At 65.5% G+C, this 56,878-nt stretch carries 53 protein-coding genes and 4 riboswitches (2 of these 57 only partly in view); of the genes, 29 read left to right on the top strand and 24 right to left on the bottom strand.

What is annotated here, in order from left to right:
• A protein-coding gene (locus tag HCA61_RS04695; RefSeq protein ID WP_169687437.1) for an FAD-dependent oxidoreductase crosses the window boundary here: on the bottom strand, nt 1–1,427 show its 5' portion. Its footprint begins 148 nt before the window's first position; 1,427 of the gene's 1,575 nt are visible here — the first part of the coding sequence; it begins with the start codon at nt 1,425–1,427; the stop codon falls past the left edge of the window.
• A gap of 251 nt (nt 1,428–1,678) precedes the next feature.
• Between HCA61_RS04695 and HCA61_RS04690 the strand changes: the two genes are divergently transcribed.
• The 5 genes from HCA61_RS04690 to HCA61_RS04670 all read left to right on the top strand — a co-directional run bounded on the left by HCA61_RS04690 (nt 1,679) and on the right by HCA61_RS04670 (nt 7,111).
• Nucleotides 1,679–3,223 carry an APC family permease gene (locus HCA61_RS04690; protein ID WP_169687023.1) on the top strand — a complete coding sequence of 515 codons (1,545 nt, stop codon included), beginning with the start codon at nt 1,679–1,681 and terminating at the stop codon, nt 3,221–3,223.
• The gene (locus tag HCA61_RS04685) at nt 3,220–3,963 is read left to right on the top strand and encodes a helix-turn-helix domain-containing protein (RefSeq protein WP_169687022.1); all 744 of its coding nucleotides are present in this window, start codon (nt 3,220–3,222) and stop codon (nt 3,961–3,963) included. Before HCA61_RS04690 ends, HCA61_RS04685 begins: the two co-directional genes overlap by 4 nt.
• 34 nt (nt 3,964–3,997) lie before the next feature.
• A riboswitch (cobalamin riboswitch) is annotated at nt 3,998–4,191 on the top strand.
• 51 nt (nt 4,192–4,242) lie between these two features.
• The gene (locus tag HCA61_RS04680) at nt 4,243–5,289 is read left to right on the top strand and encodes an ABC transporter substrate-binding protein (RefSeq protein ID WP_169687435.1); all 1,047 of its coding nucleotides are present in this window, start codon (nt 4,243–4,245) and stop codon (nt 5,287–5,289) included.
• Nucleotides 5,289–6,338, top strand: a complete 1,050-nt coding sequence (locus tag HCA61_RS04675; protein ID WP_169687436.1) for an iron chelate uptake ABC transporter family permease subunit — start codon at nt 5,289–5,291, stop codon at nt 6,336–6,338. Before HCA61_RS04680 ends, HCA61_RS04675 begins: the two co-directional genes overlap by 1 nt.
• Nucleotides 6,335–7,111: an ABC transporter ATP-binding protein gene (locus tag HCA61_RS04670; RefSeq protein ID WP_169687021.1), complete on the top strand. Its 777-nt coding sequence runs from the start codon at nt 6,335–6,337 to the stop codon at nt 7,109–7,111. The genes HCA61_RS04675 and HCA61_RS04670 overlap by 4 nt, the downstream gene beginning before the upstream one ends.
• A 24-nt stretch (nt 7,112–7,135) precedes the next feature.
• On the opposite strand, the gene HCA61_RS04665 is transcribed toward HCA61_RS04670, so the two are convergent.
• Nucleotides 7,136–7,366, bottom strand: a complete 231-nt coding sequence (locus HCA61_RS04665; protein ID WP_346777486.1) for a WhiB family transcriptional regulator — start codon at nt 7,364–7,366, stop codon at nt 7,136–7,138.
• A gap of 28 nt (nt 7,367–7,394) precedes the next feature.
• Nucleotides 7,395–8,819: a short-chain fatty acyl-CoA regulator family protein gene (locus HCA61_RS04660; RefSeq protein ID WP_169687019.1), complete on the bottom strand. Its 1,425-nt coding sequence runs from the start codon at nt 8,817–8,819 to the stop codon at nt 7,395–7,397.
• Nucleotides 8,820–8,963: 144 nt separating this feature from the next.
• Between HCA61_RS04660 and prpD the strand changes: the two genes are divergently transcribed.
• Genes prpD through HCA61_RS04645 form a run of 3 tightly spaced genes read left to right on the top strand, consistent with a single transcriptional unit; the run spans nt 8,964 to nt 12,504 of the window.
• A complete protein-coding gene (prpD, locus tag HCA61_RS04655) occupies nt 8,964–10,466 on the top strand; it encodes a 2-methylcitrate dehydratase PrpD (protein WP_169687018.1) in 1,503 nt (500 codons plus the stop codon).
• A complete protein-coding gene (gene prpB / locus HCA61_RS04650) occupies nt 10,466–11,380 on the top strand; it encodes a methylisocitrate lyase (protein WP_169687017.1) in 915 nt (304 codons plus the stop codon). Before prpD ends, prpB begins: the two co-directional genes overlap by 1 nt.
• Nucleotides 11,380–12,504: a bifunctional 2-methylcitrate synthase/citrate synthase gene (locus HCA61_RS04645; RefSeq protein WP_169687016.1), complete on the top strand. Its 1,125-nt coding sequence runs from the start codon at nt 11,380–11,382 to the stop codon at nt 12,502–12,504. Before prpB ends, HCA61_RS04645 begins: the two co-directional genes overlap by 1 nt.
• 104 nt (nt 12,505–12,608) lie before the next feature.
• Here the strand turns inward: HCA61_RS04645 and HCA61_RS04640 are convergent, their stop codons facing one another.
• A complete protein-coding gene (locus HCA61_RS04640; RefSeq protein WP_169687015.1) occupies nt 12,609–13,568 on the bottom strand; it encodes a CoA ester lyase in 960 nt (319 codons plus the stop codon).
• Nucleotides 13,569–13,628: 60 nt separating this feature from the next.
• Here HCA61_RS04640 and HCA61_RS04635 point away from each other — a divergent pair, with 60 nt between their 5' ends.
• Nucleotides 13,629–14,168 carry a flavin reductase family protein gene (locus HCA61_RS04635; RefSeq protein WP_169687014.1) on the top strand — a complete coding sequence of 180 codons (540 nt, stop codon included), beginning with the start codon at nt 13,629–13,631 and terminating at the stop codon, nt 14,166–14,168.
• 23 nt (nt 14,169–14,191) lie between these two features.
• Here the strand turns inward: HCA61_RS04635 and HCA61_RS04630 are convergent, their stop codons facing one another.
• Nucleotides 14,192–14,902, bottom strand: a complete 711-nt coding sequence (locus tag HCA61_RS04630) for a GntR family transcriptional regulator (RefSeq protein ID WP_169687013.1) — start codon at nt 14,900–14,902, stop codon at nt 14,192–14,194.
• A gap of 107 nt (nt 14,903–15,009) precedes the next feature.
• Here HCA61_RS04630 and HCA61_RS04625 point away from each other — a divergent pair, with 107 nt between their 5' ends.
• Genes HCA61_RS04625 through HCA61_RS04615 form a run of 3 tightly spaced genes read left to right on the top strand, consistent with a single transcriptional unit; the run spans nt 15,010 to nt 18,543 of the window.
• Entirely contained in the window at nt 15,010–16,413 is a 1,404-nt protein-coding gene (locus HCA61_RS04625) for an LLM class flavin-dependent oxidoreductase (protein ID WP_206039666.1), read from the top strand.
• 22 nt (nt 16,414–16,435) lie between these two features.
• Entirely contained in the window at nt 16,436–17,641 is a 1,206-nt protein-coding gene (locus HCA61_RS04620; protein WP_169687433.1) for a CoA transferase, read from the top strand.
• On the top strand, nt 17,638–18,543 hold the full coding sequence (locus tag HCA61_RS04615; RefSeq protein ID WP_169687012.1) for a CoA ester lyase: 906 nt from the start codon (nt 17,638–17,640) through the stop codon (nt 18,541–18,543). The genes HCA61_RS04620 and HCA61_RS04615 overlap by 4 nt, the downstream gene beginning before the upstream one ends.
• 1 nt (nt 18,544) lies before the next feature.
• Here the strand turns inward: HCA61_RS04615 and HCA61_RS04610 are convergent, their stop codons facing one another.
• Both HCA61_RS04610 and HCA61_RS04605 read right to left on the bottom strand, forming a co-directional pair.
• Nucleotides 18,545–19,315 carry an NAD(P)H-binding protein gene (locus HCA61_RS04610; RefSeq protein WP_169687011.1) on the bottom strand — a complete coding sequence of 257 codons (771 nt, stop codon included), beginning with the start codon at nt 19,313–19,315 and terminating at the stop codon, nt 18,545–18,547.
• A 14-nt stretch (nt 19,316–19,329) separates the two neighbouring features.
• A complete protein-coding gene (locus HCA61_RS04605) occupies nt 19,330–19,782 on the bottom strand; it encodes a DUF1772 domain-containing protein (RefSeq protein WP_169687010.1) in 453 nt (150 codons plus the stop codon).
• 88 nt (nt 19,783–19,870) lie between these two features.
• Between HCA61_RS04605 and HCA61_RS04600 the strand changes: the two genes are divergently transcribed.
• Nucleotides 19,871–20,446: a TetR/AcrR family transcriptional regulator gene (locus tag HCA61_RS04600; RefSeq protein WP_169687009.1), complete on the top strand. Its 576-nt coding sequence runs from the start codon at nt 19,871–19,873 to the stop codon at nt 20,444–20,446.
• 156 nt (nt 20,447–20,602) lie between these two features.
• Here HCA61_RS04600 and metE read toward each other — a convergent pair whose 3' ends face one another.
• The 7 genes from metE to HCA61_RS04565 form a co-directional block, all read right to left on the bottom strand.
• Nucleotides 20,603–22,885, bottom strand: coding sequence for a 5-methyltetrahydropteroyltriglutamate--homocysteine S-methyltransferase (gene metE, locus HCA61_RS04595; protein ID WP_169687008.1), 2,283 nt, complete (start codon nt 22,883–22,885; stop codon nt 20,603–20,605).
• A 146-nt stretch (nt 22,886–23,031) separates the two neighbouring features.
• Nucleotides 23,032–23,237, bottom strand: a riboswitch (cobalamin riboswitch).
• Between the two features lie 109 nt (nt 23,238–23,346).
• On the bottom strand, nt 23,347–23,982 hold the full coding sequence (locus HCA61_RS04590) for a hypothetical protein (RefSeq protein WP_169687007.1): 636 nt from the start codon (nt 23,980–23,982) through the stop codon (nt 23,347–23,349).
• A gap of 259 nt (nt 23,983–24,241) precedes the next feature.
• Nucleotides 24,242–24,802, bottom strand: a complete 561-nt coding sequence (locus HCA61_RS04585; RefSeq protein ID WP_169687006.1) for a hypothetical protein — start codon at nt 24,800–24,802, stop codon at nt 24,242–24,244.
• Entirely contained in the window at nt 24,799–25,446 is a 648-nt protein-coding gene (locus tag HCA61_RS26740) for a (2Fe-2S)-binding protein (RefSeq protein WP_169687005.1), read from the bottom strand. The genes HCA61_RS04585 and HCA61_RS26740 overlap by 4 nt, the downstream gene beginning before the upstream one ends.
• Nucleotides 25,439–26,260: an ABC transporter ATP-binding protein gene (locus tag HCA61_RS04575; protein ID WP_308198768.1), complete on the bottom strand. Its 822-nt coding sequence runs from the start codon at nt 26,258–26,260 to the stop codon at nt 25,439–25,441. The genes HCA61_RS26740 and HCA61_RS04575 overlap by 8 nt, the downstream gene beginning before the upstream one ends.
• Entirely contained in the window at nt 26,257–27,357 is a 1,101-nt protein-coding gene (locus HCA61_RS04570) for an iron ABC transporter permease (RefSeq protein ID WP_169687004.1), read from the bottom strand. Before HCA61_RS04570 ends, HCA61_RS04575 begins: the two co-directional genes overlap by 4 nt.
• Complete coding sequence (locus tag HCA61_RS04565; protein ID WP_169687003.1) at nt 27,354–28,553, bottom strand: ABC transporter substrate-binding protein; 1,200 nt, start codon at nt 28,551–28,553, stop codon at nt 27,354–27,356. Before HCA61_RS04565 ends, HCA61_RS04570 begins: the two co-directional genes overlap by 4 nt.
• 35 nt (nt 28,554–28,588) lie before the next feature.
• Nucleotides 28,589–28,721: riboswitch (cobalamin riboswitch) on the bottom strand.
• 70 nt (nt 28,722–28,791) lie between these two features.
• Here HCA61_RS04565 and HCA61_RS04560 point away from each other — a divergent pair.
• Nucleotides 28,792–29,370: a TerD family protein gene (locus HCA61_RS04560; protein ID WP_169687002.1), complete on the top strand. Its 579-nt coding sequence runs from the start codon at nt 28,792–28,794 to the stop codon at nt 29,368–29,370.
• Nucleotides 29,371–29,610: 240 nt separating this feature from the next.
• On the opposite strand, the gene HCA61_RS04555 is transcribed toward HCA61_RS04560, so the two are convergent.
• Nucleotides 29,611–30,261: a hypothetical protein gene (locus tag HCA61_RS04555; protein ID WP_169687431.1), complete on the bottom strand. Its 651-nt coding sequence runs from the start codon at nt 30,259–30,261 to the stop codon at nt 29,611–29,613.
• Nucleotides 30,262–30,507: 246 nt separating this feature from the next.
• On the opposite strand from HCA61_RS04555, the gene HCA61_RS04550 reads away from it, so the two are divergent.
• Both HCA61_RS04550 and HCA61_RS04545 read left to right on the top strand, forming a co-directional pair.
• Nucleotides 30,508–31,797 (top strand): adenylosuccinate synthase, encoded by a 1,290-nt coding sequence (locus HCA61_RS04550; RefSeq protein ID WP_169687001.1) that lies wholly within the window; start codon nt 30,508–30,510, stop codon nt 31,795–31,797.
• 67 nt (nt 31,798–31,864) lie between these two features.
• Nucleotides 31,865–32,347, top strand: a complete 483-nt coding sequence (locus HCA61_RS04545) for a hypothetical protein (RefSeq protein ID WP_169687000.1) — start codon at nt 31,865–31,867, stop codon at nt 32,345–32,347.
• A 27-nt stretch (nt 32,348–32,374) separates the two neighbouring features.
• Here the strand turns inward: HCA61_RS04545 and HCA61_RS04540 are convergent, their stop codons facing one another.
• Nucleotides 32,375–33,262, bottom strand: coding sequence for an alpha/beta fold hydrolase (locus HCA61_RS04540; RefSeq protein ID WP_169686999.1), 888 nt, complete (start codon nt 33,260–33,262; stop codon nt 32,375–32,377).
• Between the two features lie 98 nt (nt 33,263–33,360).
• On the opposite strand from HCA61_RS04540, the gene HCA61_RS04535 reads away from it, so the two are divergent.
• Together HCA61_RS04535 and HCA61_RS04530 are read left to right on the top strand one after the other, a co-directional pair.
• Nucleotides 33,361–33,948, top strand: a complete 588-nt coding sequence (locus tag HCA61_RS04535) for a TetR/AcrR family transcriptional regulator (protein WP_169686998.1) — start codon at nt 33,361–33,363, stop codon at nt 33,946–33,948.
• Nucleotides 33,949–34,072: 124 nt separating this feature from the next.
• Complete coding sequence (locus tag HCA61_RS04530; RefSeq protein ID WP_169686997.1) at nt 34,073–35,530, top strand: PLP-dependent aminotransferase family protein; 1,458 nt, start codon at nt 34,073–34,075, stop codon at nt 35,528–35,530.
• 47 nt (nt 35,531–35,577) lie between these two features.
• Here HCA61_RS04530 and HCA61_RS04525 read toward each other — a convergent pair whose 3' ends face one another.
• The 3 genes from HCA61_RS04525 to HCA61_RS04515 are packed head-to-tail and all read right to left on the bottom strand — an operon-like array spanning nt 35,578 to nt 39,469.
• A complete protein-coding gene (locus tag HCA61_RS04525; RefSeq protein WP_169686996.1) occupies nt 35,578–36,189 on the bottom strand; it encodes a DUF305 domain-containing protein in 612 nt (203 codons plus the stop codon).
• Nucleotides 36,186–37,709 (bottom strand): hypothetical protein, encoded by a 1,524-nt coding sequence (locus HCA61_RS04520; protein ID WP_346777485.1) that lies wholly within the window; start codon nt 37,707–37,709, stop codon nt 36,186–36,188. Before HCA61_RS04520 ends, HCA61_RS04525 begins: the two co-directional genes overlap by 4 nt.
• Nucleotides 37,706–39,469, bottom strand: coding sequence for an alpha/beta fold hydrolase (locus tag HCA61_RS04515; RefSeq protein WP_169686995.1), 1,764 nt, complete (start codon nt 39,467–39,469; stop codon nt 37,706–37,708). Before HCA61_RS04515 ends, HCA61_RS04520 begins: the two co-directional genes overlap by 4 nt.
• Nucleotides 39,470–39,513: 44 nt before the next feature.
• Between HCA61_RS04515 and HCA61_RS04510 the strand changes: the two genes are divergently transcribed.
• Both HCA61_RS04510 and HCA61_RS04505 read left to right on the top strand, forming a co-directional pair.
• Nucleotides 39,514–40,173, top strand: coding sequence for a TetR/AcrR family transcriptional regulator (locus HCA61_RS04510; protein WP_169686994.1), 660 nt, complete (start codon nt 39,514–39,516; stop codon nt 40,171–40,173).
• A 103-nt stretch (nt 40,174–40,276) separates the two neighbouring features.
• Nucleotides 40,277–43,564, top strand: coding sequence for a serine/threonine-protein kinase (locus HCA61_RS04505; protein ID WP_169686993.1), 3,288 nt, complete (start codon nt 40,277–40,279; stop codon nt 43,562–43,564).
• Between the two features lie 34 nt (nt 43,565–43,598).
• On the opposite strand, the gene HCA61_RS04500 is transcribed toward HCA61_RS04505, so the two are convergent.
• Both HCA61_RS04500 and HCA61_RS04495 read right to left on the bottom strand, forming a co-directional pair.
• Nucleotides 43,599–44,696 (bottom strand): CaiB/BaiF CoA-transferase family protein, encoded by a 1,098-nt coding sequence (locus tag HCA61_RS04500; protein ID WP_169686992.1) that lies wholly within the window; start codon nt 44,694–44,696, stop codon nt 43,599–43,601.
• An 88-nt stretch (nt 44,697–44,784) separates the two neighbouring features.
• Nucleotides 44,785–45,165: a nuclear transport factor 2 family protein gene (locus HCA61_RS04495; protein WP_169686991.1), complete on the bottom strand. Its 381-nt coding sequence runs from the start codon at nt 45,163–45,165 to the stop codon at nt 44,785–44,787.
• Nucleotides 45,166–45,255: 90 nt separating this feature from the next.
• Here HCA61_RS04495 and HCA61_RS04490 point away from each other — a divergent pair, with 90 nt between their 5' ends.
• On the top strand, nt 45,256–45,636 hold the full coding sequence (locus tag HCA61_RS04490) for a VOC family protein (protein WP_169686990.1): 381 nt from the start codon (nt 45,256–45,258) through the stop codon (nt 45,634–45,636).
• Nucleotides 45,637–45,642: 6 nt separating this feature from the next.
• On the opposite strand, the gene HCA61_RS04485 is transcribed toward HCA61_RS04490, so the two are convergent.
• Both HCA61_RS04485 and HCA61_RS04480 read right to left on the bottom strand, forming a co-directional pair.
• Nucleotides 45,643–46,071 carry a hypothetical protein gene (locus tag HCA61_RS04485; RefSeq protein ID WP_169686989.1) on the bottom strand — a complete coding sequence of 143 codons (429 nt, stop codon included), beginning with the start codon at nt 46,069–46,071 and terminating at the stop codon, nt 45,643–45,645.
• A 27-nt stretch (nt 46,072–46,098) separates the two neighbouring features.
• Nucleotides 46,099–48,840, bottom strand: a complete 2,742-nt coding sequence (locus HCA61_RS04480; protein WP_169686988.1) for a vitamin B12-dependent ribonucleotide reductase — start codon at nt 48,838–48,840, stop codon at nt 46,099–46,101.
• 45 nt (nt 48,841–48,885) lie between these two features.
• Between HCA61_RS04480 and purT the strand changes: the two genes are divergently transcribed.
• Both purT and HCA61_RS04470 read left to right on the top strand, forming a co-directional pair.
• Nucleotides 48,886–50,109, top strand: coding sequence for a formate-dependent phosphoribosylglycinamide formyltransferase (gene purT, locus HCA61_RS04475; protein WP_169686987.1), 1,224 nt, complete (start codon nt 48,886–48,888; stop codon nt 50,107–50,109).
• On the top strand, nt 50,106–50,588 hold the full coding sequence (locus HCA61_RS04470) for a DUF456 domain-containing protein (protein WP_169686986.1): 483 nt from the start codon (nt 50,106–50,108) through the stop codon (nt 50,586–50,588). Before purT ends, HCA61_RS04470 begins: the two co-directional genes overlap by 4 nt.
• Before the next feature lie 69 nt (nt 50,589–50,657).
• Here the strand turns inward: HCA61_RS04470 and HCA61_RS04465 are convergent, their stop codons facing one another.
• Nucleotides 50,658–52,052 (bottom strand): FAD-dependent oxidoreductase, encoded by a 1,395-nt coding sequence (locus tag HCA61_RS04465; RefSeq protein WP_169686985.1) that lies wholly within the window; start codon nt 52,050–52,052, stop codon nt 50,658–50,660.
• Nucleotides 52,053–52,338: 286 nt separating this feature from the next.
• On the opposite strand from HCA61_RS04465, the gene HCA61_RS04460 reads away from it, so the two are divergent.
• The 6 genes from HCA61_RS04460 to HCA61_RS04435 form a co-directional block, all read left to right on the top strand.
• Nucleotides 52,339–52,782 (top strand): hypothetical protein, encoded by a 444-nt coding sequence (locus HCA61_RS04460; protein ID WP_169686984.1) that lies wholly within the window; start codon nt 52,339–52,341, stop codon nt 52,780–52,782.
• An 84-nt stretch (nt 52,783–52,866) separates the two neighbouring features.
• Nucleotides 52,867–53,277, top strand: a complete 411-nt coding sequence (locus tag HCA61_RS04455; RefSeq protein WP_169686983.1) for a rhodanese-like domain-containing protein — start codon at nt 52,867–52,869, stop codon at nt 53,275–53,277.
• Nucleotides 53,274–54,497 carry an O-succinylhomoserine sulfhydrylase gene (locus HCA61_RS04450; RefSeq protein ID WP_169686982.1) on the top strand — a complete coding sequence of 408 codons (1,224 nt, stop codon included), beginning with the start codon at nt 53,274–53,276 and terminating at the stop codon, nt 54,495–54,497. The genes HCA61_RS04455 and HCA61_RS04450 overlap by 4 nt, the downstream gene beginning before the upstream one ends.
• A 65-nt stretch (nt 54,498–54,562) precedes the next feature.
• Nucleotides 54,563–54,635: riboswitch (cobalamin riboswitch) on the top strand.
• Between the two features lie 97 nt (nt 54,636–54,732).
• Nucleotides 54,733–55,632 carry an ABC transporter substrate-binding protein gene (locus HCA61_RS04445; protein WP_169687429.1) on the top strand — a complete coding sequence of 300 codons (900 nt, stop codon included), beginning with the start codon at nt 54,733–54,735 and terminating at the stop codon, nt 55,630–55,632.
• Nucleotides 55,633–55,691: 59 nt separating this feature from the next.
• Nucleotides 55,692–56,654, top strand: a complete 963-nt coding sequence (locus HCA61_RS04440; RefSeq protein WP_240958990.1) for an iron ABC transporter permease — start codon at nt 55,692–55,694, stop codon at nt 56,652–56,654.
• Nucleotides 56,651–56,878 carry the 5' portion of an ABC transporter ATP-binding protein gene (locus HCA61_RS04435; protein ID WP_169686980.1) on the top strand. 573 nt of this gene lie beyond the right edge of the window, so 228 of the gene's 801 nt are visible here — the first part of the coding sequence; its start codon is at nt 56,651–56,653; the stop codon falls past the right edge of the window. Before HCA61_RS04440 ends, HCA61_RS04435 begins: the two co-directional genes overlap by 4 nt.

The following is a 56,878-nucleotide window of genomic DNA, read 5'->3' as shown; positions in this document are numbered from 1 at the left end:
GTGGCGCTGTCACTGTGCCCGTAGCTCGAGCCCTTCCAGCTCACCCAGGCGCCTTCGGAATACTTCATCCGGCGCCAGCTTCCCGAGAACGAGGAGGCGATGTCGCGGCCGTACTTGTCGCCGTGAATCGCCATGCCCTCGGTGACCGCCTTCGCCAGACGCTGTTCGTGAGTGAGGGATTCGAAGGCGAGGTGCCGTCTGCCGCTGGTGTAGTACCCGACGACGACACCGCGGTCCGAGCCGTAGTGGTCGTACGGGAACATGATCTGGTTGATGTCCTTGTCGGTGTTCGATGCCCCGCCGTAGATGCGGTCCTCGGTTTCCCACCAGCGGCGGGTGTACTCGATTCCGAGTTTGCCGCCGGAGACGGGGACGGCAGCGGTCAGCGCGTTCAGGACATCGGCGGGTAGGTTGTTGTCGAGGCGCCCGATCAGGTTCGGCGGGACCGTGCAGATGCAGTAGTCGGCGGTGATCGACTTGCGCGAGCCGTCCTGCGTGTAGGCCACGGTGACACCGTCGGGGACGTTCTTCATCGACGTAACCTCGGCACCGAACTGGATCTTGTCGGTGCCGATCTTTTCCTGGAAGGCGTAATAGATGCGGTCCATGCCGCCGACCGGTGTCATCATGATCGTGGCCTGGTCGTAGCCGAACTCGAAGCTGATGTTGCGGCCGAGTCCCGAGCGGATGACGTCGGGCATCGCGAACGGCTCGGTCCGGGTGCCGAAATCGAGGCCGGCACCGGGTTCGTCGGAGAACCCGCGGCGCGACGAGCCGATGTAGCGTCCGTCGCTGGACAGGTCACCGAAATCGCTGAGGAACTCTGACAGTGCGTCCTTGTCGTCGGGGGACAACAGGTCGTCCAGAGCGCCCCTCGACGTCGCCTTGTGTAGCAGCTCCGACATATAGCCGAAGGTGTCGGCTTTCGCAGCACGGTACTGGACCGACTGCCCCGATAGCGGGGTGTTGCTCTGATAGTTGACGAGCGTGTTTGCGTTCTGGTTGCCGAACGGCTGGATCTCCACGCCGAGTTCGTGGCAGTAGTCGAGGGTGATGTGATTCTGAGGGATGCGTGTGGCACCGAGGTTGTAGTAGTGCCCATCGGCGAACGTGCAGGTCTGGCGCTCCCCGCCGATCTCGGTTTCCGTGGTGCCGCCGCGCACCGAATAGACACGCCCGCCCGGCCGGGTGCGGGCCTCGAGGACTGTGACGGCGTAGCCTGCCTTGCCGAGTTCGTAGGCCGCGCACAGGCCCGCGGGTCCGCCGCCGAGCACGACCACGGACTGCGAGCCGGGTGCCTTCCCGATGAGGTCGCCCATCGTGGGGGCTTGAAACCGGCTGGGGGCGCCCACCGCCGGCGCGAGACCTAGTGTGGACATCGCCCCGTAGGCCAGTCCGACGCCGCCGGTCATGCTCAGGCCTCGCATGAATGATCTTCTGGTGACGCTCACTTCGTGTCTCCCATCGCCCTGTCGTTGTCGGCACCAATCGTGGAACGGGTGTGATTCCGGATCGATACGGCGACGCAACGGTTACGCGGCGGCGAGTGGGAAACGATCGGACGACGTCTTCTCACTCGGATCGGCGACACATGACTCACGCCCGAAACACTCGGGAAACATAGCGTGGCTAGGTTCTGCGAGGCCGGCGTCGAGTCCACTGAGGAGCGGGAGGTGTCATGGCAGAGACATCTGCATTGGCGGATGCCATCGCGCGGTCGTTCGCGTGTCAGGAACCGCGGCGTGCCGCGGTGTCGCCCCTCCATGCGCTCGGTCGCAGACAGCTGTCGGGCTGGGAGGTTCTCGCTCAATCCGTTGCCACCACAGCGCCGGCAGCCTCCATGGTGCTGCTGCCCGTCACCATGCTGAACCACAGGGCATCAGCGACGAACACACCCGCATCGGCCTCGACGTCGGGTCTGATCGCGATCGTCACAGCTGCGGTATTCGTCACGATGATCGCCTGGTGCACCACGCAGTTCACTCGGAGGATGGTCGCGTCCGGTGGGCTCTACGCATTCGTCGCGAAGGGGCTCGGTGCACGTGCTGCCCTGGTCACCGGCATCGCGATGGCAGTCAAGTATCTGGTCAGCGGTGCGTTGAGTCTGTATTCCGGTGGGCTGGCGGTGATCACCATCGCGGCATTGTGCGGGGTCGAGATCCGTGGCCCGGCGACCCTCACGGTGTACCTGGGGATCGCTGCGGCGATTCTTGTCGCGCTGGTACGTGGAGTTCGTTTCGCGGCACTCGCGATTCTCGTGATCGAGGTCTGCTCACTGGTGTTCATCATCGGGCTGATGATGGTGGCCGGTGGGGAATCGACTCCGGTGCAACCGCTTTCCGGTGGCGGTACCGGGATGTGGCTTCCCGTGGTCCTCGCTGCCCTGTTCGCCTTGGCCGGATTCGAGAGTGCGACGTTCATCGGCCCCGAAGCGCGTCGCCCGATGGTCACCGTCACCCGGACAGTGCTCGCCACCCCGATCATCTGCGGAACCTTGTTCGTCTTCGCAGGATGGGCAGCCTGGAGCGGACACGCCGACGCCGTGGTCGGGGCATACCTGCACGGCACATCGACCGGTGTGAGTCCGGTGGTTGTTGCGCTGCTGCATATCGGTATGTGCTGCTCGTGGCTTGCGTCCGCGATGGCCTCGTCGAATGCCGTATCGAGATTGCTGTATTCGATGGGCGTCGAAGGGGTACTGCCGAGGATCCTCGGGACTGTGCACAGCCGCCTGTGCACCCCGTATGCAGCGCTCGCCACTGCGGTGACGGTCCTCGCTATCGGCGCGTCGGTTCTTGCTGTCTTCGGTTCCAGACCGGACTGGATCAACGTCACGTTGCGCGTCGCACTCCTGATCGCCTACGTCCTGGTAGCTGCCTCGGCGGTAGCGTTTCTCGCCCGGATCCGGGAGTCGACGCCGGCGATCGCTCTGATGGGTGGCCTCGGAACCGCTACCGGTGTCGCGGTAATCGGATTCATCGTCGCCGGTCATGTACTGGACGGACGGTTCGCGGGACTCATCGCCGTCGTCGCTGTTCCGGTGATTGCTATGCTCTGGTACCGGTACCTGAGTCGTGCGCGCCCGGCGAGTCTCGCCGATGTCGGGATATTCGACAGCCCCGGTTCGGAGGACGTGCTTCCCGGTTCGGCAGCCTTCGCCGAGAATGCCCGCGGCGACATGGCGCTCGTCGGTGCCGACCATCCGGGTGCGGAGCAGCGATGAGCGTCGGCTCGGGTGGGCATGAGCCGCGATCCGTTCAACGTGCCCTCGCGATGCTCGAGGCCGTTGCCACACTGGGTACGGGCGCGTCGGCGCGGGACATCGCCAGACTCACCGGAACCCCGCCCGCGACCGCATACCGGCTCCTCAACCTCCTCGTGGCCGACGGGTATCTCGTGCGTGTGGAGGATCTGTCCGGTTTCGCGCTCGGCCGTCGGCTCCGCGAACTCGCCTCCGCCGCGCCCGATCCACTGCAGGACGTCGAAACGGGTCGTGTCGTCGAAGAGCTGCGGACCCGGACCCGGTACGGCATCTACCTCGCCTCCTACAGCGGTGGTCGAGTGCACCTGGTGGACCGCGACCCCGACCACGAACTGTCCGGCGAATCGACGTGGACCACGCACCTGCATGCGTCGGCGATCGGCAAGTTGCTTCTGGCGCAGCGGCCCGAACTGATCGGGACCGGCCGACTGCGCCGAGTCACCGAGCGCACCAAGATCGAGCCGTCGGAGCTGATGGCGGAGCTGCGGGGCGTTCAGGACTCGGATGCTGCCCACGAGGTCGATGAGAGTCGTATCGGGCGGACCGCACTGGCCGTGCCCGTGCGCTCGAGCGACGGACGGCTCACCGGAGCGCTGGCCGCCACTGGACGCACCGGAAGGCTCGACGTGAATGATCCGACCGTCTGGGAGCTGTTGCGGTCGTACGCCTCGCTGCTTCGGGGGTCGCGAGCCGTCCTCTGATCACGAGCGGACCGAGGTGGACGAGGCATCCATGCGCTCGGAGGTCGAGGCCGGTCTTGTACTGTTCGAACCGACGTAGGGAACACCGGTGTGAATCCGGGGCTGTCCCGCAACTGTCACCGAGGAGCTGCCCTCCAACGCATGGTCACGGCCCACACGGGCTGGAAGGCCGGGGGAAAGCATCGATCCGGGAGCCAGGACACCTGTGTCGGCCGAAGAGGTACCACGAGGATGGACATGATCGATTCAATATTTTCCGCCCGCAAGGGGCGGCGCACGATGCTGCGCGCAGGTATCGCCCTTGTCGCAGTAGCGATGACAGTTGCAGGCTGCTCGTCGAGCGATACCGGCTCCGACGCCGCCGATCAGCAGGAGACCCGCGCCGCGTCGGGGTCGACGAACTACCCGCTGACCATCGAGAACTGTGGCCGCGAGGTCACGGTCGACGCCCCGCCGCAGCGTGCCGTATCGCTCAACCAGGGGTCGACGGAGATCCTGTTGTCGCTCGGCCTGGCCGAGCGCATGGTCGGCACCGCGACGTGGACCGATCCGGTGCGCGAGAACCTCGCGGCCGAGAACGAGCGGGTCCCGCGCCTGGCCGACAACAATCCGTCGTTCGAGGTCGTGCTCGATACCGAACCCGACTTCGTGTCGGCATCGTTCGGCGGCACCCTAGGCGAAGGCGGCGTCGCGACCGCGGAGCAGTTCGAGCAGCTCGGGGTGCCGTCCTACCTCTCGCCCACCGACTGCGACGGCAAGGACGACAACAGCGTCAACTCCGACGGCAACCGCACCGAGCCGCTGACGATGGACGCGGTGTACAAGGAGGTTCGCGAACTCGCCGCGATCTTCGACGTCACCGAGCGCGGTGAAGAGTTCGTCGCCGAGCTCCGGCAGCGGTACGAGACGGCCGCGGGTGAGATCGACGCCTCCGGGGTGTCTCTCGCGTACTGGTTCGCCGACACGGCCACCCCGTATGTCGCGGGGTGCTGCGGTTCGTCGGGCATCATCACCAACTCCGTCGGTGCGAAGAACGTCTTCGACGACACCACGAACGAGTGGCCGCAGGTGAGCTGGGAGTCGGTCCTCGATCGGGATCCCACTGCCCTCGTACTCGGAGACCTGAGCCGGCGCAGCATTGCGGGTGACGCGCTGGACAGCAAGATCGAATTCCTCGAAACGAATCCGGTGACCCAGCGTCTGACGGCCGTGCAGAACCAGCGGTACATCGTCGTCAACGGTGCCGACATGAACCCGTCGATCCGCACGATCGACGGAATCGAGAAGGTCGCCGCCGCATTGCGCCAGTGGAATCTCGCGGGCTGATGGTGTCGGCGACGAAGGATCGGTCGCCTACCGAGCGTGGCCCGGTCGCAGCAGTCGTCGTCGCGATCGGACTGGTCGTACTGGCGCTTTCGATCGCTGTGACGGTCACGATCGGCCCGGCCGAACTGTCCGTGCCGGACGTCTACGCCGTCATCTTCGACCGGTTGGGGCTCGCTGAGAGTTCGGTCAGCGCGATCCGTGAGGGGATCGTCTGGGAGCTGAGGCTGCCGCGGACCCTGCTGGCCGCGGTGTGCGGCGCCGGTCTCGCGGTGTGCGGGGTGATCATGCAGTCGCTCTTGCGCAACCCGCTGGCCGATCCGTTCGTTCTGGGGATCTCGTCGGGTGCCTCGACGGGAGCCGTGATGATTGCGGTGCTGGGTATCGGGGGCGGCGCAGTGTCGCTGTCGGGCGGCGCATTCCTGGGTGCGCTCGCGTCGTTCGCGCTCGTGTTGCTGCTCGCCACCGGCGCAGGTGGCGGTACCTCACGTGTGGTTCTCGCAGGAGTTGCGGGAACCCAACTGTTCTCGGCATTGACGTCGTTCATCGTGATCTCCTCCGCTGACGCGGAGCGGACACGTGGTGTGCTGTTCTGGCTCCTGGGATCGCTGTCGGGCGCCACGTGGAGCGATGTGGTGCTCTGCGGCGCGGTGTGCGCGCTCGGTATCTTCGTGTGCCTGATCAAAGCATCCTCCCTGGACGCATTCACGTTCGGTTCGTCGACCGCTGCGACGCTCGGCGTCTCGGTGGGCCGTACCCGTCTGATGTTCCTGATGGTGACCGCTCTGATCACGGCCGTGCTGGTGAGTGCCGCGGGTGCGATCGGGTTCGTCGGTCTCGTCCTTCCACACGCAGCACGATTCCTGGTGGGCCCCCGGCACAGTCATCTCGTGCCCGTCACCGCGGTGGTGGGCGCGGTGTTCATGGTGTGGGTGGACGCGGTGGCCCGCACTGTGTTTGCGCCGCAGGAGGTTCCGGTGGGTGTGGTGACCGCTTTGATCGGCGTCCCGGCTTTCGCGCTGATCCTGTTCCGTACGAGGAGTACGCCGTGACACTCTCTGCGCAGTCGCTGCGGTGGAGCCGCGGCGGAAACCTCGTCATCGACGACGTGACGATCGACCCGGTGCCGGGGGAGACCATCGGGCTGCTCGGGCCGAACGGATCAGGAAAATCGTCGCTGTTGCGCCTGCTTGCCGGCATCGATCGTCCCGACGACGGGACGGTGACTCTCGACGGAACCGATATCGGGAGCCTAGGTCGGCGACGACTGGCGCGCCGCGTAGCGATGGTCGGGCAGCATGCGCACACCGAGGTGGACATTCGGGTGCGAGATGTGGTGCGACTCGGTCGTATTCCCCACTCCGATGCGTTCGGGCGCGACGAAGGCGGACGCGCCGCTATCGACCGGGCGCTCGAAGTGACGGGGATGGTCGAGTTCGCCGGGCGGTTGTGGCGTTCGATGTCCGGTGGTGAACGTCAGCGAGCGCAGATCGCTCGGGCCCTCGCGCAGGAACCTGAAGAGCTGTTGCTGGACGAGCCGACGAACCACCTCGATATTCAACATCAACTGGACATTCTCGAGCGTGTCGCGGCTCTTCCGGTGACCAGTTACGTGGCGTTGCACGATCTCAATCTCGCCGCGATGTTCTGCGATCGGGTGGTGGTGCTCTCGCGGGGAAGGATCGTCGCGCACGGCACACCGGTCGAGGCGCTCACCGCTGACCTGGTCGAGCGGGTGTACGGCGTTCATGCAACGGTCGAGGTCGATGACGGAGTTCCCGTGATCCGTTACCACAGGTTGCGCAGCCCGGCTGCCCGTGCGTGATTCTGGTAGTTCCGGATACCGAAATCACGCACGGGTCAGGGACTTACGTTCCCGTTCCGAGGTCCCACCCCAGATCCCGAACTGTTCGCTGCTGTCGATCGCGTACTGAAGACACTTGTCGACGACAGAGCAACCGGCGCAGATCCGCTTGGCGTGATGCTCACGGCGGAGTCGCTCGGCGGGCGATTCCGAGTCGGGTCCGAAGAAGGCCGAGGGACCGAAGAACCGGCAATCGGCCTGTGCCCACCAGTCCACATCCTGATCCAAGTGTCGCTCGTGCATCTCACCGGCGCTCGGTGGCGGAGTAGGGCACGAGGCCCGCGTTGTTCTCGTCGATCCGGATGGTGCGGCCCAGATGCGGGAATGCCCGCTGGGTGCACGACGGGCGGTCGCACACTTTACAACCCGCGCCGATGGGCACCGTGGTGTCGGGATCGTCGAGACGCAACCCTCGCGAGTAGACAAGTTTGTCGGCGTAGCCGATATCGCAGCCCAGACCGACTGCGAAATCCCTTTTGGCGGCGAGATAGCCGGGGGCGCCCTCATGGGTGGTGCGGGCGATCCACAGGTAGGTACGGCCATCGGGCATCTGCGACACCTGCGTCAGGATGCGTCCCGGCGACGTGAATGCATCGTGCACAACCCACAGCGGACAGCTGCCACCCACGCGGGAGAAATGGAAAGCGGTGGCGGACTGGCGTTTCGATATGTTACCGGCTCGATCGGTGCGGACGAAGAAGAACGGCACCCCGCGCTGCCCTGGCCGCTGCAGAGTCGACAACCGGTGACACACCGTTTCGAAACCCACCTCGAACTTCGCGCCGAGAAGGTCGATGTCGTACCGCATCGCCTCGGCGGAGCGCAGGAATTGGGTGTACGGCAGGATCAGTGCCCCGGCGAAGTAGTTGGCCAGGCCGACACGCGCAAGGGCACGTGAGCGTTCGGGCAAGCCCTCGGCGTCCGCGACGACTGCGTCGACAGTGCCGGCGTGCGCGATGAACGCGAGTTGTGTCGCCAGCTGGAATGCGCGCTGTCCTGGTGTCAGGCGTCGCGCGAGGGTCAGAATCTTCGCAACCGGATCGTAGCTGCGTTTCGGACCGATACGGTCGGGTTCGTCGGTGCGGATGACCACGGTGATGCCGTGCTCGTCGTGCAGCAGACCGCTCAACTGCAGATCGAGCCCGCCGACTGTCAGTCCCCGGCTGGTGAACAGTTCCTCGGCGGCATCGTCGAGTTCGGCGATGTGGTTGCGGCGGTCGTAGAAGAAGTCGCGGACCTCCTCGTAGGGTGTCGTGGCGGACTGGTCGGCGACGGCGCCCGGATCACCAGGGGCGAGTTGTTCGAGCTGTTCGGTGACGCCGCGCAGTCTCCTGTAGAGGCCGACGAGTGCCCGCGCGGCGAAAGGATTCCGCGACAGCAATTCGTCGATCTCCGACAGTGAGACATCCGCGGCCTCGGGACTTTCCGCGAGTACATCCTGTAGATCGGCGAGTAGTCGCGCGTCGGTGTCGGCAGCGAAGAACGCCATGTCCAGATCGAACATCGAATTCAGGCGTAGAAGTACCGGCACCGTGAGTGGACGGTGGTCGTTCTCCAGTTGGTTGACGTAGCTCGTCGACAGTCCGAGCGTGTGCGCAAGCGCGGTCTGCGTCAGGCCGCGCTCCTCTCGCAGGCGGCGTAGCCGCGCACCGGCGTACATCTTCTGCATGGCTGTGAATCTAACATTTCCAACATTCGCAAGATTTACAAATTTGCTCGATGTGTTCCGCAAAAATAGGCATATGCAAGGGATTTCCAACTTGGCGAAGCCTGCGTAGCGTGCAAATCGAAGCGTCGACGTTCGGAGGATCCAGTGAAGACACATCTCGTACGCACCCATCGGTCGGCGGAAGAATTTCCGAAGGAAGAGCACCTCGCCTGGCGGATCGCGGAGGTTGCGACCGACCCGGTCGAGGTCCCGGACGACACCGCAGACATGATCGTGAACCGCATCATCGACAACGCCGCAGTCGCGGCGGCGTCGCTGACCCGCCGCTCCGTGTCCAATGCTCGGGCACAGGCCCGGACCCACCCGTATACACCGGGCTCGACGGTCTTCGGCATCGGCGGCACTTACTCACCGGAGTGGGCAGCGTGGGCGAACGGGGTCGCGGTGCGCGAACTCGACTTCCACGACACCTTCCTCGCCGCCGAGTACTCGCATCCGGGCGACAACATCCCGCCGATCCTCGCCGTGGCCCAGCACGCCGGACGCAGCGGTGCCGAGCTGATCCGGGGCCTCGCCACCGGCTACGAGATCCAGGTCGACCTGGTTCGCTCGATCTGCCTGCACGAACACAAGATCGACCACGTTGCGCATCTCGGACCGTCCGCCGCAGCCGGTATCGGCACGCTCCTCGGACTCGACAGCGAGACCGTGTACCAGGCCGTCGGGCAGGCTCTGCACACGACGACGGCCACGCGACAGTCCCGCAAAGGCGAGATCTCCAGCTGGAAGGCCTACGCTCCCGCTTTCGCTGGCAAGATGGCGGTCGAGGCCGTCGATCGCGCTCTGCGCGGCGAGGGCGCGCCGTCGCCGATCTGGGAGGGTGAGGACGGCGTGATCGCGTGGCTGCTCGGTGGCCCGAAGGCCGAGTACCACGTTCCGCTGCCCGCGCCGGGGGAGGCCAAGCGCGCAATTCTCGAGACCTACACCAAGGAGCACTCGGCCGAGTACCAGAGTCAGGCTCCGATCGACCTGGCCCGTCGCATGCGAGAGCGCATCGGCGACCTCGAGCAGATCGAGTCGATCGTGCTGCACACCAGCCATCACACGCATGTCGTGATCGGTACCGGCTCGAACGACCCGCAGAAGTTCGATCCGCAGGCCTCGCGTGAAACCCTCGACCACTCGGTCATGTACATCTTCGCGGTCGCGTTGCAGGACGGCGTGTGGCATCACGAGCGCTCCTACGCACCCGAGCGTGCGCAGCGTCCCGACACGATCGCGCTCTGGAACAAGATCTCCACCGCAGAGGATCCGGAGTGGACGCGCCGCTACCACTCCACCGACCCGGCGGAGAAGGCATTCGGTGCCCGCGCCGAGGTCACACTGAAGAACGGCGATGTCATCGTCGACGAACTCGCCATCGCCGACGCTCACCCGCTCGGTGCGCGCCCGTTCGCCCGCACCCAATACATCGAGAAGTTCCGGATCCTCGCCGAGGGCGTTGTCGCGACAGCAGAGCAGGAGCGCTTCCTCGGGGCAGCCCAGCGTGTCGCGGAACTGAAGGCCGGCGAGCTGAACCAACTCACGTTCACCGTGTCCGACGACGTGCTGGCGCGTGCACCGAAGCTGCCGAAGGGCCTGTTCTGATGACGGGTCTGATCGCTGCCTCCACAACGCCCGCGGACAAGCGTATTGCTTTCCGGAAAGGCCTCGAATCGGGCAGCATCACGCGTCTGCCCGGCGCTATCAACCCGCTCACGGCCAAACTCGTCCAGGAGATCGGGTTCGAGGGCGTCTACATCTCCGGTGGCGCCTTCTCGGCCGCACTGGCGCTTCCCGATATCGGGCTGACCACCCTCACCGAGGTCGCCGCACACAGCGCCCAGATCGCCCGCGTGACCGATCTGCCGGTACTCGTCGATGCCGACACCGGCTTCGGTGAGCCGATGAGCGCGGCCCGTACCATCACCGTTCTCGAAGACGCGGGGGTCGCCGGACTGCACCTCGAGGATCAGGTCAATCCCAAGCGATGCGGGCACCTCGACGGCAAGGCCATCATCGGCACCGACGAGATGGTGCGCCGCCTGCGTGCTGCGGTGGCGGCTCGTCGCGACCCGAACTTCGTGATCTGCGCCCGCACCGACGCCGCAGGCATCGAAGGAATCGATTCTGCGATCGACCGTGCGAAGGCGTACGCCGATGCCGGTGCAGATCTCATCTTCACCGAGGCACTGCACACCGCGGTGGACTTCGAGAAGTTCCGCGCCGCAGTGGATGTGCCGTTGCTGGCGAACATGACCGAGTTCGGCAAGTCGCAGCTGATCCCCGCGCAAGTTCTGGAGAAGGTCGGCTACAACGCGGTGATCTACCCGGTGACCACACTGCGGTTGGCCATGGGTGCCATCGAGAAGGGACTGCGGGTCATCCATGAGGAGGGAACGCAGGAGACCCTGCTCGACGAGATGCAGACACGCTCGCGGTTGTACGAGGTACTCGAGTACGAGCGCTACAACGAATTTGATTCCGGGATATTCAATTTCACCCTCGACAGGAGTCAGTGATGACAGACACCGCTGTTCCGACGATCTACAAGGGTTTGGCCGGCGTCGTCGTCGACACCACCGCGATCTCCAAGGTGGTGCCCGAGACGAACTCCCTGACGTACCGCGGCTACACCGTGCAGGATCTGGCCGCTCACTGCAGTTTCGAGCAGGTGGCGTACCTACTGTGGAACGGTGAGTTGCCGACCGATGCGGAACTGACGTTGTTCATGCAGCGCGAACGTTCCGAACGTCGGGCCGATCGTTCGCTGCTCGCGCTCGTCGCGAAGCTGCCGGAGAGTTGCCACCCGATGGATGTGGTGCGGACCGCGATCAGCTATCTCGGTGCCGAGGATCCGGCGGAGGCCGACAGCACTCCCGCCGCGAATCGCGCCAAGTCGCTGCGCATGATGGCGGTTCTGCCGACGATCGTGGCAGCGGACCATCGCCGTCGCCGCGGTCTCGACCCGGTCCGGCCGCACCATTCTCTGAGCTTCGCCGAGAACTTCCTGAACATGTGCTTCGGAGCGGTGCCGGACCCCGAGATCGTCAAGGCGTTCGAGGTGTCGCTGATCCTGTACGCGGAGCACAGTTTCAACGCATCCACATTCGCAGCGCGCGTGGTGACCTCGACGATGTCGGATATCTACAGTGCCGTGACCGCGGCGATCGGTGCACTCAAGGGTCCGCTGCACGGCGGCGCCAATGAGGCCGTCATGCACGACATGCTCGAGATCGACGAACCGGCACGTGCCGAAGAATGGATGCGCGGCAAGCTCGCTCGCAAGGACAAGGTGATGGGCTTCGGCCACCGCGTCTACAAGAGCGGTGATTCGCGCGTTCCGACGATGCGGCAGGCATTCCGCGACGTTGCTGCCCACACCGACGGCGACAAGTGGGTGCGCATGTACGACATCCTCGAGAAGACGATGGCCGACGCCACCGGAATCAAGCCGAACCTCGACTTCCCCACGGGCCCTGCATATTATCTCATGGGATTCGACATCGAGGTGTTCACGCCGATCTTCGTGATGAGCCGTATCACCGGCTGGACGGCACACATTATCGAGCAGAGCGAATCCAATGCGCTGATCCGTCCGCTCAGCGAATACACGGGTGTTCCACAACGATCCGTCGTGGCCTGACACCCACCACAGCGGCGCCGCGGGCTGTTTCCGTCACCGTCTCCTGTCCCGGGGCGCGCTTGTGAAGTGGCCCCCACCGATGATCCGGTGGGGGCCACTTCGGGTCATTCCGGAGGTTGCCACACCGACGTGCGTGTCATGCCCGCCACGCGTCCCTTGCCGGAGATGACCAATGCCATCTTGCGGGAGGCCTCGTCGATCATCTCGTCGCCGAGCATCGCTGCGCCGCGGGATCCGCCTGCTTCCGAAGTGCACCATTCGTACGCGTCCAGGATGTTCTCGGCGTGATCGTAGTCGGCCTGATCGGGGCTGAAGGTCTCGTTGATCACGTCGGCCTGGGTGGGGTGGAGCACCCATTTGCCGTCGAATCCGAGTGCAGCCGCGCGTCCGGCGACGCGTCCGAGTCCGTCGAGGTCCTTGATAGCGAGGTAGGGGCCGTCGATGGCCTGCTTTCCGTGGGCGCGCGCGGCCATGAGGATCGACATGAGGATGTGGTGGTAGGCGTCGCCCACGTCGTATCCGGGCGGCTGCTCGCCTACTACGAGCGACTTCATGTGAATCGACGCCATGAAGTCGGCGGGGCCGAAGATGAGCGTTTCGATTCGCGGGCTTGCCTGGGCGATGGCGTCCAAAGCGATGAGTCCCGAAGCGGTTTCGATCTGTACTTCGATTCCGATCCTGCCGACCTCGAGCCCGACCGACTTCTCGATCTGGGTCAGGAGCATGTCGAGGGCGCGCACTTGCGCGGCGTCCTGCACTTTGGGGAGCATGATGCAGTCCAGATTCGCGCCTGCGCCTTCGACCACGTCTACGACGTCGCGGTAGGTCCAGGGCGTTGTCCAGTCGTTGACGCGCACCGTCCGGATCTTGTCGCCGAATCCGCCGGCTTCGAGCGATTCGACGATGATCTTGCGGCCTGCGGCCTTGGCGTTCGGTGCGCACGCGTCCTCGAGGTCGAGGAACAGTGCATCCACGGGCAGCCCGCGGGCCTTGTCGATCATCTTGGGATTCGATCCGGGTACTGCGAGGGTGCTGCGCCTCGGGCGGATGGTGCGGGTGCTCATGGGACACCTTTCATATATTCAGACTGTACTGATGTATCTGAATATGAGTAATATACGGTCGTGTCCACGACTTCAACCCCGAGCCGTTTCACCGCCGCGTTCCGCGCTCACCCGGCGGGCGTCGCACTCGTCACCGCTGACGCAGGGGGCGGACCGGTGGCGCTTACAGCCACGTCGGTGGCATCGGTGAGCGCCGACCCTCCGATGCTGATGTTTTCGGTCTCCGACGCTTCGTCGAGTTCGCCGACGATCGCTGTGGCCGACACGGTGGTGGTGCACCTCCTCGGGGCGGAACAGTTGCATCTCGCCAAACTCGGCGCCACCAGCGGAATCGATCGCTTCGCCGATGTGTCGCTCTGGGAAAGGATGCCCACCGGAGAGGTGTATTTCCGCGACGTGCACACCCGGATCCGTGCTCGGGCCGTGGAGCGTGTGAAGGCGGGGGCCGCGTGGGTGATCGTTGTCGAGGCGCTGGAAGTCGACGTGCAGGAAGTTCGCATGTCCGGAGTCGGCGACCGTATGGGCGGGCACTCCAGTGCACCGCTCGTCTACCACGACCGCGGGTGGCACAGCCTCGGCGACCACTCGCGGCTCGAGTAGGAAGAGCGCTCGAGGAGGAAGAACTATCGGGGCGGGGTGCCGTTGCGGGTGGCCTGGGCGATGTAGGTGCTCAGCATCTGCGCCGCTCCGGCGAAGTGTTGCTCGGTGATGCGCCGGGCTTCGGCGCCGTCGCCTCTGGCGAGCGCTCCGATGAGGGCGTCGTGTTCGTCGAGGCTGCAGGGCACGCGTTCGGGAAAGAGTTCGAAGTATCGCTGGGGAATCATGCGCCCGGCGTCGCTGAGCATTCCCTGTAGGCGTGTTGACCCGCACGACTTGTTGATCTCGCGGTGGAACAGCCAATTGAGGGTGGCGATGTCGTCGCCGGAGGCTGCGGCGACGCGGATCTCTCGATGCAGTTCGCGTACGCGGAGGAGCTGTTGGTGGGTGATCCGACCTGCGGCCCACTGTGATGCGACCCCGGATAACGCGGCCATCAGCGCGAAATTCTCGATGATGGTCTCCGGGGAGACCCCGATGACGGTGATGCCACTGCGCTGCGCGACGCGGACCAGGCCTTCTTGCGCGAGCGCCAGGCACGCCTCCCGTACGGGCGTGCGGCTGGTTCCGAACTCCTCTGCGACGGCGTCGAGGTCGATGCGGTCGTTGGGGGAGAAGTCCCCGGACAGAATCCGGTGACGTAGCGCGGCGCGCACGCGTTCACGGCCCGTCTGCTTCGACGAGGTCTCGTCCGACGTCTCGCCGACGATCCACGGACCCCGGTCGGTCTCCGTCATCGCGACCCCTTTTCCTTACACGCATTTCGGTGTTGACAATCTATCACCGAGCATTAAATATATCAGTTGAGATCAGATGTGTTTATTTCCAGCAAGGGAGCATTTCCATGGCAGAGCGCAGAACCGACCAGATGACGCTCGTGGCGTTCATGCAGGCGTCGAACGTGTCCGTGTACTCGGGGTCATGGCGATACCCGAATTCGGCGCAGGACTACTTGAGCCTGGCCTACTACCAGCGAATCGCGCGGGTCCTCGAGGAAGGCAGCTTCGATCTGATGTTCTTCGATGACCGGCTTGCGATGCCCGGCATCTACGGCAACTCCGTCGCCGACGCCGTTCGCTACGGCGCGCGGCCCATCAAACTCGACCTCACTGCGATTCTCGGCGCTGCCGCAGCCGCGACCACGCATCTGGGCCTCGGAGCGACCTACTCCACGACCTACTACCAGCCGTTCCATGTTGCAAGGACATTCGCGACACTCGACCATCTCAGTGGTGGACGCGCGGCCTGGAACATCGTCACGTCGGTGAACGACGCCGAGGCGCGCAACTTCGGTGTGGACAAGCACTTCGACCACGACAAGCGTTACGACCGCGCCGAAGAATTCGTGGAAGTCGTTGCCAAACTGTGGGATTCGTGGGAAGACAATGCGATCGTCGCCGACCGGCAGTCGGGTATATTCGCCGACGCGGAGAAGGTCCACGAAGTCGATCACCACGGTGAATTCTTCGATGTCCAAGGCCCGCTGACCGTGCCGCGCACGCCGCAGGGCAGGCCCGTGCTGATCCAGGCCGGCCAATCCGGGCGCGGGCGCCAGTTCGCCGCCAAATGGGCAGATCTCATCTTCACCGGCGACCCCAGCCAGGCTGTCGCTGCAGAGCACTACGCCGATCAGAAGGCGCTTGTCACCGAGTACGGCAGGGCGGCGGACGCGGTGCGGGTTCTTCCCATGGTCTACGTCATCCCGGGCGAGACCGAGGAGATCGCGCAACAGAAGGAGAGTATCTTCCTGCACGACCTCGTCCACCCCCAGGCGTCACTGACCCTGTTGTCCGAGGTCACCAACCACGACTTCTCGGGTCACAGCCTCGACGACGTCGTCACCGACGAGCTGATCGAGAGCGTCTCCGGCATCCGGGGCCTTGTGCAGGGCGTCAAGCGTCACATCGGAGACCAGGAACTGACCCTGCGCGTCCTCGCCAACCACCGCGCCACCCTGCTGCAGGGACCTCGCTTCGTTGGCACCGGCCCCCAGATCGCAAAGCAGATGGAGGAATGGTTCCAGTCGCGGTCGTGCGACGGATTCGTCATCGCTGCAACTCATTTCCCTGGCGCATTCGAAGACTTCGTGCGGCTTGTCGTGCCTGAACTCCGTGCGCGCGGACTCGTCCGTGAGGAGTACACCGGGTCCACGCTGCGTGAGAACCTGGGGCTCGAGCGCCCCGAGAACCTCATGACTGCAAGCGCGCAGACCGAACTTGTGGACGACCGGGTGGTCGAGCATGCCTGATCCCGAACCGTCGCGCAGCACCATGCTGCACGGTATCCGGGTTCTCGATCTCGCAACCCTGGCGGCCGGACCACTTGCGGCCACGTATCTCGGCGAGTTCGGCGCCGAGGTGATCAAGGTCGAGCAACCGCAGGGCGGCGACCCCATCCGGGGATGGGGTGTGCAGAAGGGCGGGATCGGACTCGTCTGGAAGAGCCTCGGACGCAACAAGCGTTCCGTCACGATCGATCTCCGCACCGAGGACGGTCAAGAACTCGTACGACGTCTCGTTGCGGAGTGCGACGTCGTCGTCGCGAACACCCGGCCGCACACCCTTACCCGATGGGGGCTCGACTACGAGTCTCTCAGGGCGGTCAACCCGAAGATCGTCATGTTGCACGTCACCGGGTTCGGCCTGACCGGACCCAAGTCGTCGCGACCGGGATTCGGGACGCTCGGTGAAGCCATGAGCGGATTCGCCCACACCGTCGGCGAATCCGACGGCCCACCGACACTCCCGTCGTTCATGCTCGCCGACGGGGTGGCCTCGTTGAATGCCGCGTATTCGATCATGATGGCGCTGTACCACCGGGATGTCCACGGTGCGGACGGTCAGCTGATCGACGTGAATCTGGTCGACCCGTTGGCGCGTCTGCTCGAACAGTCGCTGCTCACCTACGACCAGACCGGCGAGATCGCGCAGCGCGCGGGGAACCGGTGGGGGATCTCCGCACCCCGCAACACGTACCGGACGCAGGACGACCAGTGGCTCGCGATGTCGGCAAGCTCTCCGACGATCGCGTTGCGGGTGTTCCGGGCGATCGGGCGCGACGACCTTGTCGACGATCCCGATTTCTCCGATCCGCAACGGCGTCTCGCGCATCTGGACGAGGTCGACAAGATCGTGGCCGAATGGGTGGCGCAGCACACCCTCGACGACGCGATGGCCGTGTTCGAAGCGGGAGAGATTGCTGCGGCGCCCGTCTACGATATCTCCCAGCTCGTCGAGGACGAGCAGATGCAGGCGCGCGGGGTGTTCGTCCGGATCGACGATCCGGATCTCGAGAGCATGCTCGTTCAGGCTCCGGTACCGCGATTCTCGGGGAGTGCCGGAATCGTCGACAGCCTGGGGCCTGCGTTGGGGGCCCATACCGCGGAAGTCCTCACCGAGGTGCTCGGCCTCACCGACCCGCAGATCGCCGATCTGTGCGACCGACACATCATCACGTCCGGAAGGAACGCCTCATGACCTCGCTGCCACGTCCGATCCGGCGGTCGGAACTCGCGACACCCGCGTCGAACGAACGGATGTTTGCGAAGGCCGCCTCCTCCGATGCCGACCTCGTGTTCCTCGACCTCGAGGACGCCTGTGCCCCGGCTGAGCGGGAAGAAGCCCGCGGCAAGGCCGTTCGCGCACTCAACGAGTGCGACTGGGGGCGCACGGCCCGGGCGATCCGTATGAACGGCATCGATACCCGCTGGGCGTACGGGGACGTCGTCGAGGTGCTCACCGGCGCCCGTGAGAACCTCGACGTGATCATCGTGCCCAAGGTGACTGCCGCGCGGGATGTCTGGTGGGTGGACACCTTGCTCACGCAGGTCGAGGACACGCTCGGGATGAGGAAACGTATTCGGCTCGAGGTGCTCATCGAGGATGTCGCGGGGGTGGCGAACGCAGAAGAGATCGCCACGTCAAGCGGTCGGCTCGATGCACTCATCTTCGGTGCCGGTGATCTGTCGGTGTCGCAAGGCGCACGGGTCGACACGAACTTCAAGCCCCGCGACGAGTATCCGGGGGACTTCTGGCATTACGCGCGGATGAAGGTGCTCACGGCTGCTCGGATCGCGGGCCTGCGCGCAATCGACGCGCCCTACCCGGATTTCAAGGACGAAGCAGGATACGAGCAGGATGGACGGCATGCCGCATCGCTGGGATTCGACGGGAAATGGGCCATCCATCCGTCGCAGATAGCGATCGCCAACACCGTATTTTCGCCGACCGAGGAGGAGATCACGCGGGCGAAGCGCAATCTCGAAGCCTATCGGGAGGCCGAAGCGCGCGGGCTGGGCGCCACCAGCGTCGATGGCCGGTTGGTGGATGCCGCACATGTGAAACTTGCCGAGGCAATCTTGGCGCAGGCAGGGATGTGACTCACGGTCGGAGGGCCAGGTACTCGCGGAAGGTCCGGACTCCGACCGCCCGCTCCGGGGTCAGGTTGTTTCCGGCACGAAACGCCGCAAATGCGCGCCCGGGGAGCCGGATCGGCCAGATCCTCTTTCGTGCACCGATCGACGCGGCGTAGGTCCGGGCGAGATCGCGGGCGTCGATGATGTCGGGTCCGCCGACCTCCGGTACCCGACCGGCCGGTGGGGCCGCAGCCAGTCGGGCAAGTTCGTCGGCGACTTCGGTCGCAGCGATCGGCTGGATCCGGATATCCGGGGTGAGAAGAACCGGTAGGCGTCTCTGGCGGGTGAACAGGCCGGCGATCAGTTCGTGGAACTGTGTGGAGCGCAGGATGCTGTAGCCGAGCCCGGATCGTTCCAGCAGTTGTTCGACCTCCACCTTGCCCATGTAGTACCCGAAGGGGATCCGGTCCACGCCCACGATCGAGATGAGCACGACGTGCTCGATTCCGACGACCCGTGCAGCCGAGAAGAGGTGCCGAGCGGCGCGGACATCCGCACGTCGGGAGTAGCCGGTCGCGCAGTGCACCACGGTGTCGGCCCCCGCCAGCGCACGCTCGATGCCTTCGTCACGGCCCAGATCGGCGACTGCCCACTCGAGTCCGGTTCTCGTGTCGCCGGATCGGTCGTGACGGCTGACCACACGCACCCGGCGTCCGGCATCGCGCAAACGGTCGACGACATGATGGCCGACGGTGCCGGTGCCACCCGTGACGACTATCGGTGACGAATTATTCATTGCCGTCCTTCGGGTCAGATCAGCAGTAGTCCCACTGCCGACAGTGCGAAGCCGAGCGCGATGACGCCAACTCGCACATAGTGGTAGCGGTCCCAGGTGTCAGCCTGCTCCTTCCAGTCCGGCGGCGTTCCCTCTTCGGCCCACCGGGCCGAGCGATTGTTGATCGGTACGAGAATCAGGACCGATATCACCAAACTGACCAGCAGCAACCCCGATGCTCCCAACGCAATCCATGCAGTGGTGTCGCCCCACCCCAGTATCGTCCACAGAATTGCGAAGGCAAGCGTGCCGATGTACCAGAACGGCATCACGCGTCCGAGCACCTGGGCGCCGTCGCTGCGAGCGGCCACACCGGCATCGCCAGGAATTCGATACATGATCGGATTGACGAACACCGCGATGGCGAATTCCACTCCCACCAACATGCCGAAGACCACGACCGTGGTGACGGCAACTGCATTCAGCATGGAGACCTCCATAGATATAGCAGCGCTAGAAATTAGATCGACGATAACATTTCGACGACCCAAGATCTAGCGCTGCTAGAATCATGGAATGTCAGTACAGGAGCGCAAGGCGCGTGAGCGGGCTTCCCGCCACAGGTCGATCATCGCGGCAGCGCGTGAGATGGCAGAGGCAGAAGGGTGGGACGCCGTCACCACTCGGCGATTGGCCGAACGGATCGAGTACAGCCAACCTGTGCTCTACAGCCATTTTCGGGGCAAGGACGAGATCATCGCGGCTGTCGCACTGGACGGATTCTCCGAGATGACCGTGGAGTTGTCCCGAGCGGTCTCCGGAACCCGGTCGTCACGCGCCGCTGTGGCCGCCCTCACGAGGGCCTACATCGCGTTCGGAGAGCGACACCCTGCCGTGTACGACTCGATGTTCAACCTCGACAACGGACTTCCATTCGCGGACCCGGCGACCCCGGCCCCGATGCGTGAGTCGTTCCAAGTCCTACACGACACTTTGGCACTGGTCGCGGGAGACGTCGAACCGGGGCTGCTGGCCGAGGTCTACTGGGCTGCAGTGCACGGTCTGGTCGAGCTCACCCGAACAGGCAGGGTTCCTCCGCAGGACACCGCGCGTCGCATCGAGGTGCTCGTGGATCGCTTTGCCGACGAATGAGGAGCCGGCGTGGTCCGGGAGGATTTACCGGACCACGCCGGCTCAGCGTCGTCTACCGGAGGCGCCGGGACGAGTGGGAGGTGCCTCAGGCCTCCCGGCGTGAGTGGCGCGAAGGTTGATGCGTGGTCACGGTGATCGAGAGCTTTCTGGGAATCGCTATCGGTCGAGTTCGGACCGAACCGTTGCCGCCGCGGCGACGAGATTCGTCAACGATGCCGTGACCTCGTCGGCGCCGCGTGTCTTGAGGCCGCAGTCCGGGTTGACCCACAGGCGCTCGGCCGGAACAGCGCGCAGCGCCTCACGAAGAGACTCGGCGATCTCGTCCTCACTCGGAACACGCGGTGAGTGGATGTCGTAGACGCCGGGGCCAACGCTGAGATCGAATCCGACTGCGTTGAGGTCGTCGAGAACCTCCATATGTGAACGCGCTGCCTCGATGGAGGTGACGTCGGCGTCTAGTTCGGCGATGGCCTCGATGACCTCGCCGAATTCGGAGTAGCACAGATGGGTGTGGATCTGGGTCGAAACCGCGACCCCCGACGTCGCGAGCCGGAACGCCCCTACAGCCCACTTCAGGTACTCGGCTTGCTTGGAGACGCGGAGCGGCAGCAGCTCTCGCAGTGCGGGCTCGTCGACCTGGATGATGCGGACTCCCGCGGCCTGCAGGTCCACCGTCTCGTTGCGGATTGCCAGTGCGATCTGATCGGCGGTGTCCGCGAGGGGCTGGTCGTCGCGGACGAACGACCACGCAAGGATTGTCACGGGACCGGTGAGCATGCCCTTGACCGGCTTCTCGGTGAGCGACTGCGCGTAGGTGATCCACTCGACGGTCATGGCGTCGGGGCGCGCGACGTCGCCGTAGAGGATCGGCGGACGCACGCAACGGCTGCCGTAGGACTGGACCCAGCCGTTCTCGGTTGCGAAGAACCCGTCCAGTTGCTCGGCGAAATACTGCACCATGTCGTTTCGCTCCGGCTCACCGTGCACGAGCACGTCGATTCCGAGCTTCTCCTGCAGGGTGACCACCTCGGCGATCTCGTCGCGCATCTGCTGGACGTACTCGGCCTGCTCGATCTCGCCCTTACGCAGTGCAGCGCGGGCAATGCGGATCCGGGTGGTCTGAGGGTAAGACCCGATCGTCGTGGTCGGCAGCAAGGGCAGGTCGAGGTGCTGTTGCTGGATCTCGCGGCGCTCATCTGCCGACGTGCGGGTGCGGTCCTCCGTGATCGAGTCGAGCATGCCGCGCACCTGGTTGTTGCGCAGACGAGGATCGGACGCGCGCAGTTCGACCGCGGCACGGGCCGCGTCGAGTTCGGACGTCACGGCGTCGCGGCCACTGCGCAGCGCTGTCGACAACGTGGCAACCTCGGCGACCTTTTCCGCACCGAACGCCAGCCACGTGCGCAGCGACTCGTCGAGGCCCGATTCCGCCTCGACCGTGTACGGAACGTGCAGCAACGAGCACGAGGACGACACCGCCACCGAACCCGTCGAACCGAGCAGTGTCGCGAGGGTCGCCAGGGCCTTCTCCAGGTCGGTGCGCCACACGTTGCGGCCGTCCACCACACCCGCAACGATCAGCTTGTCCGACAGGGCGGGAAGGGCGGCGACGCCGGCCGCGTCACCTGCGACCAGGTCGACCGCGAGACCTTCGACACCGGTGCGGGCGAGCGCGCCGAGTGCCGGACCGAGGTTGCCGAAGTAGGAAGCGACGAGGATCGCAGGGCGGTCCTGCGCTTGCGAGAGCGTGCCGTACACGTGCTCGACCGCGGCCACGGTCGCGTCGTCGAGATCGCGGACGAGTGCGGGTTCGTCGAGCTGCACCCACTTGATTCCGGCGGCGGCGAGCTCCGCCAACAGATCCTGGTAGAGCGGGACGAGCTCACCGGCGCGGTCGAGCAGCGGACCCTGCCCGTCGACGGCCTTCGACAGCAGCAGGAACGTCAGGGGTCCGACGACGACCGGGCGAGCCGGAATGCCGAGCGCACGGGCCTCGGCGACTTCGCCGAGAACCTTCGAGGTGTCGAGGGCGAAGACGGTGTCCGGGCCGATTTCGGGAACGAGATAGTGGTAGTTGGTGTCGAACCACTTCGTCATCTCCAGCGGTGCGACGTCGTCGTTGCCTCGCGCCGCGGCGAAATAGCGGTCGAGGTCGTCGGCGATTCCTGACACACGAGGCGGCAGTGCGCCGAGCATGGCTGCGGTGTCGAGGACGTGGTCGTAGTACGAGAACGTATTGACTGGGATCGAGTCGAGCCCGGCATCGCGCTGTGCGGTCCAGGTGTCGACGCGCAGATCGGCAGCGACCTTATCCAGGGCGTCGCGATCGATCTTTCCGGCCCAATAGGATTCGACGGCTTTCTTGAGCTCGCGGTTCGGTCCGATCCGTGCGGATCCGAGAACGGTGGCGTGGAAAGCCGGTGCAGAGGATATAGACACTGGTGGTACTCCGGTGGTCGGTCGTGGATGGCCCACCGCCCGTAGAGTGCGCGAATCCTACCGAGCCCCGGTGTCTCCGACGGTGTCGGAGCGACAGCACAGCGGGTCCGCGCGCCCAGTCCTCGAGGCGGCACACCGCCGGGCACGGCATGCCCGGCGCAGATGGCAGGTCTTCGGACTTGCAAGCGCCCGAGCCTGTGGGCCCGTACCTAGTGGCCGTCGCTTCCCGGGATGATGCCCAGTGCTGATGACGGCGGTCGTTCCTGCATACCGCTGCGGGACAGTCCCGGATTCTCACCGGGTTCCCTCTCCGCATCCCGATCGAGGATGCGTCGACGCCGCCACGGTCTTCGGGGCTCCTCACGACCGGCACGGCGAACCAACTACATCCCGGAGTATAGCCACGTCTTCATTCGAGTGGGCAAAGCAGGAACTCCCTCAACCCCGAGATCGAGGAGCAGTCAGTGATGCTCCGGTGCCAGGTTCAGCGTGTCGAACCATCCGGACCTGGAGGCCCCCGACGCCAGCAGGTAGTCGGCACGAAACATCGGACCGTCGACCTCGGCGTCGACGCCGTTGCGAATGTGCCCACCCCGGTCCACGAACCGAACCGGCTCTCCGACCGAGAGTGGTGAAGCGGACGCCGGTACCACAGTGAGGTTCTGTGGATGGATCGGCTTCTCCACCGGGAGATAGTCGTCGGCCCGGTACCCGATCAATCGAACTCGCACCCTCGACCGCAGAAGCGCGACAACCGTACCCACACGGCTTCCATAGGGTCCGACTTGCACGGCGTCGCCTACGTTCACGGCGCGGATCCTGATCAGTTCTTTCGCTGCACTGACGAATTCACGGCGAGCATGACGTCGACTCTCCCGTATCTCGAATTGTTCGACGGTACGGTTCGCAGCGCCTTCGATGCACGAATTTCCGCTGCCGTCGCACTCCTCCGCATGTAGATACCAGGTCCAGTGTTCTTCTGGGTTGACGCCGACGGTCCGAAGAGCGCCGATTTCGACGGAGGACAGCTCCTCCACGGTCGTCCCGCGCGCCAGTTCCTTCGATGCCCGAAACGCTAGATCTTCCACGATGTCCATGTCTGCGTGATTGAATCGGCGTTTGCCGGACTCGAGCTTTCGGTGCACACGCTGCGAATCGCAGTAGAGCCGCGTGCTCCGCTTCGAGTCGCTCGAACTCTCTCTCGGCGTGCGGTGCGGCGGCTTCCGACACGTCGTGCTCAGCTATCGCTGAAGCGGAACGGCTACAACGCAATCAGACAGATACCTCCCTTCCCAAGGGCTGTATCTGTCTGCGCGGATTGTAGTTTCGTCGGTGCGTTCCTGTCGGCTGTGCTGATCAGGAGTGGCGAAAGCCCTTACCGGTTCGGTCACGGGGATCGGTTTCGAGGCCGAGGAATTCCGACCGAATGCGATCCCACGCCTCGAGGTGTGCCCACACCGGTTCGTCCGTCAGCTGCTGCGTGTTCGTGAGGAACGGGGTGGGCAACATGATGGTGAGCATCTGTTCGTCGCGGCCGTTGAACAGGCGTACACCCCACGACGTCGGTGCGTCGTCCTTGCCGATCCTGCGGTACAGCTCGGCGCGGCTGCAGCGGCGGATACGGCCGAGTTCCGGGCCGCTCGCGGTGTGCTCGCCGATGCACAGATGGAAATGCCAGCGACCGAAGTCGACGGTCGCATACCCGTCGTACATCGAGATCTTCTTCGGGGCGTTGGGCGCCGCCACCTCGAGCGCCGAGCCTTCGATGAGCAGACCGAACCACATGTCGTTCCAGTACTCGTCGAACAGCAACCGCGTCAGCCGCAGCAGTGAGTCTTCATCGGTGGGAAGCGACCAGCGCTGTTCGCGACCGCCGTCCTCGGTGTCGACGATCTCGGGATCGAATACGACTGTCACAGAATCTCCTTCGTCGATGCTTTCGGTGGGCTGGGGAAGGCGCAATCGCCGCACACTCCGCCCCCGGGGACGCGGTAATACAGGCAGCAACTGCGCCGCCGGCCGGTCGAGCGGACCAGCGCGCCGACCAGACGAGGATCGTCCAGGAGGTTGTCGACGTGTGTCTGCGCTGCCTCGCCGATCACTCGTCCGGCCCCGACGAGCGCCGATGCGGAATTCCCCCACATCAACCCGGGGGCGACGATGTCGCTCCACGCCTCGATGAGTGGTTCGAGCTGGTCATCGAGGACTTCGTCGGTGGCCGAACCGAATTCGGGGTCGACGATGTGCAGCCGCAGACCCCCGTCGTTGCGCCACAGCAACGTGTCCGGGTCGAGTCGGACACATCGGCCGGAGTCGACGACCGAGCCCAACGCAACGGACCACATCCGGGCGGCGTATCCGAAGAACAGAGTCGACGCGGCCACTCGCGTCTCCCTGGTTCTCATCCGGTGCGCCGTGTCCGACACCAGAGGGTCGCGAACCGTACAGTCGCGCAGGGCGGAGGTCGGTTGCCACCGGGTGTCCGATACCGGACCGGTGCTCACCGCGAAATAGGGACTCGACGCGGCAATGCGTTCGAGTACTGCAGCAGCATCAGGCACGGCTGTCCTCCGGCTCGAGGTCGAACACCAGTGTGCGCGGTTCGAAGCGCATCCGCCCACGATCGAATGCTGCCCCGATACGCCCTGATTCGGCCAGCGCAGTGGGGGAGTCGCAGGTCAATGTCCGGTCGGCGTCGAGCAACCACATCCGGTCCGACACTCGCAGGGCGAGCTCGAGTTCGTGGGTGGACATGATCACGGCGAGGTTCTGTTCACGAGCGAGCCGACGTAGCACGTCGACGAGCTCGACTCTCGAGGGAACGTCGAGAAACGATGTCGGTTCGTCGAGTACGAGCAGCGAGGGGTCCTGAGCGAGCGCGCGGGCAGTGAGCGTGCGTTGCCGCTGCCCATCGGACAGCTCGCTGAATTGCCGGGACGCCAATTCTGCCGCGCCGACCGCGTCGAGTGCCCAGTCGACCGCGGCCTTGTCCTCCGGGGAGAGTCGTGCGCTGGCGGGGAGGTGCGGCGTCCGCCCGAGGGAGACGAGTTCGCGTACCGTCAGCAGACCCGGATCGATACGCTCGGTCAGGACCACGGAGATACGGGTCGCGAGGTCTGCGGGACGGATCGACGACAGGTCGTCGCCGTCGATCAGCACCTGCCCGCGCAGCGCCGGTTGCAGCCCGCACAGGGTGCGGAGCAATGTCGACTTCCCTGCTCCGTTGGGGCCGACCAGCGCGGTGAGTTCACCGCGGCGCGCGACGGCATCGAGACCGGTCGCGATCTCGGTGACGCCGCTTCTCCGCAACGTGCGACGGCGTGTGTAGCCGATCGTCACCTCGCGCAGTTCCACACCGTTCATCACGCTGTTCACAAGGCCGCTCCCAGCGCTCCACGCCGGCTGCGCACGAGGACGATGATGACGACCGGCGCGCCGACGAGCGCGGTCACCGCATTGAGTGGGAACACCGTGTCGGTGCCGGGCATCTGGCTGGCCACACCGCACACCAGGGCCGCCACCGCACCGAACAGCGCGACTCCGGGCAGCAGTACCCGATGATCGGAAGTGCCGAATGCCATGCGCGACAGGTGCGGAACGATGAGCCCGAGGAATCCGATGGGTCCACAGAAGGCGGTGGTGACGCCCGCGAGCAGTGCGGCCGATGCCACCGTGGTCAGCCGGATGACACGGATGTCGATGCCCATCGACCGCGCGTACCCCTCGCCCAGTAGGAGCGCGTTGAGGGCCCGCACCGTCAGTAGAGCAATCACGATGCCGGCGACGACCACGGGAACCAGCAACTTCAGATCCGACCACGTGGTCGCGGTGAAACTGCCCAGACCCCACACGAGGAACTGCTGAGCGCGCTGCGGGTCGGCGTAGACGAGGAGCACGGAGACGACCGCTGTGGTCGCTGACCCTAGCATCACGCCGATGAGCAGCAGCGTCACCGCCGAACGCACCCACCTCGACAGCACCACGATCAGCATCAGCACAGCCGCCGCGCCGAGCGCGGCAGCGATGACGACTCCGGTGCGGCCGAGCCCGGCGAGATTCGCTGTGAATCCACTGGCTCCGCCGCCACCGGCCACGACGACGATCGCGACACCGAGACTCGCACCCGAACTCGCGCCGAGGATGTACGGGTCGGCGAGGGCGTTGCGGAACAGGGTCTGCATCTGCAGACCGGCGATGCCGAGTGCCGCGCCTACCGCGATCGCGGTGAGCGTGCGGGGTAGCCGGAGGTCGCGGATCACCATGTCCCAGCGGGGATTCTGCGCGTCCTGTCCAAGCAGAACGCGGAGAGTCTCGTCGAGTGGCACCGTGACCGATCCCACCGTCACCGATACGACGGTGGTGACCACGAGCGCCGCGACCAGTGCGGCGAACGCCACCGCCACGCGCCGGGCACGGACCGGGGGAGCGGAGGTCGCAGTGACTGCCGGTGCCGCGTCGAGCATGGTGGTCATGCCGGCAGTCGCTGATAGAACGTGAACTCGTGATCGGGCAGCAGCTCGGGATGCAGGACCGCGACCAGGTCGGACAGGAGCAGGTCGGGTCGCAGCACCCCCCGTTCGTAGAAGTCGTTACCGCCGCCCGGTCCGAGCGCCTTGTTCGCGTTCCACACCTGACCGGTGCCGACCGCCGCGAGGTCGCCGTAGCGTTCGTCGTCGGCGAGGGCGTCGCCGATCGAGGTCCAGCTGTTGACGACAAGCCAGGTAGGTGCGTCGGAGGACTCCGCGACCACGGCCTCGAAGTCGAGGGGCAGTGACCCGGTACTGGTGTCCTCCTGCCACGGCCACATGGCTCCCGCATCGCTGAACAGACGGCCCATGTAGCTGCCACCCGACGACATGTACCAGGTGCCCTGCGACATCCCGCCGAGCAGCACCGGTGCGGGTTCCGTTCCCGCAGCCTTGTCGGCGACCTCCAGGTAGTCGCGGCGGATTCCGTCGTAGACCTCGGCTGCGCGGACCTCCGTGCCGGTCAGGGCGGCCATCACCTTGATCCACTCGGCGCGACCCAGCGGCGACGCTTCGAGCCACTCGGCGTTCGCGACCACACCGATCCCGGCTTCACGCAGCTGCGTGTATGCGGGGTCGTCGGTGCCACCGGTCATCACGACGCCGGGTGCGGCGACGACGACGGCCTCGGTGTCGATGGTGCCGCCGGCCGCGTATTCGGTGACGTCACCGGACGCGATCCGATCGACGACCGAGGTGTCACTTACATTGGCTCCGTTGGACACACCGGTGAGTACATCGAGCACGCCGAGTTCGGTGACGAGCGGCAAGTGCGTCGTCGAGCCCGAGTACAGGCTGGTGATCGGTACCGTGATCTGCTGGGCATCGCTCAGATCGTCCGGCAGTTCCGGTGCCGGCGCGCCGCATCTGACCAACACGTACGATTCCGGTTCGGCGCCCGAGTACGGCTCGTCGACAGTGAGCACCTGGTAACTGTTCTCGTAGGTGATCGAGAAATTCTCCGCGTCGACGACCTCGGACTTGTCGGGGAAGTAGTCGACGCTCGGATCGAAATCGGTGACACAACCGTCGGGGGAGGCGGCGTCGGTGTCGGTGGTAGTAGCGGTCGAGCAGCCGGCGAGGGTCAGACCCGCGACTGCCACAGCGCTGAGAAATCTGAGTGGAACGGCGCGAGCGCGCATGGCGAAGACGCCCTTTCTCGGGGAGGTCCGCCCCGTCCAGGTGAGTGCGGCGACGTGAGTATCTGGCTCCCGGGAGAGTTGCTCCCCGGTCACAGTGGCGGGACCGCGCCGGAATCGCACCGGCTTCCTCAGGTGTCGTCGCATACGACGCCGGGAACCTAACACGGGCCAAGACGGCAATACGGACCGGGTTCTCGGTGGCTATCGTGGAGGGACCACAACGATCGAAAGGACCGGTATGGGTGTCAGCTTGGCCAAGGGTGGAAACGTCTCGCTTTCGAAGGAGGCCCCGAACCTCACGGCGGTGACGATCGGCCTGGGCTGGGACGTACGCGCAACCACAGGCACCGACTTCGACCTCGACGCCAGCGCTCTGGTCGCGGGAGCAGGCGGCAAGGTGCTCTCCGACCAGCACTTCGTCTTCTACAACAACCTTCGTTCGCCCGATGGGGCTGTGGAGCACACCGGCGACAATCTCACGGGTGAGGGCGACGGCGACGACGAATCGATCAACGTCGATCTCGTTGCATTGTCGGCCGACGTGCAATCGGTGGTGTTCCCGGTGTCGATCCACGACGCCGACGCGCGTGGCCAGTCCTTCGGTCAGGTCCGCAACGCGTTCATCCGCGTCGTCGATCGCTCCAACGACCGCGAACTCGCCCGCTACGACCTGACCGAGGATGCCTCCACCGAGACTGCGATGGTGTTCGGTGAGCTGTACCGGCACGGCGGCGAGTGGAAGTTCCGTGCGATCGGTCAGGGCTATGCGTCCGGGCTCGCGGGGATCGCGCGGGACTACGGCGTGAACATCGGCTGACCCGCATCGATCAACGAGCGAGGGGTACTCGGACGGCCCGAGTGCCCCTCGCTTCATTCGTTCAGCTCTCGGCCCAGAGTTCCTCGGGCAGTGGGGATCCCAGTGTGTATAGGCGTACGTCGCGGGAAGCTGGGATTCGGTTCGTGCAGAATCACTTTCAGTGTGATCTCGTCCACCACCTCGGTGGATGCGACCTGGGGAGCCTGGCGGATGGCAGTGGATCCGAGACCTCGACTCGCCTCAGCGCACAAGCTTCCACTTCGTCTCGTGGCGGTAGAAGGTCGACCGCTTGAGCGCGCGAGGATTGGGGACACCGTCGCGGGCGAGGAAAGCCTCGGGAGAACCGAGTTGGACGGCCCTGCCCGTGAGCCACTTGTAGCCACCGAACCATCGGGCCCGGTCGACTGCTGCGCGTAGTCCCGGCATCTGGGGAGTCGGCTCGATGCGGATGCCGGGCACCGTGCCGGAGAACAAGCGGGTGTCGTCGACGTACGCCTCACCCACGAGCCCGTTCTCGTCGCCGCGGACGAGCGCGCGCCCCACGAGAGCCACTCCCGCGTCGTCGCGGATGAGCGGGATCGGCTTCGCCTCACCCTGTAGTGCGATGGACGCGGCCTTCGAACCGGTGCGCAATCCGTAGGCTTCCGTCGCGGGTGTCCGCGACTCGGGGACGAACGCGACCTCGATCCCGAGGCGGTCGGTGCGCATCAGCCGTGTCAGTGTTGCCGCGAATGCAGCGTCGTCGCCCACGATGATCAGTCGGGGGTCGTCCACCGACTCGATGTGTGCGAACACATCCTCGAAGTCGTCCTTCTCCGGAATCGCAGGAGCCGACAGCGCGGTTACTGAGGTGAGTGCCAAGGGGAGTGGCACATCGCCGCATCTGAGCACTACCGGGGTCAACTCATCTCCTCGCTGGTCACGATCGGGCGGCCGTCGGTCAGGCGTCCACTGTAATCCGAACCGGTGCCGGTCGTGGGGACCCCGGATCGTGGCGGGCCGGGCCGAGTAAACGGATACCGAAACCGGAGCGCGGTCGATGGTGGACTACACTGTGGTCCCGGCTGCTGCCCGGATTCGGGCAGGACCCTGCAGGCGAGACCGCCCGCACGAAGAACCCTGCCTGAGGAGCGCGAAATGCCGGCAATCGTCCTGATCGGAGCCCAGTGGGGCGATGAGGGCAAAGGCAAAGCAACCGATCTGTTCGGCGGACGTCTGCAGTGGGTCGTGCGTTACCAGGGCGGCAACAACGCGGGCCACACCGTCGTGCTGCCGAACGGTGACAAGTTCGCGCTGCACCTGATCCCGTCGGGCATCCTCACTCCGGGTGTCACGAACGTCATCGGTAACGGTGTCGTTGTCGATCCCGGTGTGCTGCTCGAAGAGCTCGCGGGCCTCGAAGAGCGCGACGTCGATACCTCGCGTCTGCTGCTCTCGGCCGATGCGCACCTGATCATGCCGTACCACGTGGCCATCGACAAGGTCACCGAGCGCTTCCTCGGCGCGAAGAAGATCGGCACCACCGGCCGCGGTATCGGCCCGTGCTACCAGGACAAGATCGCACGTGTCGGTGTCCGTGTCGCTGATGTCCTGGACGAGAAGATCTTCACTCAGAAGGTGGAGGCGGCCCTCGAGTTCAAGAACCAGGTGCTCGTCAAGATCTACAACCGTAAGGCCCTCGATCCGCAGCAGGTCGTCGACGAGGTTCTCGGCCAGGCCGAGGGATTCAAGCACCGCATCGCCGACACACGTCTGCAGCTCAATGAGGCACTCGAGCGCGGCGACACCGTGCTGCTCGAGGGGTCGCAGGGCACGCTGCTCGACGTCGACCACGGCACCTACCCGTACGTGACCTCGTCGAACCCGACCGCCGGCGGCGCCGCTGTGGGCTCGGGTATCGGGCCCACGAGGATCACCACAGTTCTCGGCATCCTCAAGGCCTACACCACGCGTGTCGGCTCGGGTCCGTTCCCGACCGAGCTGTTCGACAACCACGGCGAATACCTGGCCAAGCAGGGCGGTGAGGTGGGTGTGACCACCGGTCGCGCGCGCCGCACCGGCTGGTTCGACGCGGTCATCGCCCGCTACGCCACGCGCGTCAATGGCATCACCGACTACTTCCTCACCAAGCTCGACGTGCTGTCGGGTCTCGACACCGTGCCGATCTGCGTCGGCTACGAGGTCGATGGTGTGCGCGTCGACGACATGCCGATGACGCAGACAGGCATCCATCACGCCAAGCCCATCTACGAGGAAATGCCCGGCTGGTGGGAGGACATCTCACACGCCCGTACCTTCGAAGAGCTTCCCAAGAACGCACAGAACTACGTGCTGCGTCTCGAGGAGCTCTCCGGCGCGTTCATCTCGTGCATCGGTGTCGGGCCGGGCCGTGACGAAACGATCGTCCGGCGCGACATCCTCGCCTGATCGGGGCATTTGCCCGGAAACGCCGCATGCTGGACGCGACCAGGACGGACGCGCGACAGTGGAGTGCATGGTTCGTACAGCAGAGGTGAATGCAGCCGGGCCGCGTAGAGCACGCCCGAGAGCGCTCATGGTCGCCGTCACCGCCGCGGGACTGATTGCGGCGGGGCAGGGCACCGCGCACGCTCAACCGGAATCGACGCAGCTGGCGCCTGCCTACACGATCGGTCACGGATCCTCCGGGTCGATCGCGGTATGTATCGGCCGGCTCGATGTCGAGGTGTACCCGTCCGAGGAGGGCCCCGAGCCGTACGTGGTCCGGCTCGAGAGTAACTTCGTCGGTGTCACACCCGTCTGTTTGGTCGACGGCACGTTCACCTGGCACAACCTCGATACCGGAGCCTCCGGATCGGATGACTGGGCGCTGTCCGGCTGGGATGGGCCGGAAGCGGGTACCGTGCGCTATTTCGACCCCGGGCCAGGGCGCGTCGAGGTCACTATCGCGCCGGCGACACCACACCTGCCGGGTGGGGGCGAGTTCACGGCGTCCTGAGCGCGAATCTTCGAAGGAGACAAGGAGTTACGGGCGGTTCTCGGTCCGGTCGTGTTTCTCGACGAAGCTCAGGAACCGCGGGATCACCTGGTCGGGGTTCGCCCACAGTAGGTCGTGTCCCACCCCTGGCTGAATCTCGACGTCGGCCGACGGGATGTGCTTGCGGACGCGTGCTGCCTGGATCTCGGGATCGTTGGTGATCGTCTCGGCGCCGAACAAGACCAGTAGCGGCGCCGCGACACGGGCCAGTTCGTCGTCGGTGATCGTGCGTTCCCAAGGCACGCCCATCCGATATTTCACTCCGGCCACGATCATCGCGAATTCCTCGTCGGTGGGTGCGTACCCGGGCATCATCCACTTGTTGAACTTCCGGAGCCGCTCGGCTGTCGGCCTGACACCCATGAGGAGGAACTTCAACAGCACTCTCGCGCGCGGCCTCGCGAACGTGGCGCCGCCCGGCTCGAACAGGGTCACGCTCGCCAGCCGCTCGGAGTGGTGTGCTGCGATGTTCATGGAAATCCAGGCGCCCATCGAGTTTCCGGCGAGATGGATGCGCTCCTCGCCGAGTCCGTCGAGTAGTTCGACCATCCATCGGGCCAAGTCGGCGCCGTCCGCGAGAGGCGTTGTCTGTGTGCTGCGTCCCGCCCAGCCGATGACGTCCGGTGTGTAGACAACACGGTCGCGGGCGAGGTCCTCGATGAATGGGGCCCAGATCTGCCCGTTGCCGGAGATGCCCGGAAGCAGAAGAAGCGGTATGCCGTCCCCGCTTCCGGATCGGCGCACATACGTTGTGCCGAAGGGTGTTTCGATGTTGATCTCGGTCGACGATATGGGCCATTGCGCCGCGAGAGTGTCGTACGCGCGCATGAATTCGTCCCTGGCCTCGTCGTTCTTGAACTGCCCGATCTTCGGCATGCGTCCCCTCCATTCTTCATGGTATGTGCGTATCACGTTTATGATACGCACATACCAGCAAGATGGGGAAACGTCCGGAACGAAAGGCTGAGCAACCCGTGCCACGATTGGTCGACCATGAGGTGAGGCGACGGGAGATCACCGACGCCGTGCGCCGTGTCATCGTCGCGGGCGGATTGGAAGGAGTGACCTTCCAATCGGTCGCGGCGGAAGCGGGGATATCCGTGCGGCTCGTCCAGTACTACTTCGGTACCAAGAAGGAGTTTCTCCTGGCCACCCACCGGTCGGTGATGGAAGACGCTGGAGCCAGGTTCGGTGAGCGATTGGCGGCGCAGGGTGATGCTGCCCCGCGTGAGGCGATCCGCACGATTCTCACCGAACTACTTCCGCTCGACGATCGGCGCCGAGAGGAGGCGATCGTGCTCGGAGCGTTCAATTCGGCGGCGATCGTCGGCCGGGGGCTCGCTGCCGAGGAGACCCATGCGGCACCGCGTGCGCTCGTTGCGATCGTCGCCCACCACCTGGGGCGGGAGGGGGATCTGCCGGGCACGATCGATCTCGATGCCGAACTCGTTCTCGCCGCCGTCGGTGGCCTCGCGCAGGGCATGTTGGCCGGTGTCTACGCCGAGGGTCGCGCGGTTGAGCTCGTCGACCACCTGCTCGATCGAACGGTGCGTCGTTCCTGATCTCGAGCCTTGCGGATCACGTCGTGTTCACCGCGCGTCGGCGTCGACGGGCCGGTCCGGGGCATGTTCCGAGGAGTCCCACTGGCCTGTCGTGTAGCAGTCCACTATGCGCGATACTGGACCGGTGATCACACGCGCGATAGGAGCCAGTTCGCTGGTCCGCGACCTCGGAAACTGGCAGGACACCGGTGACGTGCGCTCCGCGTACAGGGCCCTCGCCGACGGCATCCGCCTCCTCGTTCACGACGGCCGTGTCCCGCAAGGCGTTGCACTGCCGAGCGAGCGGGAACTCGCGTCGGCCTTGTCGCTGAGCCGCACCACCGTCACCTCGGCGTATTCGGCGCTGCGTGACGAGGGTTACCTACGCAGCAGGCAAGGTGCGCGCAGTACGGTCGCGATGCCTGCGGGCGGGGCGCGTGCCCGCAATGCGGTCAAGACGGGGCCTCCCGGCGTCGATGCGATCGACATGAGCAACGCGTCGCTCCCGGCCCCCGCTGCCGAGATCGAAGCCGCGTACGAACTGGCATTGCGATCGATGTCGGTATACCTGTCGTCGCACGGCATGGAACCGATCGGTGTGACGGAGCTGCGTGAAGTGATCGCACGCCGGTATCGCGAACGCGGACTGCCTACCTCGCCGGAACAGATCATGGTCACCAGCGGCGCCCAGCACGCTATGCGGCTGCTGCTCGGTGTGCTCACCGATCCGGGCGACCGGGTGATCGTCGACCATCCGACCTATCCGAATGCGCTCGAAGCGATCCGACGGCACGGTGCACGTCCGATCCCGGTGCCGGTCCGACCGGAAGCCGGACCCTCCGGCGGGTGGGATCTCGGTGCGCTTGCCAGTGCCTCGCGCCAGACCGCCGCGCGCACAGCGTTTCTCGTCCCCGATTTCCACAACCCCACTGGTCTGTGTCTCGACGAGGACGGTCGCGCCGAACTCGCGCGCATCATGTACGACGCACGGATGACTCTCGTCGTGGACGAGACGATGGTGGATCTGTGGCTGGATGCTCCGGCACCCCCGCCTGTCGCGTCGTTCCCGGCCGGTTCCTCGGTGGTGACGATCGGATCGACCGGCAAGTCCCTGTGGGGCGGGCTGCGCGTGGGGTGGATTCGTGCCGACCGTGAGCTGATCGGCCGGCTCACCGGCGCACGGTCGGGTGTCGATCTCGGTACACCCGTCATGGAGCAGTTCGCCGCCGCACATCTGCTGTCGGACGTCGAAGAGCTTCTCGAACAACGACGTACACAACTCCGGGAGCAACGACAGGCGCTGTGTGAGGCACTCGACGACCGCTTGCCCGACTGGCAGTACACCGAAGGTCAGGGCGGGATGTCGCTCTGGGTGCGGATGCCCGAACCGGTATCGACATCCCTCGCTGCCATCGCGCCGAGCCACGGTGTACTACTCGCGGCCGGACCGCGTTTCGGGGTTCAGGGAGCCTTCGAACGATTCCTACGGTTGCCGTACACGCAGCAGCCGGACTCACTGCGCCACGCCGTGGCGATGGTCGCCGACGCATATGCCCAGGTAGCGCAGGGCGGTGACATCGAGGTGTCTCGGCTCGTCGTCTGAACGCTCGGCGTCTTGGGGGACAGGAAGATTCGAGATGTCGTTCGGGTTCAGGGGTACGGGAGGACCGAGGCGCCTCGTGCGTCGAGCAAGAGGGACATCGAGGCCAGTTCCTGCTGTTGTTCGTCGACCATCGACAGCGCCCTCGCTCGCACAGCCGGGACGGCGGTGGTGTCCAGTGCCGCCGCTGCCATCTTGATACCACCCTGGTGGTGCCGGATCATCAACTGCAGGAACAACACCTCGCGTTCGGGGCCTGCCGTCTCATGGAGTCGCGTGAGGTCCTCGTTCGACGCCATACCCGCCATCACGGTGTGATCGCCGTGGCCGCCCTGCGACGCTGCCGCCTGAAAGGGTGCTCCCACGAGTTCGAGCCAGCCGGTGAGCGTACCGATCTCCCGCCACTGTGAGGCACGGATCTGACCGGCCACGGCACCGACATCGGATGACACAGCGGTACCGAGAAGATCGACCATGGTGATGGCCTGCTGGTGATGGACCGACATGTGCTGCGCGAACTCCACGTCACGATCCGAGAGTTGCACCATCGCCGCGTCCGGGTGCTCGCCGTGGCTACTTCGGCCGATGAGGAATCCGGTGGTGAGACACACAGCGACGAGGAGCGCCGTGACGGCCGGGAGCAACCATGATCGGGTTCTCATCGCGAGGGATAGACGGACGGGTCGAGTTGCAACGCCATGAATCCGTTGTCCATGCACGTCACATACAGCATGTCGCCGTGGAACTCGGGTGGTGACAGACACCAGTCGGCAGACAGGTCGGCTCCGACCAGCCGGCTCTGATCGTTGATGACCCCATCCGCGCCGGTCTGGCCCTGCATCAATGCCCGCGCCAGCGCGAACGTGCCGATCACCGGCGGTGCGGCGATCGAGCCGAGTGTCGCATGCAGCGAGTTCGGCAATTGCCGATGCTTCCCGGTCTGCGCGGGCGGATTGAAGTAAGCGATCTCCCGGAACCGATCCGGATCGCTCACATCGAACACTCGAATGCCGGATTGAATCCAACTGCACGCCATGGTCGAAGGATCGTCTACTCGGTCGACCGAGCAATAGTGGGCGTCGTAACCGAACGGTCCGTTGCTCGCATTGCTCGACGCCCACCGGTCCTGATTCTCCGGAAGATTGATGGACAGTTTCGCGCTCGTGCGCCACCGAGGGGTCGCGGGGTCGGTGATATCGAAGAGTTTGACACCGCCGGAACCGCCCTCGTCGACGGTGAACAAGTGCGGTGTGCCGTCGTAGGTGACGTGAATGCTGTGCTGATTGAGCAACCCGTCGGTCCAGAACTTCGCGCCGATATGCGGCAGGGGGTGGCCGATCACGGTGCGTGGCGCGCGGTTCTGCACCGCGGACACGTCGATGATCGTCAGCCCGGCAAGATTGGACAGGAACATGGTGTTGCCGTCGGGAGTGAAACCCATACCGTGTGCAGCAACTCCGGTCAGTCCGCCCCACACCACCATCGGATGCGCGGGGTCGGTGATGTCGACGGCGCTGATCCACCCGGGAGCGATGCCGGAAGCCCAGTAGGTGTTGCCGTCGGGGGAGAAGTCGCCTTCGTGAGTGGTGATCGGGATCGGCATGTTCGGCAACGATCCGGTGGCAGGGTTGAGCAGGCGAGGATGGGCGCAGTCCTGCGAAATGTCGTAGACCGAGATGTATCCGGCGCTTTCGATCAATCCGACGCCGGTGCCGACGAGTAAGCCGCGTTCCTCGTGCACCTTCAACGACTCCCAGGTGCCGCCGATCATCGCGGGTTCGGTCAACAGGGCGGTGGGTATGGGGTTTGCGGGGTCGCTGACATCGAGGACCTGCACCCCGGCGTCGGGCCCGAGAAGATTGGTCGGCCACGTCGAGGCGATGTATGCGCAGTTCTCGTAGGTCGGGCTGACCGGTCCGGCCCCACGACCCTGGTACTGCCCGACCAAGTCGATGTTGCAGTTGTAGCCCTCGGTGCTGCGGCCGGATCTGCGATCATCGAGCGGGACTTCACCTTGGATACCGGTCTCGACCAGGTCGCCGGGGCGGCAGTCGGCAGGCTCGACCGCTGTGGGCCACACACCGGTGAATTCGTCGAACCCGGCCGGTGGCGTCGCGTGTGCGACGGTGGAGAACGCGACCATCAGCGACATGGCCGCGAGCGCGACCCCGAGACGCTTCACCGGGCAGTCCGGTTGTTCGAAGCCAATTCGCGCAACGTCGCCGACACCTCGCCGGGACATTCGAGCGGCCCACAGTGGCCCGTATCGAACGTTCTGAGTTCGATCAGATCAGGCAATCGGTCGGCGATCCATCGGGACCGAGACGGCGGTGCAATCCGATCGTTACGCCCGGCTATGACGACGGTGGGAGCGGTCAGCGCCGCCGGGTCGACCGTGGACAGCAGACCGACGAGCATTGCTCCGTATCCGCCTCGGCCGCGCGCGGGTGTCGCGCCGATGATCCGGTCCACCTCCACTCCGACCGACCTGTCGGCGGAGGTGCCGACCGCGACGCGGGAAACCAGCTGCCTGCGTAGGGGGAGTCGTTTCGGCAGCGGTAGCCGCGCAAGCGGAACCGCCGTCTGTGCAAGCCGTCGTCGCGTGGAGACGAGGAATTCGGGTCCACGCAGGAACTGGACGTTGTCGAGAATCTCGCCGGGAGTGGTGTTGACGAGCGCGACCGACGACACGCGTTCTGCGATGTCGTCGGGATATCGCTGCGCCCAGGCCATCACGGCGATCCCTCCCATGGAATGACCTGCGACCACCGCAGTCGTTCCGCGCGGGATCGTTGCGTCGAGGACGGCATGCAGGTCGTCGGCGAGGTGGTCCATCGTGTAGGCCCCGGCGCGCGGTGCGTCGCTGCGGCCGTGACCACGATGGTCGAACGCCACCACCCGGAATTCCTTGCTGAGTTCGCGAATCTGATTGTGCCAGAATTCGGTCGAGCACAGGATGCCGTGAGAAAGCACGATGGTGGGCGCACCGTCGGGGCCGTGGACCTCCGCATGGAGACGTGTTCCGTCGGCGCTGTGGACGTCGAGCACCGTGTGTGAGCGCAGCTTCGCATTCGGTCGGGTCTGCTCGATTGCACGACGCGCTTGCGGGACCAGCCGGACGAGCCGGGGGAGGCGCGGCACCGTCGCGCGGGACAGGGCCGCGAGAGCGTCGAACATCCGTTGCCGCCGCGGGGTCCACTCGAGTCCGAGGAGCTCGCGCAGCTCCGGTGTCAGAAGACCCGCCGTGACCGACGTCAGGATTGCGCCTGCGACCGGACGCACTGTGAGGTTCCACAGGAAGGCGAGCCCTGGAACCTGGATCGGTGGGGCCTGGGGCGAACCCGCGACCGCAAGGACCCGATCGGTGATGTCGGAACGTGAGAGCCGGGTTCTCGTCATCTCGTCGAACCACACGAGGAAATCGGCCCACTCGGCAGGCATGTCTTTGTCGCGGATGCCGTAGAGCTTCCCTACCTGGCGCATCTCGAGGTAGAACTTTTCGACCTCGCCCGGATTCCAGCCGCGTCCGAGCAGTTTCTGCTGGACGTAGACCCCGTGGACCAGGCTCGCATGTACCCAGTGGAACGGTTCCGGGTTCAACGAGCTCCAACGCGACCCGTCGGGATTCTTTCCCTTGATATCGACATGACGTTCGCGCAGCTTCCGGGCCGTTGCCAACGCCGATTCACGTCCGTAGACGACGCCCATGATCATGTCGAGGGTGCGTTGAGCGCGCCCGTAGGGGTCGGTTTCGAACACCGAGAATTCGCGAACGCCCGCCGCGACCACCGGGTGTGCGACGTCGATGAGCAGCCGGTGTGATGCACCGAGAACGAATGTCAGATCGCCGAAGACCGACCACGCGACGGATTCGGGGCCCAGCGGGGCGAGCTGCACATCGGGTGTCGAACTGGGGGCCTCGGCTTCCACCACGTCAGTCATGAGACTACTATTAGCACAATCGTCTCAGCTGGGATACTGGATCTGTGACTCGTCCCGGTGCTCCGCTACCCAGGCTGTTCGAACGTGCGATCGAGAAGGCGGTGTCGCACGATTCCACAGGTAGCGACGAGGGGTTCTCGGGCAAGGACGTCGAGCAGGTGTACGACGCGGCACTGCACGTCCTGGCCGAGCGCGGTACTCGCGCGGCAACGGTCGACGACGTTGCCACGCGGTCCGGAGTCAGCCGCGCGACGCTGTTCCGGCGGTTCGGTGGCAAGGACGCACTCTTCGAAGCCGCTGTCGCCTACACGCTGCGCGGCTTCCTCTCCATGATCACCAGTGCCTTCGTCACCGTCATCGACCCCGCTGATCGCATCGCCGAAGCATTCGTCGCATGCTTGCGTCTGCGTCGTCGCCTCTTTGCCGGCAGTCACCGTTCCGGGGAGTTGCTCGCGCTCCTGTCGGCCGGAACACCGTCCCCGCTCGACATCGGTCACCGATTCATCGCCGCACGCATCGCCGCAGCGCAGGCCGAAGGGACGCTCCCACTGGGTGATCCGGACGGCCGGGCCGAAGCAGTCATTCGTATCACGCTGGGGTATCTGGTACTGCCCAGCACTCATTTCGACCTCGATGACGACGCGGTGGCCCGCGAGGTCGCACGCAGTGTCATCGCGCCCCTTGTCACCGGCGCAGGGAACTGACCGGATCTATCTCGGCCGACCCGCCGTGGGCTGTCGGTGGTCGGCGATATCGTGGATACAGGACTCGAAGCCGGGTCTGTGTTCGACGAAGTGAGGGTCGATCGTGGCCGCGCAGGATCCGCTGCAGACGCAGCGCGACGCCGGGCCCGACGTTGCTGCAGAATTGGCTGCGGCCGGATTCGTCGAGGCGGAAGAGATCGGCCGCGGCGGGTTCGGAATCGTCTATCGCTGCCGGGAGGTCGCGCTCGACCGGATCGTGGCGGTCAAGGTCCTCACTTCGGATCTCGACGTCGACAACCTCGAACGATTTCTGCGCGAGCAGCGCGCGATGGGGCAACTGTCGGGCCACCCGAACATCGTCAACGTGCTGCAGATAGGCACCACAGATTCGGGACGGCCGTACCTGGTGATGCAGTATCACCCCCGTGATTCACTCGACGCGCTGATCCGCCGGTCCGGCCCGCTGCACTGGCACGACGCACTCCAGTTCGGCATCAAACTGGCAGGTGCCCTGGAGACCGCCCACCGGCTCGGCATCGCGCACCGTGACGTCAAACCCGCGAACATCCTGCTCACCCAGTTCGGCGAACCGCAGCTCACGGATTTCGGGATCGCCCGGATACGCGGGGGATTCGAGACTGCGACCGGTGAAGTCACCGGGTCCCCGGCATTCACCGCACCGGAAGTCCTGTCGGGGCGCACACCGACGGCAGCGTCCGACGTCTACAGTCTTGCGGCGACGGTCTTCTGCGCACTGACCGGGCATGCCGCCTTCGAACGCCGCAGTGGTGAGCGAGTGGTCGCCCAGTTCGTGCGTCTGACAACCCAGCCGATCCCCGACCTACGGGCGGATGGAGTCCCCGACGAATTGTGCGCCGCGATCGAGCAGGCGATGTCGGTGGACCCGGATTCCCGGCCGTCGACCGCCGCCGAATTCGGCGAGATCCTGCGTGCCGTGCAGGCAGAGCACGGGCTTCGCGTCGATGATCTCGCAGTGGCCGGACCGGCGAACGAACCCGGTGTGGTGCAGGTAAAATCAAGTGGCACAACGTCATCCGATACGATTTCCGCGAGTGGACGCGCACGTTCGCGTCGTACGAGCGGCAGGTCCACCACCCCACCCGCTCCCGCAACTCGGTTCCGTCCGCCGGTTCCTTCCCGGCGACTCGTGGCGCGGTGGAAGTTGCTGCACCTGCTCGACGACTCGCATCGTCGCCGCCTGATCGTGGTGCACGCACCACCGGGTTTCGGTAAGACGATGTTCGCGATCGAGTGGCGCTATCAACTCGACGACCAGGGTGTCTCGGTGGCGTGGCTCAACGTCGACCACGACGACAACAACGTCGTGTGGTTCCTCGCGCACCTCATCGAGGCGGTCCGGCAGGTGCGACCCACCCTCGCGCAGGAACTGGGTCAGGCGCTCGACGAACACGGCGACGATGCCGAACGCTATGTGCTCACGTCCCTGATCGACGAGATCCACACCGCTGCAGAACGCCTCGTGGTGATAATCGACGACTGGCATCGCGTCACCGACCCGGCGACGATCGCAGCGTTGGCATTCCTGCTCGACAACGGGTGCCATCACCTCCAGGTCATGGTGGTCGGACGTACCCGTGCGGGGCTGCCGATGAGCCGCATGCGGGTGCTCGACGAGCTCGTCGAGATCGACCACCGCATGCTCACCTTCGACATCGACGAGACAAAGAAGTTCCTTGCACGACACATCGGTACGGCTCTCGACGACGACATCATCGCCGATCTCGTCGCCGCCACCGAAGGCTGGCCCGCCGCTCTGCAACTGGCGTCGGTGTCGCTGCACGGACACGACGATCCCGCGCATCTCGTGGCGCACCTGTCCGGCCGGCACCGCGGGATCGGACAGTTCCTCACCGAGAACGTCCTGAGCTTGATCGACGAGGAACTCGTCGACTTCCTGCTCACCGCGGCGGTGACGGAGCAGACGTGCGGGAGTCTGGCCTCGGCGTTGAGCGGGCACGGACACGGTCAGGCGATGCTCGAAGACATCGAGGACCGCGATCTGTTCCTGCACCGCGTCGACGAGGAAGGCCGGTGGTTCCGCTTCCAGCCGCTGTTCGCCGAGTTCCTGCGACAACGACTCGAACGCGACTTTCCGGAACGGATGCCAGGGCTCCACCGGAGTGCAGCGCAGTGGTTCGAACAGCATGCGATGACGCTGGAAGCCGTCGATCATGCTCTCGCGGCAGCCGACGACGACTACGCCGTCGACATCGTCGAACGTCACGCGCGGGACCTGCTCGCCGACGGCCGTGCCACCACGCTGCTGGGGTTGGCCGCGAAGCTTCCGCGCGGCGCCGTGGCAGCGCGGCCGCGCCTGCAACTCGCCCTGGCGTGGGCAAGCATCGTCGTCCACGACACTGCGCGTGGCCAGCGTGCACTCGCCATGGTCGAACGCGGTCTCGATGCGGACAAGATCACCGGCGCCGAGGCCATCGACGTCGCCGTCGAGGTGGAAGTGGTGCGGCGCATCGTCGACGTGCGCCGCGACCGGACCGGCCCAGCGGACGGGCTCGCCGAGAGGCTCCTGGCGCGCGCGGACACCCTCGCGCCGATCGTCGTGTCGTCGGGTCTGAACGCCGCGACGTTCGATGCCGTCTACCGCGGTGAATTCGAGGAGGCACGGCGACTGCAGGATCTCGCCGCTCCGTACCACGATCTCAACGCCGGGCCGTACAACCTGATGCACGGCAACGCGCTCCTCGGACTCGCCGCACTCGAACAACTCGATCTCGATGCGGCGGGCGAACTCCTGCGAGAGGCGTGGAGATTGTCCCGGCTCGGCAGCGGTGCGTACTCGTCGTCGGCCTTGCTCGCCGGGTCGGTGCTGGGGGAGTACTTGTACGAGCAGGGAGATCTCGACGAGGCCGAACGACTACTCGACGACGGCTACGAGCTGGGGGCCGAGGGCGGCGTCGTGGATTTCAAGATTGCACGATATGTGATCGGTGCTCGGGTGAAGGCGCTGCGCGGCAGGCATGACATCGCGGCGACCCGATTGGAGGACGGTGCGCGCGCTGCCGCGACGATGAAACTGGACCGTCTTGCTGCGGCCGTCGAGAACGAACGTGTCCGGTTGGGGTACCCGATCGCACATCCACGACCGGTCGCCGAATACGGCCGACCCCGTCCCGAGACGGGAATTGCGTTGCACACCGCCCAGATCGAGGAAGATACCGCGATCCGGTTGCTGCTCACGGATCCCTCGCCCGAACACGTTGTGCTAGCCCACCGGTGGGCGAGCGAGTGGTTCGTGTTACTTCAGCAACGCGGATTCCTGCACCGCGCGCAGCGCGCTCTCGAACTCGTCGAAGAGTGCGAGAAGCACGGTGCCGCCCCGGATCGCGACTGATCCGGGGCGGCAGCGCATCATTGCGCTCGTCCGATCAGACCCAGAGGGTCGTGATGTCGGTGGCCTCGCCGGCAGGTGCCGCCGGTGTGCCCCCCGGGGTGCGGGAGAACCGCGGAGCCGGTGCGTGCTGGGTGATGCCCTCGAGCTCGATGAGTGACCCCCGCGCAGCGATGTGCTCGTTCGCGGGTGCCTCAGCGAAGGTGAGTACGGGGGAGACGCACGCGTCGGTGCCGAGGAAGATCGCCGACCACTCGTCGCGGGTCTTCGACAGGAACTTCTCCGTGAACAGCTTCTTCATCTCCGGCCATGACGCCCGATCGTTCTGGGCGGGCAGCTCGGCCGCGTCGAGGTCGAGACCCTTCAGTAGCAGCGCGTAGAACTGCGGTTCGATCGATCCGACGGCCATGTACTTGCCGTCCTTCGTCTCGTACACCTCGTAGTACGGGGCGCCGGTGTCGAGCATGTTCACACCGCGTTCGTCCGACCATGCACCGCGGCCGCGGAACGCCCACATCATGTGCGACAGTGCCAGCGCGCCGTCGACCATCGCCGCGTCGACGACCTGCCCCTTCCCCGACACGCCTCGCTCGACGAGCGCGGAGAGGATGCCGAAGATCAGGAACATCGAGCCGCCGCCGAAGTCGCCGACCATGTTCAGCGGAGGCACCGGACGTTCACCCTCACGGCCGATCGCGTGCAGCACACCGGTGAGGGAGATGTAGTTGATGTCGTGGCCGGCTGCGTTCGCCAGCGGACCTTCCTGGCCCCAGCCCGTCATCCGGCCGTAGATGATCCGCGGGTTGCGTTCGAGCACCACATCGGGGCCCAGGCCCATGCGTTCGGTCACTCCGGGACGGAAGCCCTCGATGAGCACGTCGGCGCGCTCGAGCAGCGAGAGCACCTTCTCGATGTCATCGGGGTTCTTGAGATCGGCCTCGATGATGCGACGGTTCCGCTGGATTGGATCGCGCGCGCCTTCCGGCGGGATGCCGCCGGGGCGCTGCACTGTGACGACGTCGGCGCCGAGATCGGCGAGCAGCGTCGCAGCGTGTGGTCCGGGGCCGAGTCCCTTGAACTCGACGACGCGGATACTCGCGAGGGGACCCTTCTTCTCAACTGCTTCAGCTGACACTCGTCGAACCTCACTCTGATACGTAGGGACTCTCGCAACGGAGAGTACCTTAGCGAGCGTTCAACATATGGGGTGTGTCACTGCTGTGTCACTGCTCGTACAGGTCGGCCTCGCCGAGTCCGGTCGCCTCGAACGCGTCCTGGAGACTGCCGTGGCGCACGACCGTGACGACCTGGTCCTCGACCACACGGAAGGCGATGGCTTCCTCGACCGGCGTGTCGGGGTCGGACGCCCAGGTCGACGTCTCCTCGACGACGACGATGCCGTGGTGCACGAACATACGTCCCATCTCGAGGGTCACGCCCGACGAGGTCGCCCATTCGCGTAGTTCGTCGAGGCCTTGGTCGGGATCATCGTCATCGGTGGGCAACACGATGTCGTCGCTGGACAACTCCACAAGGGTCTCGATGTCGTTGCTGTTGACGGCATCGTGCCAGGCCAGAACGGTCGCGATCTCCGAGGTGCTCATACGCCCAAGACTAGGTGAACGCGGTCGGTGTCGACACGAATGTGACCCGATCTGTTGCCGACGGAGGCGCGCACGGAGCAGAGTGGTGCCATGACGATCAGCGGCCAACTCGTGAGCTTCGTGCCGAGCACCGACCTCGATGTCTCGGAGATGTTCTATGTCGACACCCTCGGCTTCAGGAAGATCGATCGGGACAACTTCACGCTGGTGATCGACGGGGGCGAAGGAGCCCCCGTGCGGGTCACCCTCGTGCAGTCGCGCGGCGAGACGGGCTACACCGCCCTGGGCTGGCGGGTCCTCGACCTCGACGAGACCGTCGAACGACTCCGGGCCAAGGGCGTCGACTTCATTCGGTACACCGGGATGGATCAGGACGACCACGATGCGTGGACGGCGCCCGACGGGCTGCGGGTCGCGTGGTTCCGCGACCCGCACAGCAACGTGCTCTCACTCATCGAAAATCACGCCTGACGTCTGTCACGTCAGGAAGCTGCCCTTCACGAACCCGGTGAGCAGCACCGCGAACCCACCGATCTCTCCGACGATGAGCGCGGCCATCGCGAGACCCAGCCCCCGAGTGGGGTGCGCGAACTGATTGGTGGTGTCGCGCAACGCACCGTGAAGGATGTAACTGGCGATCGCGCCGACGAAGAACACCACGAGTACGGCGGCAGCCGCCAGATTCACCCAGGTCGGCCACGCACTGAGCTCGACGAAGACAGCCACGAGCAGCGTCGCGAACGAATACATCAACGCCGAACGGTGCGCGATGTCCACATACGGGTGCGCGAGGTGCGTCTCCGACGTTGCCATCTGTCGGTATTTCCACACGCCCAACCCCAGCGCGAGCAGGAATATCGATCCGGCCGCGAGCAACGTCAGTTCTGTGTCGACCCCCAAGTTCATTCGGCCAGTATGCGATACGAGTGCAGATCAGCTGCAGCCGCTCGTGTTTCCACACGACGGGCAGGCGTGACACGATCCCGACCGCTGCATCTGTACGCCGCACTGCATGCAGTACGGTGCATCCGAACCGGAGCCGGACCGCGTCGGAGTCGACGCAACCTGCCCGTCGCGGGTGTCGACGGTGGCGGACGCCTTCTCCGAGACCGGTAGCTCGGGCGCGAGTTCGTCGTGCGCGGCACGCTCACCGCCGGTGCGCACACCGAGTTCCATCCGCTCGTCGGTTTCGAGATAGTCGACCGCAAGCCTGCGGAAGATGTAGTCGAGAATCGACGACGCGATCCGCAGATCCGGATCGTCGGTGATGCCCGCCGGCTCGAATCGTGTACTGGTGAACGCCCGCACGAATGTGCGCAGCGGGACCCCGTATTGCAGGCCGTAACTGACCGCCATGGAGAACGCATCCATGATGCCGGCGAGGGTGGAACCCTGCTTCGACACACGGAGGAACATCTCGCCGGGACGCCCGTCGTCGTATTCGCCGATCGTGACGAAACCCTTGCAGTCGGCAACCCGGAACTCGAACGTGCGCGAATTGCGGGTGCGCGGCAGACGCTCGCGCCGAGCAGTCGCAACCGGAGCAATTGCCGGAGACGACGGTGTCGACGTCGACAGTGGCTGCCCCAGTTTACAGTTGTCGCGGTAGACGGCGAGCGCCTTGAGCCCCAGCCGCCATGCATCGACGTACAGGCCGGCGATGTCGTCCACGGTGGCGGACTCCGGAAGATTCACGGTTTTCGAGATCGCACCCGACAGGAACGGCTGCACTGCAGCCATCATCGTCACATGTCCGCGCGGCGCAATGGCATTGCTGCCCATCGATGTTGCGAACACCGGATGGTGCTCGGTGCGTACATGCGGAGCGCCCGCGAGGGTGTGCTCCCGATCCAGATGAGCGACGATATCGGCGACCTCGGCCGGACCGTATCCGAGTCGCGCCAGTGCTCGCGGCACACTGCGATTGACGATCGACAGACTGCCACCGCCCACGAGTTTCTTCGTCTTGACCAAGGCCAGGTCGGGCTCGATTCCGGTGGTGTCGCAGTCCATCGCCAGGCCGATCGTGCCGGTGGGAGCGAGCACGGTGACCTGACTGTTCCGCACACCGTGCTCGGTGCCGTCGGCGACCGCGCGATCCCACGCTTCACGGGCCGCCGCCAGCACGTCCGGCGGGGCGAGTGCGGCATCGATGTCGTCGACCGCACCGCGGTGCCGTGCGAGCACGCCGAGCATCGAGTCGCGGTTCTCGTCGTACCCATCGAACGGGCCCGTTCGCTCCGCGAGGCGAGCCGACACTGCGTAGGCATGCCCCGTCATCAACGCGGTGACAGCGGCGGCATATGCACGGCCGGCGTCGCTGTCGTACGGAAGACCCGACGCCATCAGCAGCGCACCGAGATTCGCGTATCCGAGCCCGAGTTGCCGGAACCGGCGGGACGTCTCACCGATCTTCTCTGTGGGGTAGTCGGCGCGACCGACGAGAATCTCCTGCGCGGTGAGCATCACCGCGACGGCATGTCGGAAACCATCGACGTCGAACGTGCCGTCCTCCCGTAGGAAGGTCAGCAGATTCAGGCTCGACAGGTTGCATGCGGAGTCGTCGAGGTGCATGTATTCCGAGCACGGGTTGGACCCGTTGATCCGGCCGGTCGACGTCGCGGTGTGCCAGCGATTGATCGTGGTGTCGTACTGCAGGCCGGGGTCTGCGCACTCCCATGCCGCGGCAGCTATGCGCTGCAGAAGATCTTGTGCCCGGACCGTGCGTACGACCTCGCCGGTGGTCACAGCGCGCAGCGGCCAGCGGGCATCGTCGACGACGGCCTGCATGAATTCGTCGGTGACCCGCACCGAATTGTTCGCATTCTGATACTGCACCGAATGGATGTCGGAGCCATCGAGACCCATGTCGAATCCGGCGTCGGCGAGTGCGCGTGCCTTGCGCTCCTCGATCGCCTTGCACTCGACGAACTCTTCGATGTCGGGATGGGCGACGTCGAGAATCACCATCTTTGCGGCACGGCGGGTCTTCCCGCCCGATTTGATGGTCCCCGCAGACGCGTCGGCGCCGCGCATGAAGCTGACCGGCCCCGACGCAGTGCCACCTCCTTCGAGAGGCTCGACGGACGAGCGGATGCGCGACAGGTTCACGCCGGCTCCTGAACCGCCCTTGAAGATCACCGCTTCCTGCCGGTACCACTCGAGGATCGAATCGATGCTGTCGTCGACCGACAGAATGAAGCAGGCGCTGGCCTGCTGCGGAGTGTGAGGCACCCCGATGTTGAACCACACCGGGCTGTTGAACGAGGCCTTCTGATGCAGGAGCAGGTGCGTGAGCTCGGCGGCGAATGCGGACGGATCGTCGAGGTGACCGTCGGTGGTGCCCCACCCGGTGATCGTGTCGACGATGCGCGCCACCACATCGCGCAGCGAATGCTCGCGACTCTCGGCACCGAGCCCACCGCGGAAGTATTTCTGCGTGACGATGTCGGTGGCGTTCTGCGACCAGGACTCCGGGAACTCGACGCCCGATTGCTCGAATACGACTTCACCTGTGCCGTGATGGACGATGCGAGCGTCGCGGCGCTGCCAGGTCACTTCGTCGGCGGGATCGACCCCTGGTGTCGTGAACCAGTAGACATCGGCACGAGCGTGATCGGGCCCCACGGTTGTGGTGCGCTGCCCTGCGCTGCTCGACTGTGCTGCACTGCTCATCGCTTCTCTTCCTGGACGGCGACGGATGCCACATATAGTCCCACCATGGTCCCACCGCGTCCCCGTATCTCTCCACGTCTCGGCACACCGTTGTCGCCGGGCGCCACCCGCGTCCTGCTGCTCGGATCGGGCGAGCTCGGCAAGGAGGTGACCATCGCGTTGCAACGACTCGGTGTCGAGGTCATCGCGGTGGATCGCTATGCGGATGCCCCCGGCCATCAGGTCGCGCACCGCGCCCACGTCATCGACATGGGCGACCCGAACGCAGTCCTCGCCGTCATCGAGGCCGAACAACCCCACCTGGTGGTCCCGGAAATCGAAGCCATCGCCACGGAAGCGCTCGCCACCGTCGAAGAACGCGGCCTCGCCGAAGTGATCCCCAACGCGCGTGCCACACAGCTGACGATGAACCGGGAGGGCATCCGCAGGCTCGCCGCAGAGGAACTGGGCCTGCCGACGTCGCCCTACCGATTCGCGAACTCGCTCGACGAGGTCCGGGCCGCTACCGAGGCGATCGGCTTCCCGTGCGTGATCAAGCCCGTCATGTCGTCGTCCGGCAAAGGCCAGTCGACGGTCCGTTCGGCCGACGACCTGAACGCCGCGTGGGAGTACGCCCTGGCCGGGGGACGCATCAACCACGGCACCGTCATAGTCGAAGGATTCGTCGACTTCGACTACGAGATCACACAGCTCACCGTGCGCGCCGTCGGCGAATCGGGGGAGCTCGAGACCTACTTCTGCGAACCGATCGGCCACCTGCAGCGCGACGGCGACTACGTCGAATCGTGGCAGCCGCAGCCGATGAGCGACGCGGCGCTCGCCCGTGCCCGGGAGGTCGCGGCGGCCGTGACCGGCGCGCTCGGTGGCCGGGGAGTGTTCGGTGTCGAACTGTTCGTCAAGGGCGACGACGTCTATTTCTCCGAGGTGAGCCCCCGCCCGCACGACACCGGGCTCGTGACGATGGGGAGCCAGCGTTACTCCGAGTTCGAGCTGCACGCCCGCGCGATTCTCGGGCTTCCGGTGGACGTGGAGCAATTACGTCCGGGTGCCTCCGCGGTGATCTACGGGGGACTCGACGCAACCGGTATCGCATTCGACGGGCTCGTCGAAGCCCTGCGTACACAGGAGACCGATGTGCGCCTGTTCGGTAAGCCGGAATCGTTCCTGCGTCGCAGGATGGGAGTGGCCGTCTCGACCGGCCCGGACATCGACAGCGCGCGCGAACGCGCGACACGTGCCGCATCGCTCGTTCGCCCGGTCGCGCCGTGAGTGCGGGCGGTGAGCTTCTCGTCGGGCTCGCGATCCTCGTGGGACTCGTCGGCATAGTCGTGCCGATCCTGCCGGGTGTCCTGCTGATCTTTGCGGCGGTCGCGGTGTGGGCGTTCATGACCGGCGGCACCGTCGCCTGGTCCGTATTTGCGGTGGCAACGGTCGCGCTGCTGGTCACCGGGGTAGTCAAATACACCTGGCCGGGTAAGCGACTTCAGCAGTCGGGGGTGCCCACTCGGTCGCTGATCATCGGCGGGGTGGTCGGCATCGTCGGTTTCTTCGTGATCCCGGTGATCGGCCTGTTCCTCGGGTTCCTGCTCGGCATGTACGTGTCGGAGGCGCAGCGGCATCGGACGCACAAGGACGCGTGGCGCTCGACGGTGGAAGCGACGAAGGCGGTGGGCCTGTCGATGCTCGTCGAACTGCTCGGTGGGCTCATAGCTGCAGGCGCGTGGCTGGGTGCTGTGTTGTTCGCCTGAGAACGAGACCGGCCGGATGCCGCATCGGTAGATGTGGCATCCGGCCGGAGACGCGGTAGTGTGCAGCGTCTACTTGTGGGGTTCCGAGGCGCGGAACATGTCGTCGCGCTCGACGACCTTGACCCGCTCGCGGCCTTCCGCCTCACCGAGGCTGCGCTCGTGCGCATCGAGGCGGTACCAGCCCTGCCACGTGGTGTAGGGCAGGTTCTTCTCTTCGAGGAACTTCACGACGTCGTCCTCGCCCGGAAGTTCCGGAGCGGTGAGACGGCCCGCCGCGCGATCCTCGAGGAGGTTCGCGACGGTTTCGTTGGCGTCGCCCTTGGTGTGGCCGATCAGACCCACCGGGCCGCGCTTGATCCAGCCGGTGACGTACGTGCGCGGCATGAACCTGTCGGGGCCCTCGACGGTGTCGTCGGCGAGCACGCGTCCGGCCTCGTTGGGGACAGTGCCTGCCTGATCGTCGAACGGCAGGTTCGCGATGTTCTGAGACAGGTAACCCACCGCGCGGTACACGGCCTGCACGTCCCAGTCGCGGGTCTTACCGGTGCCGCGCACGTTGCCGGTGCCGTCGAGTTCGGTGCGCTCGGTGCGAAGGCCGACGACCTTGCCGTCCTTGCCGAGAACCTCGGCGGGCGACTCGAAGAAGTGCAGGTACAGCTTGTGCGGGCGATCGCCTGCATCGCGGATGGCCCAGTCCTGCAGGGTGTTGGCGACCATGTCGACCTGCTTGGAATTGCGGCGTGCCGCCTCGGAGCCTGCGTCGTAGTCGATGTCCTCGGGGTCGACGATGACCTCGATGGTCGGCGAGTGGTCGAGTTCGCGCAGCTCGAGCGGCGTGAACTTGGCCTGGGCCGGTCCGCGACGCCCGAAGACGTGTACCTCGACGGCCTTGTTGTTCTTCAGGCCTTCGTAAACGTTCGGCGGAATCTCGGTGGGCAGCAGTTCGTCGCCGGTCTTGGCGAGCACGCGCGCGATGTCGAGCGCGACGTTGCCGACGCCGAGGACCGCGACCTTCTCGGCCTCGAGAGGCCAGACGCGCGGAACATCGGGGTGGCCGTCGTACCAGGACACGAAGTCTGCGGCGCCGTAGCTGCCGTCGAGATCGATGCCGGGGATCTTCAGTTCGCGGTCGGCGTTGGCGCCGGTCGAGAAGATCACCGCGTCATAGAAGCGGTACAGGTCGTCGAGCGTGATGTCGACGCCGTAGTCGAGATTGCCGAGCAGACGCACGTTCGGCTTGTCGAGCACCTTGTGCAGCGCGGTGATGATGCCCTTGATGCGCGGATGGTCGGGCGCAACGCCGTAGCGGATGAGGCCGAACGGGGCCGGCATGCGTTCGAACAGGTCGATGCTCACCCCGGGATCCTGCGCAGTGTCGGACTTCATGAGTGCATCGGCGGCGTAGATACCGGCGGGGCCGGCACCGACGATCGCGACGCGAAGGGGACGGCTCTGATCAGTCACAGGGGATCAACTACCTCTTCGATGTGCGGACGGACATATCCAGCTTAAATTAAGGCTGCCCTCAGTGGGCGGGCGCAGGTTGCGCGGGATGACGGCGGAGGAGAACTCCGGGAATCGTCGGGAGAATCGCTTCAGCGACAACACATGTGGGCACTCACGCGGCACAGGTCGACGGCGAGGCGTCGAACGAGCGGAGTGGTGGCCATGGTCAATTCCTACCTCACTAGGGTTTATTGGCGCAAATGCGGCCGACCGGCGCGGATCCGCCGACGATAGGATGATCCGCATGGCACAACGGCGTGACCCCGAACCCGAACCCGACGGTCTCGACCCGGACGGACCCACGCGCAGCACGCCCTGGCCGTTCATCGGGGCCGTGCTCGTGATCGCCTTCCTCGCGCTGGTGCTCGTCGTCACGCAGATCCTCTCGCCCGAGGGCGAGAACCTCGACGACAACGAACGGATCACACGCACGGCCAGCGACTACGTCAAGGCCCTCAACGCGGATGACGAGGACGTCCTCGTCATTCTCCGCTGTGGCGAACTGGGCCGCGGTGAGGGGCCGCTCGCCGGGGTCGACGGCGACATCGACCTGCAGCGCAGCGACAACGTGGTCATCGACGGCGACAAGGCCACCGTCGACGTCACCACCGAGATCGACGGAGAGTCGACAACCGAGACGTGGCACCTGACTCTCGTCGACGACGTCTGGCGCGTCTGCACTGCATGATCGACCCGGTTCGATCCTGAGGGTCGTGGACCGTCGCACTATCCCGCGTAATCGCTCGTCGCTGACCTGTGAAAAGGTATTCCCGTGAGCTACGCAGGTGATATCACGCCGCAGCACGCCTGGGAGCTGCTGCAGGAAAATCAGGATGCCGTGCTCGTCGATGTGCGCACCGACGCCGAATGGAAATACGTGGGTGTGCCCGACACCGCATCGATCGGCCGCCGCACGCTGTTCGTGGAATGGGTGTCGTACCCGGACGGCGCCCCCAACGAGCGCTTCGTCGACGAGCTGAAGGACGCTGGGATAAGCGGTGGGCCGGTGATCTTCCTGTGTCGTTCGGGTCAGCGTTCGATCGGCGCCGCCGAAGCTGCGACTGCCGCGGGCCTGGCCCCTGCGTACAACGTTCTCGAAGGATTCGAAGGGCCGCTCGATGCCGGTAAGCATCGCGGCGGACAGGGCTGGCGGGCCGCGGGCCTGCCGTGGAGGCAGTCGTGAGTGCAATTCCCCAGGGTGGTGCGTTCAGCAAAGCGCTGCCCGATTCCGTGCGTCCCGCCACACTCGGTGTGCGCGGTGGTGTGCTGCGATCCGGTTTCGAGGAAACGTCCGAGGCGCTCTACCTCAACTCCGGGTTCGTCTACGAATCGGCGGAAGCCGCCGAGCAGGCATTCACCGGCGAGGTCGACCACTTCGTGTACTCCCGGTACGGCAACCCGACGGTGACGATGTTCGAGGAGCGGCTGCGTCTGCTCGACGGTGCCGAAGCCTGCTACTCCACGGCATCGGGCATGTCGGCGGTGTTCACGGCGCTGGCCGCGCTGCTCGGCAAGGGCGATCGATTGGTCGCAGCACGCAGCCTCTTCGGCTCATGCTTCGTGGTGTGCAACGAGATCCTGCCCAGGTGGGGTGTGGAGACGGTGTTCGTCGACGGTGAAGACCTCGACCAGTGGGAGAAGGCGCTGTCGGTGCCCACCACCGCGGTGTTCTTCGAGACCCCGTCGAACCCGATGCAGACTCTCGTCGACGTCCGCAAGGTGTCCGAGATGGCCCACGCGGCAGGCGCAAAGGTTGTGCTGGACAACGTCTTCGCTACCCCGTTGCTGCAGCGCAGTCTCGATCTCGGTGCCGATATCGTCGTGTACTCGGGTACCAAACACATCGACGGGCAGGGCCGGGTGCTCGGCGGAGCGATCCTCGGACCCCAGGACTACATCGACGGCCCGGTCAAGAACCTCATCCGCCACACCGGCCCGTCGCTGAGCCCGTTCAACGCGTGGACCTTGCTCAAGGGTCTCGAGACGATGCCCGTGCGGTTGCGTGCCGCGGTCGATTCCACGTTGCGCATCGGGCAGTTCCTGGAGTCGCATTCCGAGATCAGCTGGATCAAGTACCCGTTCCTCGAGTCGCATCCGCAGTACGACCTGGCGAGATCCCAGATGAGCGGGGGCGGGACCATCCTCACCTTCGAACTCGCCGCCGCTGAGGGCGAAGGCAAGAAACGGGCGTTCGAGCTGCTGAACAAGCTGCGCGTCGTCGACATCTCCAACAACCTCGGCGACTCCAAGTCGCTCATCACGCACCCTGCCACCACGACCCACCGGGCGATGGGCCCCGAAGGACGTGCCGCGATCGGTCTGACCGACGGCGTCGTGCGCTTGTCGGTGGGGCTCGAAGATCCCGAGGATCTGCTCGAAGACCTGGAGCAGGCGCTCGCCTGACCCCGAAACGCTGTGGGATACGCTGCGGGGGCTCTGCCAATCGGGCAGGGCACCCGCAGCGTTTCGGTGAAGCCGGTGAGAATCCGGCGCTGTCCCGCAACTGTGAGACCGGTATTCGACCGGTGAGCCAGGTCAGCCGGCGCCGCGGGCACGTACTGGTCCTCGGACGAAGGACGGTGTCGTGCCGCAACTGCTCGTTGCAGCCGTGCTGTTTTCGTCCTCCGAACCACGGAGGATGGTTGTGACCCTCACTTCCCGCAGGTTTCTCACCGCCGGTATCGCTGCCCTCGCACTGGTGATCGCCGGTTGCGGCAGCGGTGACGATGCCGCGTCCGACAGCGCTCCACCTGCTGAATCCGGAACCCCGCAGGCCATCGTGTCGCTGAGCCCGACCACCACCGAGATGCTCTACGCGGTCGGTGCGGGCGACCAGGTGGTCGCCGTCGACGACCAGTCCGACCATCCCGAGGGTGTGCCGGTCACCGATCTGTCCGGCTACAACCCCAACGTCGAGGCCATTCTGGGTTACGACCCCGATCTCGTCGTCGCCACCGACGACAACGGCGACCTCGTCGCCGGACTCGAGAACGCCGGCGTCGAGGTCCTGATGCTGCCCGCCGCCGTCACGATCGACGACACCTACGCCCAACTCGAGCAGGTCGGTGCTGCGACCGGTCATGTCGGTGACGCCGCCGAACTCGTCGCGCAGATGCAGACCGAAATCGACGAGATCGTCGCCTCCGTACCCGAGCGTGAGGCACCGCTGCGGTACTACCACGAACTCGACAACACGTACTACAGCGTCACCGACGACACCTACATCGGTCAGATCTACTCGATGCTGGGGCTGACCTCCATCGCAACCGGCGGCGACGGATACCCGCAGTTGTCGTCCGAGTTCATCGTCGAACAGAACCCCGATCTGATCTTCCTCGCCGACTCGCAGTGCTGCGGTGTCACACCCGAGACGGTCGGCGAACGCGCGGGCTGGGCGGAACTCACCGCAGTCCGCGACGGTCAGGTCCATGTCCTCGACGAGGACATCGCGAGCCGGTGGGGCCCACGCATCGTCGACCTCGTGCGTGAACTCGCCGCGATCGTCGTCGCCGTCCCCGCAGGCCAGCCTGCACCGTGATCACATCGCGTCGCCGCGCACTCGTACTGGGTGGCGCGGTGGTCGCCCTTGTTGCGGCGATGCTCGTCGGGATCCTCGTCGGTCCGGCCGGGCTCACCCCCCGGGGCGTGGTGCTCGATGTGCTCGACAAGATCCCGTTCGTCGACGTCGACTCGGGCCTGAGCACCCGGCAGCAGGCGATCCTGTGGAACATTCGCATGCCTCGGGTGGTGCTCGGCGTGATCGTCGGCGCGATGCTCGCGATCGCAGGAGCCGCCTACCAGGGTGTTTTCCGTAACCCGCTCGCCGACCCGTACCTGCTCGGCGTGTCGAGCGGTGCGGGCCTCGGCGCGACACTGGCAATCGTCGTAGGGGGCGCAGCCGGATTCGCCGGGGTGCCCGTCGCCGCATTCGCGGGCGGGATGCTCGCCGTCGGAGCCACCTACGCCCTGGGGCGCACCGTCGGTGGCAGTCGCACCGAGGTGATCATCATCCTTGCCGGTGTCGCGGTTGCGGCATTCGCCAACGCCATCCAGACGTTCTTCATGCAGCTCCACGACGACACGCTGCGCCAGGTGTATTCGTGGATGCTCGGACGTCTTTCCACCGACGGCTGGTCCGACGTGCGGACCGTGCTGCCGTACGTCATCGTCTCGGTCGTCGTGATCATGCTGCACAGACGCACCCTCGACGTCATGTCGGTCGGCGACGTCGAAGCCTCGAGCCTCGGCATCAACCCGGCCCGCGTCCGGCTGATCCTCGTGTGCATCGCGACGCTCGGCACCGCCGCCGTCGTCTCCGTCAGCGGCCTGATCGGGTTCGTCGGCATCGTCATTCCCCACGCCGTCCGGTTGCTGATCGGTCCCGGGCACCGCATGTTGTTGCCGCTGTCGCTGATGGTCGGCGCAGCGTTCCTCGTACTCGCCGACGTCCTGGCCCGCACGGTGATGTCGCCTGCCGAACTGCCGATCGGTGTCGTGACCGCGGCGATCGGTGCGCCGTTCTTCCTCGTCGTACTGCGGCGGAGCAGGGGTGTGGCATGAACGGCGTGACCTGTCGAAGTCTGTGCGCCGAGCGCGGCGGCGTGCGGGTGCTGCACGACGTCGATCTCGTCGTCGGCGCGGGAGAGTGGGTGTCGCTCGTCGGGCCCAACGGGTCGGGCAAGACCACGCTGCTGCACGCGCTCGCCGGACTGGTGCAAGCCGACGGCGAGGTCGAGGTCGCGGGAGTGACACCGCGCCATTCGGGGCGTCGCGCGATCGCGCGC

It is taken from the genome of Rhodococcus sp. HNM0563, from assembly GCF_012726195.1.
Classification (GTDB): Bacteria; Actinomycetota; Actinomycetes; order Mycobacteriales; family Mycobacteriaceae; genus Rhodococcus.
This window is presented reverse-complemented; position numbering and strand designations above follow the sequence as displayed.

What these genes read in the sequence shown, in the direction of transcription:
- HCA61_RS04540 (WP_169686999.1), bottom strand. Translation starts at nt 33,262, where the DNA reads ATGCCGAAGATCGGGCAGTTCAAGAACGACGAGGCCAGGGACGAATTC.
- prpB (WP_169687017.1), top strand. Translation starts at nt 10,466, where the DNA reads ATGACGGGTCTGATCGCTGCCTCCACAACGCCCGCGGACAAGCGTATT.
- HCA61_RS04685 (WP_169687022.1), top strand. Translation starts at nt 3,220, where the DNA reads ATGAGCGTCGGCTCGGGTGGGCATGAGCCGCGATCCGTTCAACGTGCC.
- HCA61_RS04680 (WP_169687435.1), top strand. Translation starts at nt 4,243, where the DNA reads ATGCTGCGCGCAGGTATCGCCCTTGTCGCAGTAGCGATGACAGTTGCA.
- HCA61_RS04495 (WP_169686991.1), bottom strand. Translation starts at nt 45,165, where the DNA reads ATGAGCACCTCGGAGATCGCGACCGTTCTGGCCTGGCACGATGCCGTC.
- HCA61_RS04625 (WP_206039666.1), top strand. Translation starts at nt 15,010, where the DNA reads ATGGCAGAGCGCAGAACCGACCAGATGACGCTCGTGGCGTTCATGCAG.
- HCA61_RS04525 (WP_169686996.1), bottom strand. Translation starts at nt 36,189, where the DNA reads ATGAGAACCCGATCATGGTTGCTCCCGGCCGTCACGGCGCTCCTCGTC.
- HCA61_RS04610 (WP_169687011.1), bottom strand. Translation starts at nt 19,315, where the DNA reads ATGAATAATTCGTCACCGATAGTCGTCACGGGTGGCACCGGCACCGTC.
- HCA61_RS04515 (WP_169686995.1), bottom strand. Translation starts at nt 39,469, where the DNA reads ATGACTGACGTGGTGGAAGCCGAGGCCCCCAGTTCGACACCCGATGTG.
- HCA61_RS04630 (WP_169687013.1), bottom strand. Translation starts at nt 14,902, where the DNA reads ATGACGGAGACCGACCGGGGTCCGTGGATCGTCGGCGAGACGTCGGAC.
- HCA61_RS04605 (WP_169687010.1), bottom strand. Translation starts at nt 19,782, where the DNA reads ATGCTGAATGCAGTTGCCGTCACCACGGTCGTGGTCTTCGGCATGTTG.
- HCA61_RS04645 (WP_169687016.1), top strand. Translation starts at nt 11,380, where the DNA reads ATGACAGACACCGCTGTTCCGACGATCTACAAGGGTTTGGCCGGCGTC.
- HCA61_RS04660 (WP_169687019.1), bottom strand. Translation starts at nt 8,819, where the DNA reads ATGCAGAAGATGTACGCCGGTGCGCGGCTACGCCGCCTGCGAGAGGAG.
- HCA61_RS04570 (WP_169687004.1), bottom strand. Translation starts at nt 27,357, where the DNA reads ATGACCACCATGCTCGACGCGGCACCGGCAGTCACTGCGACCTCCGCT.
- HCA61_RS04600 (WP_169687009.1), top strand. Translation starts at nt 19,871, where the DNA reads ATGTCAGTACAGGAGCGCAAGGCGCGTGAGCGGGCTTCCCGCCACAGG.
- HCA61_RS04620 (WP_169687433.1), top strand. Translation starts at nt 16,436, where the DNA reads ATGCTGCACGGTATCCGGGTTCTCGATCTCGCAACCCTGGCGGCCGGA.
- HCA61_RS04690 (WP_169687023.1), top strand. Translation starts at nt 1,679, where the DNA reads ATGGCAGAGACATCTGCATTGGCGGATGCCATCGCGCGGTCGTTCGCG.
- HCA61_RS04590 (WP_169687007.1), bottom strand. Translation starts at nt 23,982, where the DNA reads ATGGACATCGTGGAAGATCTAGCGTTTCGGGCATCGAAGGAACTGGCG.
- HCA61_RS04445 (WP_169687429.1), top strand. Translation starts at nt 54,733, where the DNA reads ATGGTTGTGACCCTCACTTCCCGCAGGTTTCTCACCGCCGGTATCGCT.
- HCA61_RS04615 (WP_169687012.1), top strand. Translation starts at nt 17,638, where the DNA reads ATGACCTCGCTGCCACGTCCGATCCGGCGGTCGGAACTCGCGACACCC.
- HCA61_RS04440 (WP_240958990.1), top strand. Translation starts at nt 55,692, where the DNA reads ATGCTCGTCGGGATCCTCGTCGGTCCGGCCGGGCTCACCCCCCGGGGC.
- HCA61_RS04675 (WP_169687436.1), top strand. Translation starts at nt 5,289, where the DNA reads ATGGTGTCGGCGACGAAGGATCGGTCGCCTACCGAGCGTGGCCCGGTC.
- HCA61_RS04480 (WP_169686988.1), bottom strand. Translation starts at nt 48,840, where the DNA reads ATGAGCAGTGCAGCACAGTCGAGCAGCGCAGGGCAGCGCACCACAACC.
- HCA61_RS04490 (WP_169686990.1), top strand. Translation starts at nt 45,256, where the DNA reads ATGACGATCAGCGGCCAACTCGTGAGCTTCGTGCCGAGCACCGACCTC.
- HCA61_RS04560 (WP_169687002.1), top strand. Translation starts at nt 28,792, where the DNA reads ATGGGTGTCAGCTTGGCCAAGGGTGGAAACGTCTCGCTTTCGAAGGAG.
- HCA61_RS04550 (WP_169687001.1), top strand. Translation starts at nt 30,508, where the DNA reads ATGCCGGCAATCGTCCTGATCGGAGCCCAGTGGGGCGATGAGGGCAAA.
- HCA61_RS04485 (WP_169686989.1), bottom strand. Translation starts at nt 46,071, where the DNA reads ATGAACTTGGGGGTCGACACAGAACTGACGTTGCTCGCGGCCGGATCG.
- HCA61_RS04460 (WP_169686984.1), top strand. Translation starts at nt 52,339, where the DNA reads ATGGCACAACGGCGTGACCCCGAACCCGAACCCGACGGTCTCGACCCG.
- HCA61_RS04545 (WP_169687000.1), top strand. Translation starts at nt 31,865, where the DNA reads ATGGTTCGTACAGCAGAGGTGAATGCAGCCGGGCCGCGTAGAGCACGC.
- HCA61_RS04640 (WP_169687015.1), bottom strand. Translation starts at nt 13,568, where the DNA reads ATGAGCACCCGCACCATCCGCCCGAGGCGCAGCACCCTCGCAGTACCC.
- purT (WP_169686987.1), top strand. Translation starts at nt 48,886, where the DNA reads ATGGTCCCACCGCGTCCCCGTATCTCTCCACGTCTCGGCACACCGTTG.
- HCA61_RS04565 (WP_169687003.1), bottom strand. Translation starts at nt 28,553, where the DNA reads ATGCGCGCTCGCGCCGTTCCACTCAGATTTCTCAGCGCTGTGGCAGTC.